The sequence below is a fragment of the Candidatus Electrothrix sp. genome, from assembly GCF_052785085.1.
Genome location: NZ_JALAAI010000013.1, coordinates 1 through 48,603, shown reverse-complemented (window position 1 = coordinate 48,603; position 48,603 = coordinate 1). Strand labels below are relative to the sequence as shown.

Annotated in this window: 51 protein-coding genes and 2 pseudogenes; 22 read left to right on the top strand and 31 right to left on the bottom strand. The window is 46.2% G+C overall.

What is annotated here, in order from left to right:
- Positions 1-125: 125 nt before the first annotated feature.
- From L2082_RS03970 to L2082_RS03945, 6 genes are all read right to left on the bottom strand, one after another.
- Positions 126-773 (bottom strand): hypothetical protein, encoded by a 648-nt coding sequence (locus L2082_RS03970; RefSeq protein ID WP_446011465.1) that lies wholly within the window; start codon positions 771-773, stop codon positions 126-128.
- Positions 774-940: 167 nt separating this feature from the next.
- Positions 941-1,267 (bottom strand): DUF3368 domain-containing protein, encoded by a 327-nt coding sequence (locus L2082_RS03965; RefSeq protein ID WP_446011464.1) that lies wholly within the window; start codon positions 1,265-1,267, stop codon positions 941-943.
- A gap of 11 nt (positions 1,268-1,278) precedes the next feature.
- Complete coding sequence (locus L2082_RS03960) at positions 1,279-1,761, bottom strand: restriction endonuclease subunit S (RefSeq protein WP_446011463.1); 483 nt, start codon at positions 1,759-1,761, stop codon at positions 1,279-1,281.
- Complete coding sequence (locus L2082_RS03955; RefSeq protein WP_446011462.1) at positions 1,758-3,611, bottom strand: HsdM family class I SAM-dependent methyltransferase; 1,854 nt, start codon at positions 3,609-3,611, stop codon at positions 1,758-1,760. Before L2082_RS03955 ends, L2082_RS03960 begins: the two co-directional genes overlap by 4 nt.
- A gap of 144 nt (positions 3,612-3,755) precedes the next feature.
- On the bottom strand, positions 3,756-5,795 hold the full coding sequence (ligA, locus tag L2082_RS03950; protein WP_446011461.1) for an NAD-dependent DNA ligase LigA: 2,040 nt from the start codon (positions 5,793-5,795) through the stop codon (positions 3,756-3,758).
- 103 nt (positions 5,796-5,898) lie between these two features.
- Complete coding sequence (locus tag L2082_RS03945; RefSeq protein ID WP_446009893.1) at positions 5,899-6,081, bottom strand: tautomerase family protein; 183 nt, start codon at positions 6,079-6,081, stop codon at positions 5,899-5,901.
- A 221-nt stretch (positions 6,082-6,302) separates the two neighbouring features.
- On the opposite strand from L2082_RS03945, the gene L2082_RS03940 reads away from it, so the two are divergent.
- The 3 genes from L2082_RS03940 to L2082_RS03930 are packed head-to-tail and all read left to right on the top strand — an operon-like array spanning position 6,303 to position 8,673.
- Complete coding sequence (locus tag L2082_RS03940) at positions 6,303-8,231, top strand: ASKHA domain-containing protein (protein WP_446009892.1); 1,929 nt, start codon at positions 6,303-6,305, stop codon at positions 8,229-8,231.
- A 24-nt stretch (positions 8,232-8,255) separates the two neighbouring features.
- Positions 8,256-8,489 (top strand): hypothetical protein, encoded by a 234-nt coding sequence (locus tag L2082_RS03935; RefSeq protein ID WP_446009891.1) that lies wholly within the window; start codon positions 8,256-8,258, stop codon positions 8,487-8,489.
- A gap of 7 nt (positions 8,490-8,496) precedes the next feature.
- Positions 8,497-8,673, top strand: coding sequence for a hypothetical protein (locus L2082_RS03930; RefSeq protein ID WP_446009890.1), 177 nt, complete (start codon positions 8,497-8,499; stop codon positions 8,671-8,673).
- Here the strand turns inward: L2082_RS03930 and L2082_RS03925 are convergent.
- The 5 genes from L2082_RS03925 to L2082_RS03905 all read right to left on the bottom strand — a co-directional run bounded on the left by L2082_RS03925 (position 8,659) and on the right by L2082_RS03905 (position 10,938).
- Complete coding sequence (locus L2082_RS03925) at positions 8,659-9,072, bottom strand: type II toxin-antitoxin system VapC family toxin (protein ID WP_446009889.1); 414 nt, start codon at positions 9,070-9,072, stop codon at positions 8,659-8,661. The two genes, L2082_RS03930 and L2082_RS03925, sit on opposite strands and share 15 nt — an antisense overlap.
- Entirely contained in the window at positions 9,069-9,320 is a 252-nt protein-coding gene (locus tag L2082_RS03920) for a hypothetical protein (RefSeq protein ID WP_446009888.1), read from the bottom strand. Before L2082_RS03920 ends, L2082_RS03925 begins: the two co-directional genes overlap by 4 nt.
- A gap of 157 nt (positions 9,321-9,477) precedes the next feature.
- Positions 9,478-9,903: a type II toxin-antitoxin system VapC family toxin gene (locus L2082_RS03915; RefSeq protein ID WP_446009887.1), complete on the bottom strand. Its 426-nt coding sequence runs from the start codon at positions 9,901-9,903 to the stop codon at positions 9,478-9,480.
- Positions 9,904-9,906: 3 nt separating this feature from the next.
- Positions 9,907-10,131: a hypothetical protein gene (locus L2082_RS03910; protein WP_446009886.1), complete on the bottom strand. Its 225-nt coding sequence runs from the start codon at positions 10,129-10,131 to the stop codon at positions 9,907-9,909.
- Between the two features lie 162 nt (positions 10,132-10,293).
- Positions 10,294-10,938, bottom strand: a complete 645-nt coding sequence (locus L2082_RS03905; RefSeq protein ID WP_446009885.1) for a hypothetical protein — start codon at positions 10,936-10,938, stop codon at positions 10,294-10,296.
- Between the two features lie 578 nt (positions 10,939-11,516).
- Between L2082_RS03905 and L2082_RS03900 the strand changes: the two genes are divergently transcribed.
- The 5 genes from L2082_RS03900 (at position 11,517) to lptC (ending at position 15,869) form a co-directional block, all read left to right on the top strand.
- A complete protein-coding gene (locus L2082_RS03900; protein ID WP_446009884.1) occupies positions 11,517-11,783 on the top strand; it encodes a hypothetical protein in 267 nt (88 codons plus the stop codon).
- A 316-nt stretch (positions 11,784-12,099) separates the two neighbouring features.
- Positions 12,100-13,746, top strand: a complete 1,647-nt coding sequence (locus tag L2082_RS03895) for a CTP synthase (protein WP_446011460.1) — start codon at positions 12,100-12,102, stop codon at positions 13,744-13,746.
- Between the two features lie 52 nt (positions 13,747-13,798).
- Positions 13,799-14,650, top strand: a complete 852-nt coding sequence (kdsA, locus tag L2082_RS03890; RefSeq protein WP_446007784.1) for a 3-deoxy-8-phosphooctulonate synthase — start codon at positions 13,799-13,801, stop codon at positions 14,648-14,650.
- 3 nt (positions 14,651-14,653) lie between these two features.
- The gene (locus tag L2082_RS03885) at positions 14,654-15,292 is read left to right on the top strand and encodes a KdsC family phosphatase (protein ID WP_446007785.1); all 639 of its coding nucleotides are present in this window, start codon (positions 14,654-14,656) and stop codon (positions 15,290-15,292) included.
- Positions 15,293-15,302: 10 nt separating this feature from the next.
- A complete protein-coding gene (gene lptC / locus L2082_RS03880; protein ID WP_446007786.1) occupies positions 15,303-15,869 on the top strand; it encodes an LPS export ABC transporter periplasmic protein LptC in 567 nt (188 codons plus the stop codon).
- A 259-nt stretch (positions 15,870-16,128) separates the two neighbouring features.
- On the opposite strand, the pseudogene L2082_RS03875 reads toward lptC, so the two are convergent.
- Together L2082_RS03875 and L2082_RS03870 are read right to left on the bottom strand one after the other, a co-directional pair.
- Positions 16,129-17,784 (bottom strand): annotated as a pseudogene (locus tag L2082_RS03875) (UshA-like (seleno)protein); the annotation flags it as partial.
- A gap of 44 nt (positions 17,785-17,828) precedes the next feature.
- A complete protein-coding gene (locus tag L2082_RS03870; RefSeq protein ID WP_446007787.1) occupies positions 17,829-19,190 on the bottom strand; it encodes a replication-associated recombination protein A in 1,362 nt (453 codons plus the stop codon).
- Positions 19,191-19,606: 416 nt separating this feature from the next.
- Here L2082_RS03870 and L2082_RS03865 point away from each other — a divergent pair, with 416 nt between their 5' ends.
- Complete coding sequence (locus tag L2082_RS03865) at positions 19,607-21,178, top strand: GAF domain-containing protein (protein ID WP_446007788.1); 1,572 nt, start codon at positions 19,607-19,609, stop codon at positions 21,176-21,178.
- Positions 21,179-21,218: 40 nt separating this feature from the next.
- Here L2082_RS03865 and L2082_RS03860 read toward each other — a convergent pair whose 3' ends face one another.
- A complete protein-coding gene (locus L2082_RS03860; protein ID WP_446007789.1) occupies positions 21,219-21,605 on the bottom strand; it encodes a hypothetical protein in 387 nt (128 codons plus the stop codon).
- A gap of 260 nt (positions 21,606-21,865) precedes the next feature.
- Here L2082_RS03860 and L2082_RS03855 point away from each other — a divergent pair, with 260 nt between their 5' ends.
- Positions 21,866-23,329, top strand: coding sequence for an NAD-dependent succinate-semialdehyde dehydrogenase (locus L2082_RS03855; protein ID WP_446007790.1), 1,464 nt, complete (start codon positions 21,866-21,868; stop codon positions 23,327-23,329).
- Between the two features lie 46 nt (positions 23,330-23,375).
- On the opposite strand, the gene folE2 is transcribed toward L2082_RS03855, so the two are convergent.
- A complete protein-coding gene (folE2, locus tag L2082_RS03850) occupies positions 23,376-24,152 on the bottom strand; it encodes a GTP cyclohydrolase FolE2 (protein WP_446007791.1) in 777 nt (258 codons plus the stop codon).
- A gap of 250 nt (positions 24,153-24,402) precedes the next feature.
- Here folE2 and L2082_RS03845 point away from each other — a divergent pair, with 250 nt between their 5' ends.
- The 7 genes and pseudogenes from L2082_RS03845 to L2082_RS03815 all read left to right on the top strand — a co-directional run bounded on the left by L2082_RS03845 (position 24,403) and on the right by L2082_RS03815 (position 28,828).
- The gene (locus tag L2082_RS03845) at positions 24,403-24,804 is read left to right on the top strand and encodes an RNA-binding S4 domain-containing protein (RefSeq protein ID WP_446007792.1); all 402 of its coding nucleotides are present in this window, start codon (positions 24,403-24,405) and stop codon (positions 24,802-24,804) included.
- A gap of 129 nt (positions 24,805-24,933) precedes the next feature.
- Positions 24,934-25,509 (top strand): annotated as a pseudogene (locus L2082_RS03840) (IMP cyclohydrolase); the annotation flags it as partial.
- A gap of 122 nt (positions 25,510-25,631) precedes the next feature.
- Positions 25,632-26,210: a phosphoribosylglycinamide formyltransferase gene (purN, locus tag L2082_RS03835; protein WP_446007793.1), complete on the top strand. Its 579-nt coding sequence runs from the start codon at positions 25,632-25,634 to the stop codon at positions 26,208-26,210.
- A gap of 2 nt (positions 26,211-26,212) precedes the next feature.
- Positions 26,213-26,746, top strand: coding sequence for a bifunctional pyr operon transcriptional regulator/uracil phosphoribosyltransferase PyrR (pyrR, locus tag L2082_RS03830; protein WP_446007794.1), 534 nt, complete (start codon positions 26,213-26,215; stop codon positions 26,744-26,746).
- Positions 26,747-26,854: 108 nt separating this feature from the next.
- Entirely contained in the window at positions 26,855-28,267 is a 1,413-nt protein-coding gene (locus L2082_RS03825; RefSeq protein WP_446011459.1) for a sensor histidine kinase, read from the top strand.
- Between the two features lie 98 nt (positions 28,268-28,365).
- On the top strand, positions 28,366-28,584 hold the full coding sequence (gene relB, locus L2082_RS03820) for a type II toxin-antitoxin system RelB family antitoxin (protein WP_446007796.1): 219 nt from the start codon (positions 28,366-28,368) through the stop codon (positions 28,582-28,584).
- Positions 28,574-28,828 carry a type II toxin-antitoxin system RelE family toxin gene (locus L2082_RS03815; protein WP_446007797.1) on the top strand — a complete coding sequence of 85 codons (255 nt, stop codon included), beginning with the start codon at positions 28,574-28,576 and terminating at the stop codon, positions 28,826-28,828. The genes relB and L2082_RS03815 overlap by 11 nt, the downstream gene beginning before the upstream one ends.
- Before the next feature lie 47 nt (positions 28,829-28,875).
- On the opposite strand, the gene L2082_RS03810 is transcribed toward L2082_RS03815, so the two are convergent.
- The gene (locus L2082_RS03810; RefSeq protein WP_446007798.1) at positions 28,876-29,037 is read right to left on the bottom strand and encodes a hypothetical protein; all 162 of its coding nucleotides are present in this window, start codon (positions 29,035-29,037) and stop codon (positions 28,876-28,878) included.
- A gap of 246 nt (positions 29,038-29,283) precedes the next feature.
- Between L2082_RS03810 and L2082_RS03805 the strand changes: the two genes are divergently transcribed.
- The 4 genes from L2082_RS03805 to L2082_RS03790 all read left to right on the top strand — a co-directional run bounded on the left by L2082_RS03805 (position 29,284) and on the right by L2082_RS03790 (position 32,449).
- Complete coding sequence (locus L2082_RS03805) at positions 29,284-29,763, top strand: DciA family protein (RefSeq protein ID WP_446007799.1); 480 nt, start codon at positions 29,284-29,286, stop codon at positions 29,761-29,763.
- 94 nt (positions 29,764-29,857) lie between these two features.
- A complete protein-coding gene (locus L2082_RS03800) occupies positions 29,858-30,463 on the top strand; it encodes a tetratricopeptide repeat protein (RefSeq protein ID WP_446007800.1) in 606 nt (201 codons plus the stop codon).
- A 3-nt stretch (positions 30,464-30,466) separates the two neighbouring features.
- On the top strand, positions 30,467-31,126 hold the full coding sequence (locus tag L2082_RS03795) for a riboflavin synthase (RefSeq protein ID WP_446007801.1): 660 nt from the start codon (positions 30,467-30,469) through the stop codon (positions 31,124-31,126).
- Between the two features lie 78 nt (positions 31,127-31,204).
- A complete protein-coding gene (locus tag L2082_RS03790) occupies positions 31,205-32,449 on the top strand; it encodes a bifunctional 3,4-dihydroxy-2-butanone-4-phosphate synthase/GTP cyclohydrolase II (protein ID WP_446007802.1) in 1,245 nt (414 codons plus the stop codon).
- A gap of 666 nt (positions 32,450-33,115) precedes the next feature.
- On the opposite strand, the gene L2082_RS03785 is transcribed toward L2082_RS03790, so the two are convergent.
- The 3 genes from L2082_RS03785 to L2082_RS03775 form a co-directional block, all read right to left on the bottom strand.
- Positions 33,116-34,537: an NAD(P)-dependent oxidoreductase gene (locus tag L2082_RS03785; RefSeq protein ID WP_446007804.1), complete on the bottom strand. Its 1,422-nt coding sequence runs from the start codon at positions 34,535-34,537 to the stop codon at positions 33,116-33,118.
- Positions 34,538-34,851: 314 nt separating this feature from the next.
- On the bottom strand, positions 34,852-35,751 hold the full coding sequence (locus tag L2082_RS03780; protein ID WP_446007805.1) for a polyprenyl synthetase family protein: 900 nt from the start codon (positions 35,749-35,751) through the stop codon (positions 34,852-34,854).
- 247 nt (positions 35,752-35,998) lie between these two features.
- On the bottom strand, positions 35,999-36,547 hold the full coding sequence (locus L2082_RS03775; RefSeq protein ID WP_446007806.1) for a YcbK family protein: 549 nt from the start codon (positions 36,545-36,547) through the stop codon (positions 35,999-36,001).
- Positions 36,548-36,725: 178 nt separating this feature from the next.
- On the opposite strand from L2082_RS03775, the gene L2082_RS03770 reads away from it, so the two are divergent.
- Positions 36,726-37,040: a hypothetical protein gene (locus tag L2082_RS03770; RefSeq protein ID WP_446007807.1), complete on the top strand. Its 315-nt coding sequence runs from the start codon at positions 36,726-36,728 to the stop codon at positions 37,038-37,040.
- A gap of 101 nt (positions 37,041-37,141) precedes the next feature.
- On the opposite strand, the gene L2082_RS03765 is transcribed toward L2082_RS03770, so the two are convergent.
- From L2082_RS03765 to L2082_RS03710, 12 genes are all read right to left on the bottom strand, one after another.
- Positions 37,142-38,269 (bottom strand): glycosyltransferase family 4 protein, encoded by a 1,128-nt coding sequence (locus L2082_RS03765; RefSeq protein ID WP_446007808.1) that lies wholly within the window; start codon positions 38,267-38,269, stop codon positions 37,142-37,144.
- Between the two features lie 13 nt (positions 38,270-38,282).
- Entirely contained in the window at positions 38,283-39,314 is a 1,032-nt protein-coding gene (locus L2082_RS03760; protein WP_446011458.1) for an EpsG family protein, read from the bottom strand.
- A gap of 1 nt (position 39,315) precedes the next feature.
- The gene (asnB, locus tag L2082_RS03755) at positions 39,316-41,307 is read right to left on the bottom strand and encodes an asparagine synthase (glutamine-hydrolyzing) (protein WP_446007810.1); all 1,992 of its coding nucleotides are present in this window, start codon (positions 41,305-41,307) and stop codon (positions 39,316-39,318) included.
- A gap of 40 nt (positions 41,308-41,347) precedes the next feature.
- Positions 41,348-41,809 carry a PD-(D/E)XK nuclease domain-containing protein gene (locus L2082_RS03750; RefSeq protein WP_446007811.1) on the bottom strand — a complete coding sequence of 154 codons (462 nt, stop codon included), beginning with the start codon at positions 41,807-41,809 and terminating at the stop codon, positions 41,348-41,350.
- Positions 41,810-41,882: 73 nt separating this feature from the next.
- Positions 41,883-42,506, bottom strand: coding sequence for a class I SAM-dependent methyltransferase (locus L2082_RS03745; protein ID WP_446007812.1), 624 nt, complete (start codon positions 42,504-42,506; stop codon positions 41,883-41,885).
- Positions 42,437-42,718: a hypothetical protein gene (locus L2082_RS03740; RefSeq protein WP_446007813.1), complete on the bottom strand. Its 282-nt coding sequence runs from the start codon at positions 42,716-42,718 to the stop codon at positions 42,437-42,439. The genes L2082_RS03745 and L2082_RS03740 overlap by 70 nt, the downstream gene beginning before the upstream one ends.
- Positions 42,718-43,770 (bottom strand): glycosyltransferase, encoded by a 1,053-nt coding sequence (locus L2082_RS03735; RefSeq protein WP_446007814.1) that lies wholly within the window; start codon positions 43,768-43,770, stop codon positions 42,718-42,720. The genes L2082_RS03740 and L2082_RS03735 overlap by 1 nt, the downstream gene beginning before the upstream one ends.
- A 38-nt stretch (positions 43,771-43,808) precedes the next feature.
- Positions 43,809-44,690, bottom strand: a complete 882-nt coding sequence (locus L2082_RS03730; protein ID WP_446007815.1) for a class I SAM-dependent methyltransferase — start codon at positions 44,688-44,690, stop codon at positions 43,809-43,811.
- A 120-nt stretch (positions 44,691-44,810) separates the two neighbouring features.
- Positions 44,811-45,620: a formyltransferase family protein gene (locus L2082_RS03725; protein ID WP_446007816.1), complete on the bottom strand. Its 810-nt coding sequence runs from the start codon at positions 45,618-45,620 to the stop codon at positions 44,811-44,813.
- Positions 45,621-45,625: 5 nt separating this feature from the next.
- The gene (locus L2082_RS03720) at positions 45,626-46,594 is read right to left on the bottom strand and encodes a polysaccharide deacetylase family protein (protein ID WP_446007817.1); all 969 of its coding nucleotides are present in this window, start codon (positions 46,592-46,594) and stop codon (positions 45,626-45,628) included.
- A 3-nt stretch (positions 46,595-46,597) separates the two neighbouring features.
- Complete coding sequence (locus L2082_RS03715) at positions 46,598-47,419, bottom strand: glycosyltransferase family 2 protein (protein ID WP_446007818.1); 822 nt, start codon at positions 47,417-47,419, stop codon at positions 46,598-46,600.
- 11 nt (positions 47,420-47,430) lie between these two features.
- Entirely contained in the window at positions 47,431-48,414 is a 984-nt protein-coding gene (locus L2082_RS03710; protein ID WP_446007819.1) for a polysaccharide biosynthesis protein, read from the bottom strand.
- Between the last annotated feature and the right edge of the window lie 189 nt (positions 48,415-48,603).

The window sequence follows — 48,603 nt, the reverse complement described above, 5'->3', positions numbered from 1 at the left end:
TTTATTGTGCATAACACCTGAAATGAGTAAAAGGTTTAACATTATTAACTTTTCCTTATTATACAGGCTTTTTATTGTTTAAGCAATTGTTTTTGTGTAGTATTGAGATGTTCTTTTCAACACCCTTATCTTGTAAGTACTCTTATTGTGTGTCCTAAGGTGACTAAAACAGCTATATATAAAAATGCCGCGATAGAAGATAAAGTCTGATCATGAAGGTAAAGAAAAAAACCAGGTTGCGTATATGCAATCTCAAAAGCTAAAATACATGCACTAAATATCCATAAAAGAGACTGAAGAACCTTTTTTAATTTTCCAATTATAGTATTATTTTTTTCACTATCATGTCCTCCTTCTCTCTGGTATATTTTTGCACTTTCAAGTACATCCTTATACTCCTCACTATATGGTGGTCTCCCAAGTGCTGAGCGCCATTTCTCAAACTCCTCTTTGCTTCTATGAGATTCTATTCTCATAAAATTATATCCTGAATTTTTATCTCCAATATCTTCTTTTAATTTTTTAATTTTAAATTCTAATTTATCTTTCTCCTTATTTTTTTTAAACTTCTCTTTATTTTTTAACCGAAGAATTATTTTATCTCGCCTTTCTATTTTTCTATTTTTTCTATTTTTTAAATATTCAATATTACTATCCAGCTCTAATTTTTTTGCTAGATATCCTCTTTGTAAATAAAGAATATATTTTTTAACCGGATTACTTGAAGCCTTTATTAAGATAGCATCAGCAACAACATTCAAAAAAAAATTCATTTTATATATCCCTACATTAAGTAATTCAAATTGAATTTACGTTTCGTATTCTGTATACAATCCCCAAAAACGCCTGCTCATCCACAATCTTAACCCCCATCTCCTGCGCCTTTTTCAGCTTACTCCCGGCCTTTTCCCCGTCCACAAGATAGGTGAAAAAAAACTATTCATTCTCCGGCAAGTCTCAAAGCCTCGTGTTTGAGTGCCTCACTGATGTAGAAGTTATGCTTTTCCAATTGCTCAATCAGAGGTTTTACAGCCGTGATATTCCCATGACGTTTGGCCTTCATCAGAATCCCGACCGTCCCGATCATAGTCACGCCTAAGCGTGCTGCAATCTTTCTGGCGTGCCGGTCATCCAGAACCTCTTTCTCCTGTTTCAGGGTGATTTCTGCCGCTTCGGGAAGGATTTCTTCCGTTGCAGCAAGGGATTTTCCTTTTGCAGAGGGTGTTTTTCTTGTGCGGTGCGGGGAAGAGATTCGGAGTTGCGGCACACAGAACAATATTAACCGTGCAATGATTCTTGTATAGAACGACAAATATTTGAGATGTCATTTTCTAATTTTGAAAGATTTAATTTTGAAACCCATTGAGGTATTTCTTTCCTTGAGGGTACTAATATATCTTTTAGAGTCCTGTTTGCTTGGCGACCATAATTGAATCTATATTTATTTGCCCTGAGACAAATGCAATAATATATTTTTTCCTGATCTGTAAAATCAAATTTCGGTCTTAAATAATATAGATCCCGCCCGCTATAAAACTCTTCCGGCTGTAAAAAACTTTCCATTACCGAACCGCCGCCAGCAACAGTGATCATTCCGGCAGGTATTGGTTCTACCCCATCAATCCGTTTTACTTTAGCTGATACGCCATTATTTTTTGCGGTTCGCGAAACGAAATTAACTCCATTATAATCTAACTCGAGTTTATTCAGTTCAAGATTGACACCGTAAATTACATCAAAAATTGTACTAACAGCAATCATTTGACAATATCCTCCTGAGCCTCGTTAAACAATTTAAAAATCAGAAATTTTTTAACTGCATTTTCATAGTCCGATTGAGTGATCAGTGAATAATCTGTTTCCATGTAGGCTTCAGCACACCACTCTAGCTGATGATCAACTTTGAACTTCATACTTTCCCCAGGTATATCGTCCCTATTTCTATACGCTTCTACCCAGTCGTCTCGTATTTTCGACCATACTCCTTTTTCATCAATTCTTCCCTTATGTTTTGTTTTCACAAAACCATCATTCTTCCAATAACCGAACCAAGTCTTTCTGTCAGTTTTCGTGTGCGGCATGTGCGCCTTGAATACCATAATGCAAGTGACGACACCCACAGGATAAAATAAGTCGTCGGGCATCGACATGACTGCATCAAGTGTATGATGTTTTAAAATTTCTTCTCTGAGAGGATGCGGCGAAACAGCGCAAGACATAGGTACGATAGCAACACCCGTTGCTCCTTCCTGCAGGTAATCCAGCATATGCTTTACAAAAACTAATTCGTGTAGGTTTTCATCGCTTTGTGCATATGGTGGATTTAACATACCTATGTCGCATTTATGCTTTTTAATTGAAGTTGTTATCGCATCACCGAAGCAGCTTCCCTGATGCAGATTCGCTTTCCCATCTCCGCGCAGTATCATGTTGCTTGCGCCAAGGGCATACATATTCGGCTGCTGTTCAACTCCAATTAATCCTTCCTGCTTGATTTTTTCTTTTTCTTCTTTTGTAACCGCCTGTTTAAACATTTGATGCATAGCAGAAATCAGAAAACCTCCTGTACCTGCACATATATCTAAAACCTTGCTGTTTTTCTGAACATTTACTAAGAAAGAAAATAATTCGGTAATATGTTTTGGTGTTAAAACAATTCCTAATGCTTTTTTGTCACCACCTGTATATTTAAGGAATTCACCGTAAAATTGGCCGACAATATCAAAGTCATGATAAACGCTGATAAACGGCCAAACTTTATCATTTAACATTTTTACCAGTTCAAACAATACTCCTTTAGGATATTTTTTTTGTGATTTCCCTAGTTCCGGATGCACAGCTATAGAGGAGTATGGCTGAGTCATGCTGTATTCTTTTGAGTGCGGAATATCAGCTTTTTTCATTTCCTCTTTGATAACTCGCATCCATTCTTTCTGTAGATCTTCCGGACAATAAGCATCAAAACTTTTGGCAAACGCTTTGTTGCGTAATGCTATTAATGTTCCGCTGACGAGAAGCGGCTTCTCGCCTTCAGTCAGTTTCGCATGGTCGCGCATAAAATCATGAAGTTCTCTTGAAAGTGCCATGAGATCATCTTCACGTTTTTGTGCAACTTCCGGATCAAAAGTTCCATGTTCAATGTAATCCTCCAGCGAAACAACAGTATTAACCAACTTCCCGGACTTATTTTTCAACTCTCTTGGTTGTGCCGCGCATTTCGGATGAAGAAAGTTGTTAATCTTTAGCGATGACTCGGACTGACCGCTTACAGCTACCGCAATGACGTTATATGATTTGGCAAGTTTCCGGGCATAATGCAGAACACCGTCAACAGCATAATCTTTAGGTTTGTCTCTATTCGTTGACTCGTGTTTTTTCGTACTCGCTTTACATTCAAAAATTATTAAAAAATCAGGGGTGCTTGGTGTACTGATAATAAATTCCGGGGATCCAACACCTCCTTTCCCGGTTTTGCTAGCACCTTTGAGCAATTTTTTTATTTCTTCAATACGGCTTTTCTGCTCTTCAATAATTACATCCTTATTGTCGTAATAATTAAGATTTCTCAAAATATCACGAGCAAGATTTTCGGTTATTTTTTCGTTCACCATTGTTTTTTCAGTTAACTGGTTAATAAGATTTAAAATCTTCTTCTAAGTAACTTGTTTTTAGATTTGGTGCCGGGCGCAGGCCGGGTGGAACGCTCTCCATGCTGTTGACTGTAACATACTGATATTGGATACTGCTACCAGTATCTACTCCCTCTCAACAATCTCCAAAAACTCCTGCTCATCCACAACCGTCACCCCCATCTCCTGCGCCTTTTTCAGCTTACTCCCGGCCTTTTCCCCGGCCACAAGATGAGTAACCTTTTTACTCAGCCCGGAAACCACCCTGCCGCCCCGATCCTTGACCAGCTGCTTGGCCTCGTTTCGCGACATTTGCGTCAACGTACCGGTAAAGAGAAAGATAGCCCCTTCCAGCGGGTTATTTTCAGTATTCCCCTGCACCGCCGTTTCTATGGTCAGGCCCAGCTCTAGCAGGGTCTGGATCATCTTCCGGTTTTCGCTGTTGGCAAAATACTCGGTCAGACTCATAGCGGCCTGCTCCCCGATGCCCTCTACCGCTAGCAGATCCTCTTTTTCCGCAGCCAGCAGGGCATCAAGGCTGCTGAAATGGCGAGTCAGCAGGTCCGAGGTCATTTCCCCGACATAGCGAATCCCCAAGGCCCCGATGAAACGTGACAGGGTTGGATGCTTGGCCTTATCTATTGCCAGCAGCAATTTTTCCGCAGATTTCTCTCCCCAGCCGTCCAGAACGGCCAGCTCTTCTTTGCGGAGGCGGAAGATATCCGGGATCTCCCGGATCAGCCCGACTTCCATGAGCTGCTCAACATTTCTTTTACCAAAGCCGTCAATATCAAGCCCTGCCTTGCCGACAAAATAGATCATCCGTTGCAGTTGCTGGGCCGGGCAACGGAGGTTGATGCAACGGGTCACGGCCTCGCCAGCCAGCCGTTGCAGGGGGGAGGTACAGACAGGGCATTGGCTGGGAAAGGGAATGGGCTGTTCCTCGCCGTTGCGCTGTTCCGTGATAGGTTTGACGATCTCCGGGATAACATCCCCGGCCCGCTGGATCAGGACAGTATCGCCGATCATCAGGCCCTTGCGTTCAATCTCATCCTGGTTATGCAGGGTTGCCCGACGGACAATGACGCCCTCAACCGCAACCGGTTCCAGGATCGCCACTGGCGTGATGGCCCCGGTCCGACCGACCTGAAAATCAACACCGGTCATGATCGTGGTGGCCTGGATTGCCGGAAACTTCCAGGCCGTGGCCCAGCGCGGTGCCCGGGTGGTATTACCCAGCCGTTGTTGCAGGGCAAAGTCTGCCACCTTAATCACCATGCCGTCGATTTCGTACTCCAGCTCATGACGAATGGCCTGGAGGTGCTGATACCGGGCCTCCACCTCTGTCAGGCTGCTGCAAAATGTGATCAGCGGATTGACCGGAAAACCCAAGTGGCCGAGCCAGGAAAAGAGTTCCTTCAGATCGGCACACGGGATTGCCTCGGTGTCCCCCACTCCGTAGACATAAAAACGGAGCGGTCTGGAGGCAGTCACCTTGGGATCCAACTGGCGCAGGGAACCGGCAGCGGCATTGCGGGGATTGGCAAACAGGGCTTTTCCCTGCTCGGCCCGCTGTTCATTGAGCTGAAGAAAGCCCTTGCGGGGGAGAAAGACCTCTCCCCGGACCACCAATTTTTCCGGGATTGCGACATCCTCCTGTTCCTCTTGCGCAATCAGCCGTAAAGGGATGCTCTGCACAGTCCGGAGCTGGGCTGTGATGTTTTCGCCCACCAGGCCATTGCCTCGGGTGGAACCTTGCACCAACAGGCCATTTTCATAGATCAACTCCACTGCCAGACCATCCAGCTTGGGTTCTGCCAGATAGGTGGGTTGCGTTGTTGCTTGCAGATAGCGCTGGATTTTCTCTTCAAAGTCCTTGAGTTCCTGCGCATTAAAAACATTATCCAGACTGAGCATGGGCACGGCATGCTCGGCCTCGGCAAAGGCCGCAAGCGGCTCGCCACCGACGCGCAGGCTCGGCGAATCCGGGGTGACCAGATCCGGGAATTGCTCTTCCAGGTCCAGCAGCTCCCGAAACAGCTGGTCATACTCACCGTCCGAGATGAGCGGATCATCCAGCACGTAGTACTGGTGGGCGTGCCGGGTAATCTGCGCACGCAGATCGTTCAACAGTTTTTCCGCATCCTGAGCATTCATTGCTTTCATCGCAGCCTTATGATAAATTCGTAGGGGCGACCTGTGGTCGCCCTTGTATTTGTACCGCACCCCACCGGGGCGTATCATTCCGGACAGGCACAGGGGCCTGCCCCTACTCATCCAACAACTTGCCGCCCTTGGCGATGTTTTCCCGCTGTTCTTCATCAATAAAGATCAGAATGGAGGATTCAGGTTTTTCAGTTTCTTTGGCAATAACCTTGGTGACGCCCTGAGCAATATTTTTCTTCTGTTCTCTGCTCAGTTTGCCGGCAACGCGAATGCTTACATAGGGCATGATGAAACTCCCGCTTGAATTAATAGGAAAAGTTCATAAAGGAAACGGTACAGTGTAACAGACCGTTGTGCCTCAGAAGAATACAGTATTTTTATATGTTCCGCAATCCGCAGATTCTCTCCTTCTTCGTCCTGTTGCTTAACCTCTTGTGGTATGTTATATGTACAAATTTGGCGTACATCAAAACATCATCAACCTTTCTGCCCCGAACGGAGCCCTTTATGAAGCACACCATTACCTTTCTGCCAGATAACATCACCACGACTGTTGATAAGGGAGAAAACCTCCTCAATGCTGCTGCCCAGGCAGGCGTGTATATCCATGCCAATTGCGGTGGAGACGGGGTCTGCGGCAAATGCAAGGTGCTGATCAACAAGGGTGAAGTGCGCTCGGAAAAGGCTAATCTCAAGCAGGAAGACTGGGACAAGGGCTATCGGCCCGCCTGTCAGTCCACAGTGGAATCAGACCTGGAAGTGACCATCCCGGAGATGACCACCAAGAGCGGCAGAACCCTGAAACGCCGACCCAGAACCACCCGAACCGTCTCGGCAAAGACCCTGGACAGTCTGATAGGCAGCTGGGAGATCAAACCACCAGTGCGCAAGCTTTATCTGGAACTGGACCCGCCCAGTATGGAGGATAATATCGCTGATATGGACCGGGTGCTGTGCGGCATTAAGCAGGCCTTTCCTGACCATGAAGGCGAGCCTTCTTATGATCATCCTGAGCTGATTAAATACCTGCCCGCTGTTTTGCGCGAGGCTGACTGGAAGGTAACCCTGCTCCTGCTCCGTCGGAATCAAGGAGGTTTTCGCATCATTGACGTGGAAGCCGGTGATACCACCGCCAAGCTCTACGGGTTGGCCCTTGATATCGGCACCACCACCTGTTCAGGGCTTCTGATTGATCTGAATAACGGAGAAATCCTGGCCGAGTCCTCGGGCTATAACGACCAGATCAGCTGCGGGGAAGATGTTATTTCCCGCATTGTCTATGCGAAACGACCCGGCGGCCAGAAGGCATTGCAGGAAAAGGTGGTGGGCACCATCAACACCATCATCAAAGACATCTGTCAAGAGCTGGTTATTTCACCGGATAATATCGCCTACATGATGGCGGCGGGCAACACGATTATGTCCCATCTCCTGCTGGGACTTGATCCTAAATACCTGCGTGAAGCACCCTACGTACCTGCCATCAGCCGATTTCCCCTGACCAAGGCCGCAGACCTGGGAATCCATGCCCATCCCTCCATGCGACTCTTTCTCTATCCCTGCATTGCCTCTTATGTGGGCGGTGATATTGTAGCCGGGGTTCATGCCTGCCAAATGGCAAAATCAGACAAGGTGAGCCTGTTCATTGATATCGGCACCAATGGTGAGATCGTGGTGGGCAATAAGGACTGGATGGTCTGCGCGGCCTGCTCTGCCGGACCCGCGTTTGAAGGCGGAGGCATCCGTTACGGAATGCGGGCCTCCAGCGGTGCTATTGAAAATTTTCAGATCCATCCAGAGACCTTTGATCCCATGATCGTGACCATTGATCATATTAAGCCCTCTGGAATCTGTGGTTCCGGCTTGATTGCCATTGTGGCAGAGCTGCTGGAGAGCGGGGTGATTGATCAGCAGGGGAAATTCCGCCACAATCTGGATACCCCCAGAGTACGGCAGGAGCGGGACGGCTGGGAGTATGTCCTGGTCTGGGCCAAAGATTCTCTGATTGGCGAGGATATTGTGATCACCGAGGTGGACCTGGATAACCTGATGCGGGCCAAAGGGGCCATGTACGCTGGTTATCAAACCCTGTTGGAATCGGTTGGCCTGGGGTTTGCTGATTTGGACCAGGTGATCATGGCTGGAAACTTCGGGGCCTATATTGACCTGGAGCGGGCTATCTGCATCGGCCTGCTGCCGGACATGGATCGGGAGAATTTTTATTATATCGGTAACGCCTCCATGCTGGGCTGCCAGATCAGCCTTTCCGATGTGAATCGTTTTCAGGAACGTCTGACTGTCCGCCAGCTGATGACCAATATGGAGCTGTCCGAGAACCCGGAATTTATGCAGCATTATATGGCGGCCCTGTTTCTGCCCCATACGGATATGAGCCTTTTTCCCACGGTCGGCAAAATGTTGGCTGAACGGGGATAAGGTAAACCTCAACAGGAGAAGATAATGAATAAAAGAAATTGGATGTCAGCCGTCGGTGCGGTATTCCTCGTTTCCCTCATAGCCGGATGCTCGGGTGAGAAGGAGGAAAAAGGGGTAGTGGAGCAGGCATCTGATAAGGTTGCGGGCAAGGCTGTGGAGTATATCAATAAGCCGCTGGATAAGGCCAAGCAATCCCAGGCAGCGCAGAATGCTCAGTCCCAGAAGATGGATGATATGTTGCAGGAAAGCGGGGAGTGAGGGGAAGTTGAAAAAGGCGGAGCCTTGCGGCCCCGCCCCTGTTACTGTCATCCTTGATCAGACCTACTCTCCTCCAGATCCTCCTCAACTCATTGAGTACTGCATCGGCTTGGGCAAGCAGGGTATTGTACCTCTCCAGAGTGGTTCTGGCTCCAGAAAATTTGTTGAGTTATACGGCACATAACGATAACCCCATCATGCTGAAGTGCCGGTCAAACGAAAATGCCCGATGAATATCTTCCCGTTGACAGACCGCAAAGCTGACACAATCCGTCAGTGAGAGGACGGCTGTATCATATTGTCGAAAAATCGCCAGTGCCTGCTCAAAAAGCACCTTGTCGGTATAGACAATCCTCAAGATCCCGACATGTTCCGCCTGAAACAGGAGGTCGAGACATCGAAGTGCGGTTGCATGCCCGGCATCATACCGCAACCGTGTAACGGTTTCATCAATCACATATTCCGTCGTCAGAAATCGCAGGCGTTCCTGTTTTAATTGCGTATAAATGCGGCAGGCTTTAAGGTGATACTGATCAGAGGCATCTGTCAGGGCAATCCACGCTCCGGTATCGACAAAAATCATGACGATTTATTCTTCGTATAGATGCGGCTGTCGTGGTGTGCTGAGGCATCGGCAATGCCTGTCTCACAGAGACCGACTAATTGATCAAGGGCATCATAGTCGCCGTTTTTTTGCAGCTGCAAAGAGTTCAATCCATGCATAATCAAGGACTTTACCAGCTCGTCTATATCAGTATTCAGACATTCCGCCCTGGTTCGTAGTTGGGCGATAAGGGATTCATCAAGACCTTTGACAGATAGTGTAGCCATTTCATCTCCTGTGCCGTATTTTTTTTGGATAACATTTTAACCATACTCAAATTATGGCCAAATTTAAAATAAAAACATCCATCCCGCTCTGATCGTGCCTGAAATCCTCCCTACCACACACAAAAAAGGCGGAGCCTTGCGGCCCCGCACTGTAATTTTATCCTGAATCTGGATTTTCTTCAATCTTTCTCTCAGGAATGTCCTGCCAAGGATTCTCAACCGTTATGCCCAGTGAGTTGAAGTCAGCTATATTTCTGGTCAGTACGGGATATTCGGCTCTTTTTGCGACCGCCGCTATGAGGAGGTCAGGCATTTTCTTCTTAATCCCCTCTTTTCTCCATGCAATGATCTGCTCCCAATGCTTCATATCAAGAGGTAACATGCTCAGAGAGGCGAAGTAAGCCCTGATATTTTTCTCCTCTTCAGCTCCTATCTCCTGCCATCCCAAAACTTCGGCAAAAGTTACCGGTGTCAGTAACGGGACTGTTTTGTTTTCCGCAAGCTCCGTCTTGAGCTTGGAGACTTCCTGCCGCCCTTCCAGCAAATATATCCAGATATTGGTGTCAAGTATGGCGAAACGCATTGTTTATTCTTTCCGCATAGCATTTTGCAATTCCAGCCCGTCTGTCGTTGACGGGATTATACCGAACAACGACTCAATATCCGGAGTTTTTTGCAGCTGCAAAGAGTTCAATCCATGAAGAATCAAGGACTTTACCAGTTCGTCTATATCGGTATTCAGACATTCCGCCCTGGTTCGTAGTTGGGCGATAAGGGATTCATCAAGACCTTTGACAGATAGTGTAGCCATTTCATCTCCTGTGCCGTATTTTTTGAATATCATTTTAACCATACTCAAATTATGGACAAATTTAAAATAAAAACATCCATCCGGTCTGACAATACCTGAAATCCTCCCTATGCACTACGCACAAAAAAAAGGCGGAGCCTTGCGGCCCTGTCCTTGTTACTGTCATCCTTGATCAGACCTACTCTCCTCCGGCTCCTCCTTTTTCTTCCCCCGCTTAATCTCACTGGTCCGGGTGCCACCCGCCATTTCGTACTCGCTGCTGTCCTTGCCGTACTTGACGCCAACTCCGGCCAGCATCCGACCGGACTTGGTGCCGAGTTTTTTCTCCCGGTCGTTCAGCTCATTGAGTAATGCGTCGGCCTGGGCAAGCAGGGTATTGTACTGCTCCAGAGTGCTTTGCACCTCAGCGATCTCGTTGTCAAAGGCAGCGACCGTGAGGCCGTTGCCCAGATCCAGGTTCGGATCAATAGCCTTCAGGTTGGTGGCGCGTTGCTGGGCATCGACGATGACTTGTGATGCTCTGCGTTTGTAGGCCATGGGATTTCCTCCTGAAAAAAAGGGTTTATTTTTGCCGCCACTGCGGTTGCGCATGTCCGGCAGCTGTTCCGGGATGTTCAGTGTCTCATTTTGTACATCCCGGATGACGTTTCGTATATCCGGGAACACGCTCGGAACATCCTGAATCTCATCTCGGACGTCCAGGTCGACGTTTTGGATATGCAAAAGCTCTTCCCGAACATCCGGGATCTCGTTCAGAACGTCCGAAATCTCGTATCGGATATCCAGAACGAGGTTTTGGATGTGCAAAAGCTCTTCCCGTGCAGCCAGAGTCTCGTTCGGAATGTTCAGAAGTTCGTTCAGGATATCCCGGATGACGTTTCGGATGTACGAGATCTCGTTGGGAACCTCCGAATCATTATTTCATAAGTAATGAGCACCTTCGCAACATATGGGATGGAGAGTGAAAAGATGCAGAGGTGCTTTGGCAAGCTCTGTCATGCAAATCGGTTGTTTTAACCTTTGATCATAACAACATTCTCTGTTATCAGGAAAAAGTCAAGCAGAAAATCAAGACGAAACAGGCAGATAAATGGGAGTGATAATCATTGCCGTAGAATGCAATGATCTTACACGCTGGCCAGCATCTCTATTGAGCTGGACAGACAAGAGGAAGGAAACTCGGACAATGCATTGAAGTACATCAAAAAAAACTCTGGATAAGGCCAAGCAATCCCAGGCCGTGCAGAAGGTTTGAGATGATTCCAACAGGCTATATACTGGCTGGATCGGGAATAAAATTTCATTGCAAAAGCACAGCCCTTGGCTATACAATATAACAATATAAAAGGTTGAGTCGATTACTACTGAGTACTAAGGAGAGTTTAATGAATAAAATAATGCTTTTTCTTATCGGTACAGTTTGCTGCCTTTGGTTGACAGGCTGTGCTGGACCGGGACCTTACTATACAGGGGCAGACTATTATCCAGGTTCTGGTGTTGTTAATCCTGTTCAGGCAGTTGTGGCCACAGGGGCATCCATTTTTGAGAAGATTTTTCATCATGGCAGGTATTATCATTCCAGCGTGGATACCCCGTATGTTTATCGTGCCCCGGTTGTGCATCCTTTGCCTGGACCCTATATTTATAGATAAGACTATCTCAAGAGCTGGTCAAAGGGTGGAGAAATGTTGTCTTCTCCCTTTGTTTACCTTTGAGCTATCTGAGACAGGAATCTGTTCTTTTTCCTGAAAACAGATCTCTGCTTTTTTCTTCTTCCCTGTTTTTCTCTCTTCCCGCAACACCTGCTACAGGAAAAAAGTATTCATCGAAAACCACAGGGCGTGGTTGTCAAACATGGTTGTTTGGAGTATGGTTGTCTCTGAAAAAGAGGAACCAAATCAGGAGGGGACAGGAACAACAGCTTTCCTGTTTTCGGAACGCCGGTACCGGCATATACAGGATAGAGGTATGGACACCCAACCGAGCAAAAAGACAAAATTTATTTTTATAACCGGCGGGGTGCTTTCGTCTCTGGGCAAAGGACTTGCTGCGGCCTCTATCGGTGCTCTTTTGGAAAGCCGTGGCATGACCGTTACTTTTCAGAAGCTTGACCCTTATATCAATGTTGATCCGGGAACCATGAATCCTTTTCAGCACGGTGAGGTCTATGTGACGGATGATGGTGCTGAAACCGATCTGGATATGGGCCATTATGAACGGTATACGGACGCGGTCATGGCCCAGAAGAACAACTACACCTCGGGCAGGATCTATTACTCGGTGATCATGAAAGAACGCCGGGGAGAATATCTGGGAGGAACTGTCCAGATGATTCCCCATATTACCGATGAGATCAAGCAGGCCGTGATGCAGCTTGATGGCACGGTTGATGTGGCGATCATTGAGATTGGTGGTACGGTTGGCGATATTGAGGGCCTCCCCTTTATTGAGGCGATTCGTCAGCTCCGTGGTGATCTTGGCCGGGAATACTCCCTGTACATCCACCTGACCCTGGTGCCTTTTATCAAGACCGCCGGGGAGATCAAAACCAAACCCACCCAGCATTCAGTCAAGGAATTATTGGCCTCTGGTATCCAGCCGGATATTTTGATTTGCCGGACTGAGGTATCCCTGGATGACTCCATCAAAAAGAAAATAGGCCTGTTCTGTAATATTGATGCCCCCTCAGTTATAACTGCGGTGGATGTGGATACAATCTACGAACTTCCTTTGCGTTTACATGAAGAAGGGGTTGATGACCGTATTTTAGATAAACTGGGCATTTGGACAGGGGCACCCAATATCAAGCCCTGGCAGGAATTGGTCAAAAAAATAAAAAATCCCGCCCATACTGTGACCATCGGGATCACTGGCAAATATGTTGAGCTGAAAGAGGCCTATAAGAGCCTGCATGAATCCCTGATTCACGGCGGAATCGCCAATGATACCCAAGTTGAATTGAAATATATTGCTGCTGACGACCTGGAAGACGGAAGCCGTTCAGCAGAGCTTGAACAATGTGACGGCATTCTGGTTCCAGGGGGCTTTGGTAACCGAGGCACAGAAGGAAAAATTAACGCCATTGCCTATGCCAGAGAGAATAAGGTACCTTTCTTTGGCATCTGTTTGGGCATGCAGCTGGCTGTTGTGGAGTTTTCCCGTGCAGTTGTCGGAATAAAAGATGCTGATTCCAATGAGCTGAATCCATCGACCAAGGACCCGGTTATCTACCTGATGAAGGAATGGTATGATTTCCGGACCGGTAAAACCGAGGTTCGGGACGAAAATTCACACATGGGCGGAACGCTTCGCCTTGGTGCCTATCCCTGTACATTGAAGGAAGAAACCCTGGCCCATGCAGCCTATCAGGAAGAAGAAATCAGCGAGCGCCACCGCCACCGCTATGAGTTTAACAGCCTGTATCGTGAACGCCTGGAAAAGGCAGGCCTGATTATCAGCGGCACCTCTCCTGATAACACATTGGTTGAAATTGTGGAACTGGCAGATCATCCCTGGTTTCTTGGCTGTCAGTTCCATCCTGAGTTTAAGTCCAGCCCCATGAATCCGCACCCCTTATTCCGAGACTTTATCAAAGCAGCTTTACAGAACACATAAATTGCAGCTGCACTGCTGAAAGAAAATATTTCTTTTCGGAGTTTGTGTTATAATGAAATCCTTTGAGATAACGACCCGTTCAGGAAGCAAGAGCATTCCTGTTGGACAGGGACATCCCCTTTTGTTGTTGGCTGGGCCTTGTGCCTTGGAAACTGGTGAGCTTGGCTGGCAGGTTGCCAAAGAAATGAAGGAGATTTGTGAACGCCTGGGGATTTCCTATGTGTTCAAGGCCTCTTTTGACAAGGCTAACCGGACTTCTTTGGATGCGTTCCGGGGACCAGGCCTGCGTAACGGGTTGCGACAGCTGGACCGTATCCGTCAGGAGGTGGAAATTCCTGTGGTCTCTGATGTCCATGAGACTGCACAAATGGATCTTGCCGCAGATGCCTTGGATATCATCCAGATCCCTGCCTTTCTCTGTCGCCAGACTGATCTTTTGGTCGCGGCAGCCAAAACCGGAAAAACAGTGAATCTGAAAAAAGGGCAGTTTCTCTCACCCTGGGATATGAAGCATGCTGTGCGGAAATTGCGGGCCGCTGGTTGTGACCGGATTCTCCTCACAGAACGAGGGGCCAGCTTTGGTTATAATAACCTGGTGGTGGATATGCGCTCCTTGCCCGTGATGCGCTCTTTTGATTGTCCGGTTATTTTTGATGCCACCCATTCGGTGCAGCTGCCCGGCGGCATGGGTGGGAGTTCTGGCGGCCAACGGGAATTTATCCCGACGTTGACCAGAGCAGCTATGGCTGCTGGCATTGACGGGCTTTTTATGGAGGTGCATCCTGACCCGGATAAGGCCCTGTGTGACGGTCCGAACAGTATCCCCCTGAATGAAGTTGAGGCCCTGTTAAAGCAATTATTGGTCATACGAGAGGCTGTGGAAAAATTGGGTGATGTTACCTGAGCAATGGATAGGTTATCAGAAAACAAAGGTGGTTACTCTGATTGTGAGCTGACCCGGTTCCTTCGTGAACGAGCCATGCAAAGAAACCAGCCCATTCAGCGCAGTGATGCCTGGCAAGCTGCTTTGATGCGGGCCAAAAAGGTTGACGTGCTTTTGCTGGATGTTGATGGCGTCCTGACCGATGGCAGCCTTTTTTATTTAGGCGCTTCTGAAGAAATAAAGGTTTTTAATACCTTGGACGGCTTTGGACTGCGCCTGCTTCGTGAAGCTGGCATTGCTGTGGGCCTGATTACGGCCCGAAGTTCTGAAGCGGTTTTCAGAAGGGCCAGGGAACTCAAGCTGGATCATGTCTCTACTGATTGCCGCAATAAGGGAGATGCCTATGCGGCTCTGCTTGACCAGCAGGGTTGGCAGCCAGAACAGACCGCCTATATGGGCGATGATTGGTTGGATCTCCCTGTGCTTACCCAGGTTGGATGTAGTTTTGCTCCGGCCAATGCAGTTGCTGAAGTCTGTCAGCAGGTTGATTATGTGACGGAAAGAAGCGGCGGCCATGGCGCTGTCCGTGAGGCCTGTGAGCTGATCCTGGAGGCCAGGGGACTGCTGTCCCAGCTGCTGAATACATATATGCAAGCAAAGTGATGGTAAGGTAATGATAGGAAGTTATCGAAACCTCCTCTGGATGATTCCGGTGGGTATTGTTGCTGCCAGTCCCTTGTGGAAGGACTCTATGGCGGAATTCCTGAAGCCAAGGGGTGGCTACGATGAGGTTGCACAGCGGGCCTATCAGGAACAGTCGCAGGATTTTGTCATGGACGACGTGGTCATCTCTTTAACCACCGAAGGCGTACAGACCTGGACTATCAAGGCGGAACAGGCCCAGACCGGTGCAACTGATCGGGAAATTCATATGATCAGTGTGGATGCCTTGTACCATAAAAAGGGCGAATCACCTATGATCATCACCAGTAAGAACGGGAGATACCATATGGATGACCAGCATCTCACCCTGATTGATGATGTTGTGATTGTTAAGCCGCTTCAGCATGAAGAGATGTACTCAGACTTGCTCCATTATTATGATACCACCAAGATGCTGGTCAGTCCTGGAGATGTAGAGATTAAAGCGCCAAAATTCAATCTCAAGGGGGGACAGATGGATTATAATGTCTCAACCGGTCGGTATGATTTTAATAATCGGGTGAAGGTTGTGTTGTAGGGGCACGGCATGCCGTGCCCCTACGTACCGAGCATCATTTTTTAGGTGCTGTTTTCCTTTTTCTGGGCCGGATAACAAGTTCATCTGGAGCGTCTTCAGTCTGGTTCGTTAATTTTGGCTCAGTTACCTCGTCAGTTAGGTCTGGCTCAGACGATTCATTCGGTGCTGCTTGCACTTCCTGCTCTTTCCCTTTGCCCTTTTCTTTCTTGTTGTTGTCATCCTTCGTAACATCCTTCGCAACATCATCAGGCAACTCTTTTTCTGTTCCTGCTTGCTCTGGCTGTTGATCCTCTTGCACTAAGGAGCACTTCAGCTTTTTGGCTTTCTCGGAAAAGATAAAATTATCATCATGCTCTGGTGTGTGGCATTGGAGACAAACCTTTTCGTCAGGACGGGCAACAGGTATTGTACCCTTGCCTGCACTATGGGCTGCACCTGGACCATGGCAGGCTTCGCAACCAACATTTTTTAATGATTTAGGCATCATTAAAAGGAGGTTGCCAGCCTTGACTTTGTCAGCATCATAAAAGGGTAAGGTAACATGGCAAAGCAGGCAGTCTTCGTTAAACTGCTGGTTTTTCATTTCTAAGGTTGTCCATGCCTTTGCATGGCTGCTGTCCTGCCAGAGTTGCATCTGATCAGTGTGACATTCCTGACATTTCTTTGATCCTGCTACATCCTGTAAGGTAATTACCGGTTGGTTCTGACCTGCTTGGGTAATGCGTTTTTTGCTGATCTCATTTGCTTTCTTGATAGTTTGATCAATAATTCTTTTGACATCAGGATCTTCTGGTAACGAGGTGTTCAGCGGAATAAACTGGTTGCTATATTTGCACAAACTGTCATCCTCCGGGGAGGAATCACGATTTTTCTTTAACGCCTTGATGTTTGCAATAAGCTGCTTAGCTTCAGTGGATAATTCTTTATACCCTGTATTCTTGGCCAAGGCTTTTTTGTCTTTTTGTTGTTCCAAACGGGTAAGCTGGCGTTGTACCCGCTTCAGACGGTCTTCCTGGGTTCGTATCCGCATAAAGGATTGTTCGCTCCATTTTCCAGTCTTATTCCATTCAATCCGCATCATGCCCAGATATTTTCCCCTGGTTCCGGTTTGGGCAATCAAGGTGTTTTCTACGGGGTAGGGATCTGCGGTGGGAGCTGCGTGGCCGGATCCAAGGATCATGTGAAGGCCATCAACAGTCTCAGCGATCTCTTTATTAACCTGATAAGAATAGCTTGACAGAAGAATGGTCATATCGACTTTTTTCTTCAACTCAGCCAGGGTCTGAGGCAACAGATCCTGCCAGGGCAGGATGATATAGCCTTTATCCTGATCCTCCTCCTCATGAGTGTACCCTCTCTGATCATCTGTCAGACCGAGCAAGGCTATCTTTATTCCACCAACTTCAGTGATAAGATGTGGGGTGAAAAGGGGCTTTTTTTGTTCAGGATCAACCAGGTTCATGGAAAGCCAGGTGGTATTATGGCGCTCCTGAAGCTCTTTTAATAAACCAAGCCCTCCTGCTAAATCGTGGGCCCCAATCCCCACAGCCCGGCAGTCCATTGCCTGCAGGGCAGCAGCGATACCGTTGGCTTTGACTTTTTCCTCAAGTTCTTTTCGAGCTGGTAGTATCTTACGCTGAAAAAGGAGAGAGCCGCTATCAATGAACAAAAAAGGAAGTTTTTCCTGTTCTGCACGTTTTTTTATCTGTAATGCCTTTCTGGACAGCCCGCCCAGTTGTTTTTTCTTTCAACCACAGGGTTCAAGTTCACCCCGTACATCATTTCCATAAAACAGTAAAAATTCTTCTGCCTGGGATGACGCGACTGATGATGCGACTATGGCGAGCAGAAAGGTCGGAATCAGAAGAAGAGAGAAGATACGTTTTTTGAGAGAAGATAGATTCAGGTGCTTCATAATATCAGAGAGTGTATTTTTTCGTTTTTGGGATGCTGAGAAGATTATCCCTGTTTTTTTCGTTGTTGCTGTGCCCGTTGCTGGAGAATTGTTCGCCATTTCCTCAACCGATCACCAATAACAGCCTCATACCCTTTTTCCGTGGGGTGATAAAAGCGTTTACCGGCAATGGTATCCGGGAGATGTTCCTGAACCACTAAGCTATCTTCAGCGTCATGGGCATATTGGTATCCTTGCCCGTAACCGATCTCTTTCATAAGCCCTGTGGGGGCATTCCGCAAATGAAGGGGAACAGGTAGGCTACCCGAACAGCGTATCTCTTTTTTAATCTTTTTTTCTGTTAAATACAAGGCATTGCTTTTAGGAGCTGTGGCAAGATACACCGTGGCCTGATAGAGGGCCAGTTCGCCTTCTGGAGATCCCAGCATTTCATAGGCCTGACGGCAGGTTATTGCTATTTCCAGGGATCTTGGATCGCTGACACCAATATCCTCACTGGCAAATCGAATCAGGCGGCGGGCAATATAGAGGGGGTCTTCGCCACTGACCAGCATTCGACCGAGCCAATAGCAGGCCCCGTCCGGGTCACTGTCGCGCAGGCTTTTATGCAGAGCAGAAATCAGGTTATAATGCTCTTCTCCTGCCCGGTCATAGCGAAGTGTTTGGCCCTGGATGACCTCAAGGACAGTTTGGCGGGTAATTTTCTGTGGTATAGTCTCTTTTTCTTGTTTATCCTGTTTAATCAGGAGTGCAGCAGTTTCAAGATAGTTCAGAGCCCGTCGGCAATCTCCGTCAGCAGCCTGGGCAATGAGTTCTGCGACCTCTGTTTCCATGTGAAGGTTATATGTACCCAAGCCCTGGTTTTCGTCCTGCAAGGCTCGCATGATGATATTGACGATTTTTTGAATATCAAGAGGTTGTAGGAGCAGGAGCTGGCAGCGAGAGAGCAGGGGAGCTATGACCTCAAAGGAAGGATTTTCTGTTGTTGCACCGATTAAGGTCAGCAAGCCGCTTTCCACATGAGGTAATAAGGCGTCCTGCTGGCTCTTGTTAAAGCGATGGATCTCGTCGACAAAAAGAAGGGTTTGCCTGTTCTCCTGTTTTTTATTTTCTTTTGTTTCCTGAACAATTTTTCTGAGTTCTTTGACACCAGACAGGACAGCGGAAAAAAAGATAAAGTCTGCCTGAATATTGTGCGCTAAAATGGAGGCCAGGGTGGTTTTTCCAGTGCCAGGTGGCCCCCAGAGAAGGAGGGAAGGGATTGTGCCATTGCTGATCAATTCATGAAGCAGTCTTCCCTTGCCGACAAGATGTTCCTGGCCGAAAAAATCATCAAGTGAAACCGGGCGCATCCGTTCTGCCAAAGGGGCAGAAGGATCTTTTTCTTTCTTGTTATTTTTCTTCATATATGAAAAATATTCATGTGTTGAGCATGCTCAAACTCTCCACTGGAGATTGGAGTAATGATACAATATAAAGAGAATAACATGGAACAGGGAAAGCATGCAGGATATTTTCTGCAATAATACAGATTACGGCCTGGCTACCAGGCCTGGGAGTCATAAGGATGTTTTTTTTGAGGGTTGAAACAGCGATAAATAATTGCTGTTGTTGCCTTGTCAGAGACTGAATGGTAGAATGTTGGTATAATATCCCTCCCCCTGAGAAAGAAGAAGCAGGGTCGTTGAAGAATCTGAGAAATTTTCACGATTCCTTCTAAGTAACATGAAGTGTACGTCATTGTTACTTCGAGGTTTTGCCCCGGCCACAGGCCGGGGGGAACGCTTTTAATTCGCTAAACATTGTCTAAAGGTATATATAAATGTTGCCGGATATCCTGTTGGTTGCGGACGATCATGAGCTTTGTCAACAGGTGACTGAGATTTTGTATGAATATGATGTGGACTGGTGCTTCGCCTATGAGGCATTGAATATCTGTATTCATCAACCGGTCAGAGTTGTGCTGGTTGTTCAGGATTTGCCAGGGGCAAGCGGACTGGAGTTGTTTGACAATCTGCGCGAAGCCAGGCCAAGTCTGCTCGGTTTTTTGATAGTGGATAGAGATTCCGCTGGTCGCCTTTGTCCGGCAGCAATGGACAGTGGTATTTCTGGACTGTTTTCTCCTCCCCTTGAACCTAATCATGTGCGGGAGAGAATAGCAAAAGTCATGGAGGCTGCTGCTCTGCGGGAGGAAAACGCCCGCCTCCGTACCCTGCTCCCTTTGTACGGTCTGGGAGAGCACTTCATGTCCTCCACCAATCAGCATGATGTTCTGGAAAGTCTGCTCAATGTCATCAGTGATCAAACAGCAGCAGACAGCCTGTCTGTGATGCTATACGATGAAACAGAGGGGGCCCTCCGCATTGCGGCCTCCCGGGGTATTCCTGAAGAGATGATTGATCAGATCAGGATTAAGCCTGGTGATAAGATTGCAGGTCGTGTTTTCCAGGAACGTACTCCGGTCATCCTGAACCAGGAAACCCAAAATGACTCTCGGTTTGCAGACCTGCTAAAACGACCAGAGATTGTGTCTGCGGTTTCCTTTCCTATGATTGTGCGTGATAAAATTCTGGGCGTTCTCAATGTCAGCTATACAGACGGTGATATCCGTTTTGCTGATTCTGATATTGAGATTCTCGGCATCTTCAGTACCCAGGCCGCCTTAGCCATAGAAAATGTGCATGCCTTTGAGTCCGTGGCTCAGGAAGCCCGATTACAAGCCTTGCTGGAGCAGTATGTGGCCCCTGAGGTTGCAGAGGTGATGTTAGCCAGTGATGCTGATTTGACCACAGGCCTTGGTGAAGTAAAAGATGCCACTGTTCTCTTTGCAGATATCAGGAATTTTACCGGTATGGTCCAGGAAATTCCCTTAGCTGTTCTTCGTGATTTTCTCAACGAGTTTTTTCAGCTTTTTACGGAAACTATTTTTGAATATCGTGGCACAGTGGATAAATTTATGGGTGATGCAGTGTTGGCTATTTTTGGTGCTCTGCTTGAACTTGATAATCCTTCCTTCACGGCCATCGAAACAGCCCTTGCTATTCAGGAGCGTTTTGCCGAATTAAAAAAAGACTGGCAGGCACGGGACCCTTTTTTCAGAACCATTGATCTCGGTTTTGCTGTGACCCGAGGGGAAATGTTTCTGGGTAATGTGGGATCGGCCAGACGCCTGGATTACACAGTTATTGGCACTGAGGTGAATATTGCCCAGCGCTTGGCCTCAAAGGCAACTTCTTCCAGAATATATATAACAGATAAGGTGCTTGAGGACTTGGAGCAACGACAATGTGACCAGAAGGTATTGGTAAAAGATGTGGGCAAGATGGTTCTGAAAGGAGTACAATATCCTGTCCCAACATTCAGCGTACTGGGACTGGAAAAAAAGCAAGTTTAGGTGCTGGGAAAATTCATGAACTTGCTCTTTCTGGACAAGGTTATCCTCTTCTTGCTAAAAGTTTTTTCACTGTTTTCTCATCGGTATTTCGGGTAAATTCAACCCCCATAATGAAACTTCTTACTTGTCCCTGCTTGAAAATGTTAAACCAAAGCGGAAGGGCTGTCAGTTTACAATGCTCATCAAGGGGTGAGGTCAGATCAAAATAAATATTCAAAAATAAGAGATTATCTTCCTGAGTGGAATAAAAGAGATGATATGTATCATCCATAATCTGGTTGATCAGGAGGCAAGCCTTGTTTTTTGTCAGATCAAAGAGTCTGCCACTAAGAGGCCCAGCCATAACTCTTCCAGTACCTGCATGTTGTGCTGTGACTTCTACTGGAAGAGTACTTCCTAATGTTTTCTTCTGTGCTGCTGAGATCATATTGTATAACCCTGAAAAGATTCTGAACAAATTGCTTTTTCATATGTCCGGGCAGCGGGTATGTAATGAGCTTATTTCGTTCTGCCGCAAAGAAAAAAACACTGTTGAGAATAGATAGCTTGTAAGAACCCCTCTCTGATTGTTTATCATAAATTTTCCTTTTTACCAGAAAAAAACACATGCCTTGAAGGTGGTACGTTGTGGTGATATCCATGAAGTTTAATTTTTTGTACTTCTTTTCATAAGTTGGAGTTGTTTCGATGAATTTAAAAAATAAAGACTTGCTTTGCAGTCGTTGTTTTATTAACGGCAATTGGATCTCTTCCGGAGAGGAAAAACATATTGCTGTGCATAACCCGGCAACAGGTGCGTTGATCGGTTCTGTTCCCTCCTTGGGACGGAAAGAAACGCTTCAGGCCATAGAGGCTGCTGAGGCTGCCTGGCCTGCCTGGAAAAAGACAACAGCTCATGAGCGTTCTTGCATCATTCGGCGCTGGTATGATCTGATTATTGCCAACCAGGAAGATTTAGCCTCCATCATGACCGCAGAACAGGGCAAACCCCTGGCAGAGTCGCAGGGAGAGATTCTCTATGCTGCCAGTTTTGTGGAATGGTTTGCTGAAGAGGCAAAGCGGGTGTATGGGGATACGATCCCAATGAGGCAGCCAGGAAAGCGGATTATTGTTATAAAGCAGCCTGTGGGCGTTTGTGCTGCTATTACACCCTGGAATTTCCCCTCTGCTATGATTACCCGCAAGGCAGCCCCTGCTTTGGCCGCAGGTTGCCCAGTGATTGTGAAGCCAGCTGGTCAGACCCCGTTTTCTGCACTGGCCTTAGCCAAGCTTGCTGAAGAGGCCGGAATACCCCGTGGGATTTTCAATGTCCTGACCGGATCAGCTTCTGCAATTGGTGGGGCCTTAACAGCAAGTTCGGTTGTGCGCAAACTCAGCTTTACCGGTTCCACGGAAATAGGAAAAATGCTGATGCGGCAATGTGCGGACACGGTTAAGAAGATTTCCCTGGAGCTGGGTGGACATGCACCCTTTATTGTCTTTGACGATGCTGATCTGGATGAAGCGGTCAGCAATGCTGTTGCTTCTAAATACCGCAATTCCGGTCAGACCTGTGTCTGCGCCAATCGTTTTATAGTTCAGGAAGGTGTCTATGATGCCTTTGCAGAAAAGTTGATTCAGGCGGTGCAGGAGCAACTCAAGGTGGGGAATGGCTTTGATGAAGGGGTAAACCAGGGGCCGTTAATTGATTTAAACGCTGTGGAGAAAGTGGAGCAGCAAATTCAGGATGCCTTAGGAAAAGGGGCTCGTTTGGGCTCAGGCGGTAAAAGGGTTGGGGAAACCGGTTTCTTTTTTGAACCGACAATCCTCCTGGATGTAACCACTGATATGGAGATCGCTTCTGAAGAGACCTTTGGCCCGGTGGCCCCGCTCTTTTCCTTTTCAACAGAAGAGGAGGCTGTTGCCTTGGCCAATGACACCCCCTATGGCCTGGCCTCATACTTTTTCAGCAGAGATATGGGACGTTGCTGGCGAGTGTCTGAAGCCCTGGAATACGGGATGGTTGGCGTTAATACAGGCATCATGTCAACAGAATCTGCTCCTTTTGGTGGTATCAAGGAGTCGGGTATCGGGCGTGAGGGCTCGAAATACGGTATTGATGAATACCTGGAGCAGAAATATCTCTGTCTTGGTGGGATTGAAAAGGGTTGAAAACAGGTAAACAGGTGCGAGATGGACTGTGAGGAGCCTCCCCGGCTCAGTCCTTTGTACTTTGACACTCCTGGTTCAGATCTCTACTGTCTACATAGGCATAGGCACTGTGTTTATGAATGGATTCGAAGCTCTCCACACTGACTGAGAACCAGCCTATGGTCTCATGATTTTTTGCTTTTTGAGCGACCTTTCTCACCACATCTTCAACAAACATGGGGTTTGCATAGGCTTCTTCAGTCACAAATTTTTCATCAGGTCGTTTCAGCAGGGCATAGAGTTCGCAGGAGCCGCAGCTTTCCACCATGGTGATCAGCTCTTCCAGCCATATAAAACCAGAAGGCTGCACAGTCAGAACGACTTCCGCCCGTTGGTTATGTGCTCCCTGCTGACTGATTTCTTTGGAGCAGGGGCAAAGCGTCGTTAAAGGAACGCTGACCCGTAACAGGAGCTTATGCTTTTGATTGTCAACGTGACTGTCAATACTGCCTATAAAGGAACAGTCATACTCCATCAGACTTGATGTTCTGGTGACAGGGGCCTGTTTGGCGATAAAGTAAGGAAACTGCATCTCCAATTCTGCCTGCTCTGCCTGGAGGTTACTCTGTACGTCTGTTAAGAGTTCCGGAAAAATTTTTGTGTGCATATCTCTTTGATATTTTGCCAGAATACAGGTAAAAGTCTCAAGGCAGGATTGTTTAAAGTGGTGAGGAAGAGCAGCCTGCAGCTTGATTGCAGCAACAGTCTGCTGTACACCGCCCTGTTGTTCCCGAATGGAAACAGGACAGGTAAAGTTTTTTATGCCGACAGATTGTAATTTCATAGGAGTTATTCCTGTCAGAATTGGAAAATTGGAACGTCCCGAAAAAAGGGGTTTTATTGTTTGGAGATTTCCTTAGTATTGCATATCGCTGAGACAGTGAGCAGTATTACCATATTTTTTTCGACAAGCATAAGATAATATTTTTTTGTCGTGCAAAATTGAACCCACAGTTCCTCTTGCACTTTTTCAAAAATCCTATTATTTGATGACATTGTAAGAAAAGCCAACAGAAGATAAAAAGACCGGAAAAATGACAAACAAAGATACGCAGGACACCGCTGTTCGTCTGGATAAATGGCTCTGGGCTGCCCGTTTTTTTAAAACACGTTCCTTAGCCTCAAAAGCGGTGAGTGGCGGCCATGTTCATCTCAATGGCAAGCGGGTAAAGCCTTCCCGGCTTGTTCAAGGGGGAGAGCAGCTCAGAATCAAGCGGGGCACTGAGGAATACATAGTTATTATCCTGGCCCTGAGTGCCCGGCGGGGGCCAGCCAAGGTGGCTCAAACGCTGTATGAAGAGACTGAAGAATCGCAGGCCCAGCGTGAGCAAGCCCGTGAGCAACGGCGTTTGGTCAAAGCATCGGCCTCCCGGCCTGAAGGACGACCTGATAAACGGGATCGTCGCAAAATCAGGAAGTTTCTGCGTAAGGAATAAGAAAATAACGTAGCCACAATGTCTATGAAAGGGTCGAATACCTTGTTCGAGTTATCGACCAGCTTTCATTTTTTGTTGTCCCTCCCCAGAGGGGAGGGGTAGGAGTTTATTTGAGCGAGGAAAGAAAAAATGAACAAAGCAACAAGGGCCTTAATCAGCCTGACCGATAAATCCGGCATTGAGGATTTTGCCAAGGCATTAACCGAAATGGGCATTGAGATCCTGTCTACTGGCGGGACTGCCCAAAAAATGCGGGACAACGGCATCGCAGTCAAGGATGTTTCTGAGTTCACCGGATTCCCGGAAATGCTGGATGGACGGGTCAAGACCCTGCATCCCTTGGTGCATGGCGGTATTCTTAATCAGCGGGAAAATGCCGATCATCAGCAGCAATGCGCAGAGCATGGGATCAATCCTATTGATATTATTGCGGTCAATCTCTATGCCTTTGAGAAAACCGTGGCTGACCCTAACTGTAGCCTTGATGATGCTATTGAGAATATTGATATTGGTGGACCGACCATGTTGCGGGCAGCAGCAAAGAACTTTCGGGATGTCACCGTGATTGTTGATCCTGCGGATTACGATCAGGTTCTGGCGGAAATTCGTGAGACCGGCAACACCACTTTGAAGACCCGATTCAAGCTGGCTGTTAAGGTTTTTCAGCTGACCTCAGCCTATGACACAGCCATTGCTGATTGGCTGGTTAAGGTAGATGTAGACAGTAATCCTTTTTTAAATGGGGAATAAAGCCGGAAAGAAGAGCAACAAGAGGGTGGTGCTGTTGCGCCGCCCTTTGTTTTTCCTCTGTGCAGGAAAAGGAGAAGATGATGCAGAAGATAGCAGTGCTGTTATCCGGTTCAGGCAGGACCTTGGATAATTTTCATGAACATATTGAGGCGGGAACAATGAAAGCGGAAATTCAAGTGGTTATCTCCAATATTCATGATGCCTTGGGGGTGGAGAAAGCGAAGAGATACGGTTATCCTGCCTTTCATGCTGCTGATAATGCAGCCATTAATAGTATCCTGGCTAACTATGATATTGACCTGATCACTCTTGCCGGCTATCTGAAACTGTATGAGCCACCAGAATCCTTGCAACAACGGGTTGTTAATATTCATCCTTCTTTAATTCCTTCGTTTTGTGGCCCAGGTTTTTACGGCCATCATGTCCATGAGGCTGTCAAGGCCAGAGGCTGTACTGTCAGCGGTTGTACGGTTCATTTTGCCAATGAGATTTATGATGAAGGTCCTATCATCCTGCAAAAATGTATCTCGTTAGAACCTGCTGATGCACCTGATGATATTGCAGATAAGGTATTTGCGCAAGAATGCGAGGCCTTTCCTGAAGCCATTAATCTGGTTGATGAAAAGGGTCCTGCTTATTTTTGGAACAGAGGTTAATTATGTCCGCCCGTATTGTTATGAACAACGAGGCCATTGAACGGAGCATCGAACGCTTGGCTATGGAGATTATTGAGCGCAATCAGGGTGTTGATAATTTAGCCCTTATTGGTATTCATACGGGTGGCGTTTTTATGGCCTCCCGGTTGCATGAGAAGATCACCATCCATGAGGATAACGAGGTACCAATAGCCAGTGTAGACATCACTTTGTATCGGGATGACTGGAGTCTGATTTCCCAGAATCCTATTGTTCGTAAGACCAATATCGAATTCACAGTTGAAGATAAGGATGTTGTGCTGGTGGATGATGTTATTTTCACTGGGCGTACGATCCGCGCTGCGATGGATGCGATAATGGATTACGGGCGTCCCCGTTCCATTCAGTTGGCTGTTCTGGTTGACCGTCAGGGGCGTGAGCTTCCCATTCAGCCAGATTATAACGGAATCTGTATTCGGGCTGATGATGCAGAACGGGTTGATGTGTTGTTGTCCGAGGATCAGGCACGAGATGAAGTAGTGCTTGATAATAAGTAATGAACCGCTAAGGATTATACTCTTTTTTTGCTTTTATTAAGAGTGTCCTGACAATGTATTTCTTCTGGTTGTTTTTGTAAGAACGCTCGTTAAAATGGAGGAGGCAGAGTGCAGCATTGTTCAGATCTACAAAAAATTTGTCAACGGATACGGGAAAAGTCAAAGAGTTATGAGCGATATAATTTTACTTCCGAGTTTAATGATTTTTTAAAAGCCTTTTTCGATCTTGCTCAGGAGTATGATGCGCTGGAAGATTTTTACCGGATCTGTGTCGCTGTGCCCTTGGAGATGACCGGTCTTGATAGTGCCTTGTATCTCTTGGATGAAGAAAGCAAAAGGCTCTATTTGGCCTGCAATAGCAGCCACGGGATTTGTTCTGAAAAAAGAACAGCCCCAGAGCATATCACCTTACGGGGATCACCGTATCAAAGTAAAAATTCATATATCGTTCCTATCTATAACAAAATGCCTGCTGAAGACCCGGGAGTTGTTTCAAAAACACCAGGACAGAACAGAAGCACTGAACGATGTTCTTCTGCTAAGGTCTATACCAGGAATCGCATCCTGGGAATGTTCAGTGTTACGCCCTTAGGCAAGCTCTCTGCTGATGATCGTTTTTTTCTCAATAAATACACAAACCGAATTGGTTATAATCTTCATAACCGGCTCATTGCCTTGCAAAATATTGATCACCTGAAATTTATCAATACCCTGGTGATGGATATTGAGCATAATGTGATTGTGCCGAATATGTATTTCCGCCATCTCTTTAATAAGCTACGGAAAAAAATAATAGAACTTGAAGGTCTTCGGGATCAGATACGGAAAACCACCGATTCAGATATTGCCTCTCCAAACTGTGAAAGTTGCCTCAGCCGATGTGACAGTTTGAGTGATGATTTGTTGTTTTATCACTCTGAAATAGTCAAGCATCATTCTAATATCAGTTTGTTTTTAGAAAGTCTTTTTCGGCGTGAACATTTTGAAAGCGGGCATTTGGTGTTGCGTCCCAAGCGTTGTTTTGTTGAAAAAGAGATTATTCTTCCGCAGCTGGAAAACTATGCCAGCCGTTTGCGGGCCGCCAATATAACCGTTGATCGGCCCAATAATATGCTGGATGAAGAATTTCAGCTTGTCGTGGATTTTGGCCTGCTTTCTCAGGTCTATGCCAACCTTTTTTCCAATGCTGCCAAGTATGCCCGTGAAATCACCACTCAGGATGGCAAGAAACGAAAAGCCATTGCTTATGGACGTGAGGTGATGGATAACTTCCCTGAATGCGGTGAACAGGGGGTGAAGTTCAATGTGTTCAGCACAGGGCCTCATCTTGACCCGGAAGAAGCGCCTTTTATTTTTCAGGAAGGGGTGCGCGGTAAAGGAAGCGCAGGTGTGTATGGGACTGGTCACGGGTTAGCCTTTATTCAGCATGTTGTTGAGTTGCACGGCGGGATTGTTGGTTATGAGCAAACGTCGGAGGGGAATAACTTTTATTTTATTTTGCCTGTGTCGTATGTGAAATGAGGGGATGATGAGCGAGGGGGGAGTGTTACTACCGATTGACTTAGGTGTAAAAATGTATTACATTGTGTTACAAAGAAAGACAAAGGAGGCAATAGAATATGAGCACCGCACTTTCAGTAAGATTACCAGATGAACTTGCAAAAAAACTGAGCAATGTCGCTGTAGCCACAGAAAGATCCAAATCTTTTCTTGTACAAAAGGCACTTGAGGGGTATTTACAAAACCAAGCAGATTTACAAGTAAGTCTTGATCGACTTCGAGATACTTCTGATCCTATAGTATCTATTGAAGAAATAAGAGAAGAAATTGGTCTATAATATCACTTTTAAAAAGTCAGTTGCAAAAGATTTGAAAAAAATAGATCATTCTGAAGCTGATCGAATTTTAAAGAAAATAACCCTGGAACTTCCTGCGTTAACAGAGGAACTGCCAGAATTAAAAGGTCAATTTGCTGGTTTAAGAAAATATCGAGTAGGAAATTATCGTGTTATCTTTACAATTCTTAATGATTCCATCTTGATTCTTAGAATCCAACATCGAAAAAATGTGTATAAGAAATGAAAGATCGGGATAAGAACAGCCATCACTGACTGGCCCCTTCCACACCATCAAGCATACGGATTGCGTACTAAGGCGGTTCGGCTGATCAGGACAGAAGTTGTATACCAGGAAGAAAAAGACCAAGAGTAATACTCCCGTTTCTTCAGCTCCCGGACACGGGATTGCGGATTCTGCCACTGTTTCCAGAGGATACTCCGTAAACGCCTCATTATCCATCCATTAAAAATGAGCGACAGACCACGTTTGTTTTCCAAATTGCAGGTTAATCAGGCTCTGACCTCAATTACCCGGTAAGGAAATCAATGCTGACAAAGAAAGGATAGCTTTCACATATTGTGAGCGCTGTCCTTTTTTTTATCTCCTGAACTCTTCGGAAAAAGGGTATACACTCTATCGGTGTTCTGTTATACTTGACCTTTTTCTTTCTCTGTATCGGGAGGATTGTAGAGCGCAACATGGCTGAAAAAAGGAGAAAACTTGTCCCGCTGACTGAAACCCTATCAGATGTGTACGGGTATCAGCAATGGGGAAATCAGTGGCATCTCTTTAAGTTGGTACAGCGCTGGCCCCAGCTGGTCGGTGAGGCATTTGCCAAGTACAGCATGCCTGCCTATTTTCGGAGAAAAGATCTCTGGATCTATGCCCATAATTCTGTCTGGATGCAGCAGATGAATTTCAGCAAGACAGAGATCATTGATAGCATCAATGGTTTTCTGCAAGGAGCACTGACTGTGGGGGATATCCGTTGGGTCTTGCAGCCTGCGGAGCTGATTGATACGCCCACAGAAGAGTATGTTCCACCGCCGCTTGATGTTGATGCAGATGCTGAGCAGGCGTTTCGTTCTATGGCGGAGAATGTTGAGAACCCCGAGGCTCGGGAGGCTTTGTGTCGGCTTTGGAAGCGGATGGAGAGTCTGAAAAAGAAAGGTTCCTAATCAATCTTTCTCGTTCGTTGATATAGAAAAAATCGTTGGGGAATCCCACGACGAAATATATTGATTAATTTGAAGTAACACACGGAGAAAACCAATGTCCACATCTATTCAGCCCTTAAACTCCATCGGCCCGGCTGACCCGGAAAAGGCCCGAGAAGAGGAGTTGAAAAAAGATCCTGCCAAACGCGATTACCTGCAAGGTCGTGAGCAGTTTAAAAAAGGCGATTATAATATGGCTGCCATGTCCTTTCATAATGCCCTGAAAGGATTTGAGGAAAAAGGCGATGAGCAGGGTGTTGCCAATGCCTCGGATCGGCTTGGTGATGTCTGCTTAGAGAAACAGGACTATACAGCAGCCCTGGAGCATTACCGACGGGCCTATGCCATCTGCGAGAAAGAAGGAGACTCTTTTTCTATCCTGGCCCTGAATAAAAAGATCGCTGCGATCTACCAAAAGCAGGGTGAGTTGGACAAGGCAATGGAGATCCTCTTGGATATAGTTGAGCATTACCATTTGACCAAAAATCCCAAAGGAATGGTTGAGGTCATGACGGTCATTGCCGAGCTGTACCGGGAAAAAGGAGATAACCAGAAAGCGGCAGATACCTATCGTACGGTTTCCTCTATCCATAAGAATTTCAAGCATAAACGTATGGCTGAAGAGTTTGCTGCCCTTGCGGATGAGCTGGAGCAGGCCTGATCCATGTTTACCGGTATTATTCAGGGATTAGGAACGGTCATTGAGAAGCGGCCCTCTGGTGGTGGAATGATCTTCTGTCTGGAAGCGGGCTTTGACCTGACTGATCCGGAAGAGGGCGAGTCCATTGCGGTGAACGGGGCCTGCCTGACTGCCCGCGACATCAAAGGCCGCCGTTTCCTGGTAGATGTCTCACCGGAGAGTCTGGCCCGTACCAGCTTGGGGCAGCTGGAAGTTGGTTCCAAGGTTAATATGGAACGAGCCTTGCGACTGGCCGACCGCTTGGGCGGTCATCTGGTCAGTGGTCATGTAGACACGCTGGGGCGCATAGAGGAGCGCAAGGCAGCAGGTGATTTTACCCTGTTCACCTTTACTCTTGATGCCAGCTTATCTAAGTATATTATTGAAAAGGGTTCGATCACCATTGATGGGGTCAGTCTGACCGTGAACTCCTGTTCTGGCAATCGCTTTTCCGTGTCCATCATTCCCCATACCCTGGCAGTGACTACTCTTGGTAATCTCCGTCAAGGCAGTCAGGTCAATCTGGAAGTGGATATCATTGGGAAATACGTTGAGAAATTGCTTTCAGTACAACCCACAGGGGCAGGCACTGAAGAAAGTAAAATAAATCGGGCCTTTTTGGCAGAGCACGGATTTTTGAGATAAAAGAGATAAACGCACCACTCGGTTCAGATTGATTCAGGTGACCGGGTGTAACAACATACAGAATATTAAGTGAGCATCATGGCTGTCAGTCCTATAGAAGACGTTGTTGAAGATATCAAGGCCGGAAAAATGGTCATCCTGGTGGATGATGAGGACCGGGAAAATGAGGGTGACCTCTGTATGGCCGCTGAGTCGGTGACTCCAGAGGCTATTAATTTTATGGCGACCCACGGTCGTGGCCTGATCTGCCTGACCATGAGCCCGGATATTATTGATCAGCTGGGACTGCCCATGATGGTGCGGGATAACCAGTCGCCTTATGGAACCGGATTCACCATCAGCATTGAGGCCCGTACTGGCGTGACCACTGGTATTTCTGCGGCTGATCGGGCCAGGACCATTGAAGCTGCGGTTGCCCCAGATGCCACCCCCCGCGATATCATCAGCCCGGGCCATATTTTTCCGCTTCGTGCCCGCAAGGGTGGCGTGTTAGTGCGCACTGGTCAGACCGAGGGTTCGGTTGATCTGGCCCGTCTGGCGGGAATGCGGACTGCCGGGGTCATCTGCGAAATCATGAAGGATGACGGAACCATGGCTCGAATGCCGGATCTGGAGATATTTGCCAAAGAGCATGATCTGAAGATCGCCACTGTGGCAGACTTGGTTGCCTATCGCCTGCGTGAAGACGTGTTGGTGCATCGCGCTGTGGAATCCCGCCTGCCTACCCTGCATGCTGGCGAGTTCAAGGTCATTGCCTATACCAACGATGTTGATTCCTTTGAACATGTTGCCTTGGTGAAAGGGGAGATCAACCCGGATGAGCCTGTTATGGTGCGCGTACATTCTGAATGCCTGACCGGAGATGTGTTCGGTTCTGCCCGCTGTGATTGCGGGGCCCAGCTCCAGGCCGCCATGAGCATGGTTGAGCAGGAAGGAAGCGGAGTTATTTTATATATGCGTCAGGAAGGACGCGGGATTGGCCTGGTGAATAAACTCAGGGCCTATAATCTGCAAGACCAAGGACTGGATACAGTGGAGGCGAATGAGCATCTCGGTTTTAAACCGGATCTCCGTGATTACGGTATCGGGGCCCAGATGCTCCGCGACCTCGGGGTACGTAAGATGCGTCTGTTGACCAATAATCCCAAGAAGATTATCGGGCTGGAGGGCTATGGTTTAGAGGCTGTGGAACGCCTCCCTATTGAGGTGCTCTGTGAGTGTGAAAACATGAATTATCTCCGTTGTAAACGGGATAAAATGGGCCATATCCTGGAATTGTACGGGCAGGAGCCTGCAAATGTTTCTCTTGAGAAAGAGTCCTGAAGTAAGCAATCTCTCTTTTGTTCGACAGGGACAGGAGCAATCCTTGTCGAATGATAAGGATCTGAAGACTATACTTGTACCGCTGAGCGTTTTCATCTGCTTCAGCTTCCTCCCCCTGTAGAGAAGGCTTTGATATGGTCTCGCCGGACAGGATGATTGTTACCGCTTAATAGCTGTTTCTTAGCATAAAATATCTTATTTAACCGCACAGCCATGCGGGTTAGAAAGGTGTATTGAAAAGGTTCGAATCCTGATAGCTCTCCCTCTCACCCTCCACATCACACCCCGATTCGACATAAAATCATCGGGTATCAAACAGATCGTTTATCAAGTATCAAAAGGATCATTCATCGGGCGTAGTTTTACCGAAAAAACGGCGGTGCTTTTTATCCGATGCAGCCCGTGTCGGATTCAGGCCGTAATCCTTTGGCAACCTTAAAAAATGCTTGCCAAGATAGGCTACCAACTAATTGGAACATGATCCGCAACGACTACAGCGGCAGCTTGGTGGATGTGCTGGATGTAAAGACAGGGTAAAAGGCGGGAACAGGAGGGGATGCTGAAGGGTATGCCGAGGTGTGCTGTAGAGACGGGCAGAAACAAGGTTCTGCCCACTACATGCCTGCCGATTGAAAGGGTTTTCTGAAAAATCTCTTGAAGAATTCTTTACCAATCAACCATATAGCAGGATAAGTTCCGTCCCTCTTCAAGGTCTTTGCCTTCCATAAAACGCTGCATGGACTCGGCTGCAACCTTACCCTGATAGACCGCCTTGGCCGCAGTCTGCGGGCCGAGAACGTTGTCGCCGCCAGCGAAGATCCAGGGAACCGAGGTTTGCAGGGTTCTGGGATTGACCGTATAGGTGCCCCAGGATTCCAGCTTGAGATCTGTGCCCTTATCTGCCTCATGCTGAACTTTCTGGCTGATAGCCGGAATAATGGAGTCCGCTTCAATAATAAAGTTTGAGCCTTCCTGCATGACAGGGCGACGGCGACCGGATTCATCAGGCTCCCCCAGCTCCATTCTGACACACTGGACACCGGTGAGCTGATTGTTTTCATTGGCGAGGATCTTCACAGGAGCGGCCAGAATTTCCACCCGGACCCCTTCTTCCTCCAGATGATGGATCTCAGAACCGGAAGCTGGCATCTCTTCCTTGGTTCGCCGATAGAGGATAAACACCTCGTCAGACCCCGTTCGCAGGGCTGTTCTGGCCACATCAATAGCCACGTTGCCGCCGCCGACCACCACAACCTTTTTCCCGATATCCACGGTTTCTCCGGTCAGGACCCGTCGCAGGTAATCCACGCCGTGCAGAACGCCCTGAGTGGTGTCTTCTCCCTCAATGCCTAATTTACGGCCTTCGTGGGCACCAACGCCAATAAAGACGGAATCGTACCCGTCTTCTCGGAGTTCCTGGAGTGTCTTATCCTTTCCGATGGTCACGCCAAGTTTGATTTCGACTCCGCAGTTTTTCAGCGAGGCAAGTTCCGCACCGATAATGTCACGGGGCAGTCGATAATGAGGGATGCCCACTGAGAGCATGCCGCCAAAGACTGGAAGGGCTTCGTAGATCGTACATTTATAGCCTTGATGGGCCAGAACATGGGCGGCAGTGATCCCGGCAGGGCCGGAGCCGATAATGGCGACCTTGCGTCCGTTAGGGAGAGCGCAGTCTTTGGTCATTGCTTTTTTATTGGCGACCATCCAATCGGTGAGATACCGTTCCAGCATACCTATAGCCACCGGTTCGCCCTTTTTTCCCCGAATACAGCTTCCTTCGCATTGAAATTCATGAGGACAGACACGGGAACAGACAGAAGGCATGGTGCTGGTTTCCCGTACCTTCCAATAGGCCTCCTCGAATTTTTTTTCCCGAAGCAAGGCTATGAATCCCGGAATATCATTACGGATTGGGCAACCATCCACACAGGCTGGCTTTTTGCATTGCAAACAGCGCTGCGCCTCAAGTATTGCTGTTGCTTCATCATAGCCCGCAGTTACTTCCTTGAAATTTGTTATGCGCTCAGCTGGATCAAGTTCCTGCGGATGTTGCCGGGGAATAGCCATTCGTTCTGCCGGTTTCATTGCACCTCCTACTCCTCTGCTTTCTTTTAAAGTGGCTGGGGAGGCGACCAAGCTTCCCGTCAATTTTGATAATATATTGTCCTGGCCTTGCTGGGCCGGGACAGGCTTTGTTCAGGTCTCAATACTAAAAACGACTAATTATAACCATACTCTATGGATAGGGCAAGATTTTGTCAGTCTGATAGCCAGAAAGCATAATACTTTTTTGTGTAAAAAGCAGTAACTAATTACAATTATGTCAAGAAGAAATCCACCCTGACTTTTCATGTAATATTTCGAAAATAATATATTAAATGTTTGACAGGGCATTTGGCTCAACATGTTCTGTCGAAAATATACTGCGCTAAAGCTCGCAAAGGTTCTGCTCGCTCATCAAAGGAAGAAAGAGCTTCCTTGGCTGTGTGTACAGCCTCTTTTGCTAATGCCTGGGTTTGTTTCGTGCCAAAAAAGGCTGGATAGGTGGCTTTCCCCTGTTCAGCATCTGTACCGGCTGTTTTTCCTAACTGTTCTGTGGAGGCAGTCACGTCAAGCAGATCATCAACAATCTGGAAGGCTAAACCCACTGCATCTCCGTAGCGGGTCAATGCATCAAGTTGTATGGGATCGGCCTGGGCAGCAAGGGCACCCATACGAACCGCTGCTGTAATCAGGGCTCCGGTTTTAGAGCGATGAATGGTTTTGAGCTGCTCAAAGGGAATGTTTTGTTCTTCGCTGGTGATATCCAGGTGCTGCCCCCCCACCATTCCGTGGGAGCCTGCTGCATGGGCTAAGGTTGCGATGAGCTGTAAGCGGGTTGCCGGGGGCGGGCCAGGAAGGTCTGGATTACTGAGCAGAGAAAAGGCATGGGTCAACAGGCCGTCACCAGCAAGGATGGCCTCGGCTTCACCAAATTTTTTATGACAGGTGGGCTGCCCCCGGCGGAGATCGTCGTTGTCCATTGCAGGCAGATCATCATGGATTAAGGAGTAGGTGTGGATGCATTCAAGGGCACAGGCTGCGGGCAGGAGTTGTTCTTCGATGTCTGAAGAGGTGCAAACTGCTCGTCCTGCTGCAAGGCAGAGAATAGGCCTGATCCTTTTTCCGCCAACAAAAAGACTATAGCGCATGGATTCAATATGAGCAGAGAAAGAACCTTGCTCTTGTATCATATAGCGTTGCAAACCTTTTTCGACTATGTGGCGTTGTTGTTTGAGGTAGTGCTGAATATCAACCATTTTTTATGCGTTGTCTCACAGGCAGAACAAGGAGGGGGAAAGGGAGCACTATAAACAATTATAATCCCTCCCTATTTTTCAGGGAGGGATAAGGAATGTAACACCAAGTATTCTCCCTGTATGCCCAGTGCTGGGTAGGGGCGAATTTCTGTGCTCGCCCTTATCTATCGGGCAGGCACAGAGCCTGCCCCTACATGCACTGAAAACAGGGACTTATTTTTTGAAAAATACCTGATACGTACGAAGGCTACCAAGAACGGACACGACCGGTATCAAGATGCACAAAATTTGATTTTGCATAATACCCTACGCCACCGGATTTGAGCGAGATAGCACAGTCCCGGACGGTTTTGGTTTTTTCGCCGGTGATACGCACATCAATGGCCTGGCCCTTCATGTGGAGGCTGCGTTTAGCAACACCATTGCTTTTGTTGCGCAGTTGCTGGTTGGTTTTTGGCGACCGATAGCCGGAAATAACTTCGTATGGACTGTTACAGCACAATTCTTTTTGTACTGCCCAGAGGATATCAAGGATACCAGGATCAATAGGATGCTCCTCACAGGTTCGGAAATCACGGAGATAGGTGTTTATCTTGGCCAGGGCCTCCAGATCATATTCACCAGATTTTGCATAGGTGATATTAAGGCGTTCCTGAGTATGGGTATGATAAAATGCTAAGGTTCTTGTTTTTTCAGGGTTAGAAGGGGGGATATTAGCCCAAGCCGGAGTAGCTTGGGCAAGATAAAGCCCCACAGCAGCCTTTGCTCCCGTGGTCAGAAAAGAACGTCTATTCATAATCCACTCCTTTGCTTGTTTTTTTTGGTATGAGCCATGTTGATGATCGTATAATGCTGTATGTTCTAAACAGATTGAAATAATGAATAATCTCTTTATTAAAAGGTATATTTTCTCTCCTGTCAATACTCTTTCTTACTCTTGCACAAAGAAAATATGGTGGCTTGGAACTCTTCGTATGAAGAGAGTTGCCGAGGTTACTTTTATTTTGGTATTGCCTTATTTAAAGGAAGAGGTGAATCGTGGCACAGGCTTTGATCATCTGCCCATGTGTCAGATTGGTCATCTGCCGACCACGGATCCTGCTGAAATTGATCCGGTCAGAGCCTCGGTGGCCAGGGGCCGGGTGCCCGTAGCCTTTTGGGATGAGTTCGGCTACCTTCGCTTCCTTCTGCGGCCCGTATCCATGCCAATTGGCGGGTTGAGTTGGAACGGCGGATTGATCATGTTCGGAAGTCTTCCGGGTTGCACACCAGTATGGAGCGTTATCTGAAAATTGGATATCAGTAAGCCCTGCATCCTGCATCATTTTCAAGATCTGCTGTTGGGTAAAACGTTGGGGGAAAAGAGGTCTGACGCCGATTTATTCCTGTTTTACACCATTATACCAAGGGAGCGGTAGATCTTCCAGGTCTGATGAAAAACTATTTCCTGGGCAAACTCCTTCTGCACTTTTTTCCGGCCCGCCCTGCCGAATTGCACGCATTTTTCAGGGTGATCAAGAAGGTAAGCAATGTTTTCCGCTAAGGCAGAAGCGTTGTGAATCGGCACAAGAAAACCATTTTTTTCATGTTCCACGACTTCCCGACAACCAGGCGCATCAGTGGTAATAATGGGCAGCCCCATAGCAGCGGCTTCCAACAGACCACGAGGGGTTCCTTCTCTCCAGCTTGGCAAGACCATAAGATCAACCTTACTCATCAATTCTTGCATATTCTCCACATGCCCGAGCACCGTAACCAGGCCATTGTTCTGCCACTTCTTTATCTCTTGTTCCGGGACAGCACTGGGATTCCCCGGATCTGCGGCCCCGGCAAGGAAAAATTCAATCTCATCAGCACGAGGCGTGAGAAGTTGGGCAGTCTCGACATACTCCCTGATGCCCTTTTCCCACAACAGACGTGCTGCCAGTAAAACCCGAAATTTCCCCTCACGTTCCTTCTTCACAGGGACGAAAAGCCGGGTATCAACGCCAGAGCCTTGAATTATTGAAATACGCTCCGGCCTGACCAGTTTATGCTGAAGGAATAAATCCCTGTCATCAGAATTCTGGAGAATTAAACGACTTTCTTTGCCTTGTAAGGCCAACCGCAGCAACCCTTTAACCAGTGGACGAAGAATTCTGGCTCGGAGAGACTGACTGATAAAGATATGTCCTAACCCGGTGACAGCATGAATTCTTTTTTTGATGCCGACTGCCTGGGCAGCCAATGCGCCATAGACCACGCTTTTAATAGTGAAATTATGCACAACATCGGGCTGTTCCTTCCTGTATATTGAACAGATATAGCGAAGCAATTGAAATTCACGAAAGGGATTAAGGCTCCGCCGGTTCATGGGCAGGGGAAGCCAGCGGAATCCTTCTGCTTTGATTCGTGCGCCGTACTCACCGGGTGGTGACATCATAATCACCTCAGCCCCTTGCTCACAAAGAAAGCGAGCTAATCCGAGCCGGAAATTATAGAGATACCAATCCGTATTGGCGAAAAAAATGATTTTCATGAACCGAAGCAGGTTATTGAAAAAGAATATTCCGATACGGAACCCAATACCGGGCATGGGTAGCAAAATTCAGCCAGACAAGGAGAACAGCCCCATAGCCGAGTACAATCCAGGTCGTCATTGTGTCAGGATCGTACTCTTTTTGGGCAAGAAAGGGGAGACGGGAAAAAACAACTACCTGCAGGGGTGTAAGGTACAGGGCCATACGATCTACCGCTGTAGAGGCAAAATTAACCAGCACAACACAAGCGAGCGCTGCCCAAGCCATCCAAAACCAAAGTAAAGCATTCGGATACACCCGCTTCCATTGTTTCCAATATTTCAGGAGAAAAAAAGCAGCAACCGCATTCATTGCAACCCGAATAACAGCTCCCTGTGAAAACATCTGTTGCTCAACATAGGCACTCCAAAGGTGCGCAGATGACTGCTCTACAAAGGTATTCCACAGACCAACTGTCAGTAGCCCGACTGCAAGCACGCGGAACAGCCACCCTCTTTGATAGAGAAACATTCCCAATGGTGCCATAATGACTGCTGTTTTATGAAACAGAACTGCAAGGCCAATAAAGAACAAATAAAAAATAAATCGTCCTTTCTCAAGATAGGCGAGCCCCCAGAAGATAAAACCAAGTGCCACACCTTGGCGAGTATAGCCCATTGCCACAACAACAACCACATACGGCACTGCAACCGCAAAGCCAAGCCAAGAACGATACAGCCCTCGACAAAAAACTACCAATCCAGTGGTGAAAATCAAGCCGCAGACAAAATTAACCCCATAAATTTTCCAACCCCACTGTGCCATCAGACGATTCAACAGGACATAGCCCGGATCACCAGTTATGGGATCAGTAAAGGCTCGTCCAATCTCTCTATCATAATACGGGAGATAATTATTCCAATCGCCACCAACATGAAATCGAAAACCAATACTGATTGTAAAAAAGAGTCCCAATAACAGCCAGGGGGGCCAGGAGCGTTCTCGTGAACTGTTTGACAAGGCTACAAAGGCAGGGATCGCATACATAAGCCAATAGGGCCACATTTTAGCTCTTCTCCTTTTGCGTTTCAAGCCAGGCCTGAAACATCAGGACTGACCATAAGGAATGTTCCCAATGACGTTTTCCATTTATATGTTCCAGCCATTTTTTCCGAATCGGTTCAGGACGAAAATATCCTTCTTGGGATAAACGGACAGGATCCAGTAAATCCTCAGCCCAAGCACGTAAAGGCCTGCGTAACCAGTCGCCCAGAGGGAGGGCAAACCCCTGCTTTGGCCGTTCAATGAGTTCACGGGGCACGTATTTATACAATATCTGGCGCAAGGCCCATTTCCCCTGCTTATTGCGAATCTTCATATGCAGAGGTAGTTGCCAGGCCAGCTCCACGACCCGATGGTCCAGAAAAGGCACCCTGGTCTCAAGACTGTTGCCCATGGCAGCCCTGTCCACCTTGCATAAGATATCATCCGGTAAGTAGGTCATAGCATCAAGATACATCATGCGCTCTTCAATCCGATCCAGTTGCGGCCAGCTCTCCTGGCTCATAAGAAGCGTTGCAGGCTCTTTGCTGTTAGCAACTATATCTTCAGGCCTTCTCCACTCTGCAACCAGACTCAGGTAAAATTCATCAATATTCCGAACATCCAGTAATCGTTGACCGAGTTTTTGGAGCTTTTCTCCTGCCAAAGCTATCGGTATTCTACGGGTAATCCCCTGCTGTGCCGCCAACGCATGGTTTTGAGATATCAGGAGAAGCAGACGACAGATCCGCTGCCGGAGTCCATAGGGTAGCCAACCTATTTTTTTCCAGATCTTCGGTGCCCAGAGATACCGGTTATACCCACCAAAAAGCTCATCCCCACCATCACCGGACAAGGCTACTGTAACATATTGCCGAGCCATTTGCGCCACCAAAAAAGTCGGAATCTGCGATGAATCGGCAAAGGGTTCATCATACAATGTTGGCAGTTGCGGAATGATATCAATGGCCTGAGAGGCAGTGAGGTACAACTCAGTATGATCGGTCTGGAGATGTTCAGCAACAGCCTTTGCATAAATCGCTTCGCTATAGCCTTTTTCAGTAAAACCTATGCTAAAGGTTTTTACAGGTTGCATTGCCTGAGACTGCATCAAAGCGACAATCAGCGAAGAATCCACGCCACCGGACAAAAAGGCACCCAAGGGCACATCGGCAAGGGACTGCATTTGAACCGATTGCATCAAGGCATCTTCAAGAAAGGATAAGGTTTCCCGGTCGTCAAGCAGCAACCCCTGCTCCTTCTTGTTGATCGAATCATGTAACGACCAATACCGTTGCAGAGTCCAGTCGCTCTCTTGGCTGGGAGCATGGGGAGCAAGGTCCGGACAGGTATATCTGTCTGAGGAATTCAGGGTCAACATACAGCCCGGTTCCAGCTTATATATGTCTTGATAAATCGAGTATGGTGCTGGAATATACAAATAGCGGAGATAAAGGGAAAGTACATCCCTTGCGATGGAGTTGGTGAAATCAGGATAACGACGCAGGGCCTTTAACTCAGAGGCAAAGAGAAAATTACCATTGCACCAGCCGTAGTACAGGGGTTTTTCGCCCATTCTGTCACGAGCAAGGGTGAGCTGCCTCTCTTTCCGATCCCAGACAGCAAGGGCAAACATGCCTACAAAACTTTGCAGACTTTTTTTTATTCCCCACGTCTCAAAATAGGCAAGCAGGGTTTCGGTGTCGGAATGACCCTGCCATGCTCTTTGCTCTTTTTCGTCATCCTCAAGTTGTTTTCGTAAAATAAGATGGTTGTATACCTCACCGTTAAACACAATGACATAGCGCCCCGAGCCGGAATGCATGGGCTGATGCCCTGATGGTGAGAGGTCGATTACAGCCAACCGCCTGTGGCCCAAGGCGACCCCGCAGTCCTGATCCAGCCAGCTGCCGCTATCATCAGGACCACGGTGCCGGAGAGCATCAGTCATCTGTTGCACAAACCGGTCACTATCGTCATTACAATGACGTGAAATGCAGCCTGTAATTCCGCACATATTTAATCAGAACTGGTTTTGGTTGAAATCTCGGTGATATTTATGTGGTTATAGTTTCCACTTCAAATCCCACCACCGTGCGCTGCTTGCGGCTGAATTCCACGCCAATTAAATGAATCGGCTGACCGCGATATTTTTCTGCGTAACCGCGTTCCTTGATTTGCGCTAAAACGAGGCCTTCGGGCACTAATTCGATGACTTTGAACTCGAACAGATAAACCTGCTGATTAAAACGCACCGCCATATCCAGACGGCCCTTATTACTGCTTTCTTCCAGAACAATATCAAGTCCCAGGGAGGCGAAATATGCATAAAAAACGATGGCGTAATAACCTTCGTAGTGGGCAATAGGATTATTGCGGTACCAATCGTTGGGAATATTCGCAAAAAAGGTCGCCATCAAGTGGTGTATGCCATTAAAATCATTGGCTTGGAGCAATTGGCCTAAGCGTTGTTTATTGTCAAGCAGCGACGGTTGCGCCGGAGTCCAGGCTTTTAACAAATATGTGTTTGCCCTGGTATACCGGGCAGACACGCAGGTCTGCCCCTACAGCCCTTGACCGAAAACGGGATATTTATTTTCTGCTGCGTCCCTTAATCACCACCGCACACCAAAACGGCGCTTTATCCGAAAAACGTATATCGACTAATCCCGCCGCTTGCATCATGTCAGCAATTTGTTGGCGCGTAAATCGTTGTTCGAGTGGCGTACCAAATCTATCACGCGCGTCGGTTCGCATGGTGTAGAAACTATGAATTCGGTAATAAGACAAGGGAATACTGTTGACATCAATTCCGAAATATTCGAGCAGTAAACTTGTTTTGGCAAGGGGCCAATAAACCACCGTCGCAATAATATCCGTGACAATGTGTTTCAAACTAGCTGGCAGACGAAAAATCACTCGTCTAGTCCAATCAGATAGTTTCCACAGTCCTCTAAACCACCAGGGGCGATTGTCGAAGGCATAATAGAGGTAAAGTAATAATGGTGCGCCAGGTTTTAAGAGTTCCACGCAGGATTGAATGGCTGCTTGCGTATCTGGAACGTGGTGTAATACACCCAGCGAATACCCAAAATCTTGACTGTCTGCTTGTAATCCCGATGCATCTACCGACGCTTGATGAAAGACTATATTTTCATACTCAGACAAAGTTTGCCAGGCCACATCAATTGCACTGGAAGGGTCAATACAGTGCATAGCCCCACCCGTGGCGCGACCCAATATGCCCAGCGACCGCTACCACAACCCATATCAAAACCTTCGGCATTTGCTGGTAATGTTTCCCAAGGAAAGGCAGCGAAATACTCACCAAATACTTTGCGGGCTTCGTCTTTGGTCATGCCGGACTGGTCAAAACGTGCCCATTCGTCGCCAAAGCTTGCTACGGTTTTGGGGTCTATATTATTCATTAACAAATGGATCCTTGGATGGCGTTCGTCAAAATTGGCAAATTACGCTGTAACGAATACTCGGTTTCAATGCGCAAGCGGGCTTGTATGCCCATTGTATCACGCTGGCCGGGGTTATCGCGCAGCGTGCGCAAAGCATGGAGCCATTGCTCGGTATCTTCGGCGAAAAAGCCGCAGTTTTCTTGGACAACGTCACGATTAGCACCGACAGGCGAAGCAATGACCGGCACGCCGCAGGCCATGTATTGAATGAGTTTGAAAGCACATTTGCCGCGTGCCCAATCCGTATCAGGCAAGGGCATAATACCTACGTCAAAACGGTTGATGTGGAAAATTTCCGTATCCTCGCGCCAAGGCATTTCTATCACCTGGACATTGGGAATGACCGGTGCCCGCCCGCCGATGACTATAAATTGCACTGGCGATTCTTTTCCCAACAAAGACAAGGCTTGTACTACTTGAGTCAAGTATTCAGACGTAGACGGCGAACCTATCCAGCCCACAGTAAATACATCTGTAGACTTTTGTGGCTTGACGACATAGCGCTCGGTATCGACAACTGTCGGTAACAATACGACATTGGGATTTAATGACTGGGCATATTCGGCTAATGTTTGATTACCGGCAGTTACCACAGTTGCGCGGCGGATGACGGCATCGAACTTGTTTTTGAGTAAAGGAGAAACAGCACGGAACCGACTGGATTGATATTTCAAATAAAAAGCATCATCAAAGTCGTAAATATATGGAATTTGCAATAAGTTACTCTCAAACAATCCTGGCAGCAAAGGAAATATCTCGCAATGGACAATTACACATTGACAGTTACGTTGTCTGGCAAGCAAGCCCAGTCTTTTTACGCCTGACTGTAGCATGTTTACCCACGGAACGCCTTGCCCACTAAACCGACGAGTCAGGTAGGCATCATTGAGCAGGCTGTTGATCTGCAATTGAATCTCTTGGGTATTGAGGCCGGGTATATATTGCAGCAGGCGGTAGCGTGTGCTAGCGGCCAGGGGGCCGTAGAGTGCGAGACCCAAAACATCTATCATGATAAATTACAATCTTATAAACATGAATTATTATCCTGTTACTTTTTGAGATAGTAGGCTTTCAAAGTATCTCCTGTTCCGCTTATAGTTAGCACATAATTGGCTATATTTTTTAGATATCTTCCTTTGCCGGAGGATAAACGTTCACGGACAATATTGTTTTCTGTCATAGATTGGACTCTACTCGTTTTTTGCTGCTCTACTTTTCTAAATAAATCTTTAATCCTGGAAATATCTATGCCCGTTGTCAGAACCTTTTTCTCAACCAAATCATATTGAGACAATAAAAGTCTTATGCTTTTTTTTGTATAGAATGCCAAGTGTTCAGGATATCCTAATATCCTAAAATTTTTTCTTTCAAAATACCGCATAATCGAGTTAAAATTTGGCGTTGTTAAATAAAAAAGTCCGCCTGCTCTTAATGGACTAATTGAGTTATAAATCAACTTTTTGGGTTGATTAACATGCTCTAGCACTTCAAATGAAGTAACACAATCAAATTTGACATCGCCAAATGAGTCACCAGAAAATTCACCCGGCCACATAGTTATACCCGCATCCTCGCATAATTTTATAGCAGCAGGAGAATATTCACTGCCGTAAACATTCCATCCACGTTCCCTCGCTGCAATCAAAAAATCACCTTGCCCGCAACCTACGTCTAATATATTACTATTTTTTCTAAATGGCTCAAAATAATCTAGCAGCTTTTCAAAGCTTAATTTTGTTGCAACTGAAAGCGGTTTTCTTCCGCTATAACTATATGTATTATAATGATCGGTTAGCTCTTGTTCTGAAGGCACACGTTTATCAAAAACTAAACCACATTGGCTGCACAACAGTAACTCGCTGCAATATAGCCATTTGTTATCACTTATAGTAGCCGCATTACATAGAGGACAGTTAGAATGATTTTTCATACCGGATCAATATTTTCCTGCACAACAACACTTTGCTTACAATATGTCCTACATACAAACAGTATAGTTTCCGCGCTAAATATTTATAAATGTTTCATAAAATTTGTATACTCATTGGTTTCACTGTGACTTAATTGTCACCACAGGTAATGACAACTTTTCTTGTTTTGGAGTAAATAAATAAAAATAAATTAATGCCCTTATTATAGCCCATGTGTTCCATTCACGAGTATAAAACGTTAATCCTGATGCAATATTATCTTGAACAGTATTTTTAACATCGTGACATCCTTTTTCAATTATATTATTTATACATTCAATATACAATGTATGAGCATATTGAAATTGCCTTATATATAAATCACTTATTGATTTGCAATCTGATATGTCTGTTTGCAAAGTAGAGATAATGTTCCCTGAATCTATCCCTGAATCTATCCACATTACAGTATTGCCAATTAAGTCAGGTCTACCTATACTTAGGCACCAATTTGTACAGTTTGGACCTCCGTTAATATAAGGCGATAATCCTGTATAAAAATTAATAATAATTTGAGCAGGAAGCATTCCAATGGTTGATTTTTTAAGAAGATCTGTTCCAGAAATTGCAACCAAATCAGGTTGTTCGTTTTTAAAATAATTTAGAATAATCTTTGAATTTGCAGATTCAACAGCAACGCCTCTATCCTGTTGTACATCTGTTTTACAATTAACCGAATAGTAATTATTAACATCTCTCCACGCATTGGAAAAAACATGACCAACAATTCTACGAACGATTTTTTGTATCAATGCATAAGCACTATATTTTTTATTGAGGCATGAATTTGATGAGATAAAAATCTTATCAATCTTAATGCCATTCTGGCAGAATTTATCAATAAGGGCTAAGTGAACAGGATGTTCCCCAATAATTAATGCAACTTTCATAATAATTATTTATTCAGTATTCCACTGGCTCTAACTCTCGCTTCTGCAAGACTATTAGCATAAAAAGTAATTCTATTATATTCAGAATTCTTGGCAGAGTTTTTTAATTCATTTACAAGTAAAATATACTTTACCCCCTCTTTATACAAAAAATCAATCATATCTTTTCTGTAACTACCATTAGGAAATGCATATATATCGGAAGATATATTATTTTCATCGAACACATCTCGAGACTTAAAAAAATCTTCTTTAAAATAATCATAAGATTGAAATGCCATAGATTCGTGACTATAGGAATGGTTGCCCAGCTCAACTAATTTCGAGAGATTGTTTACATCAGCAGCCGACATCATTTTAGTCTCTTCTTTACAATCATCAATTAACCTTTGAAGTCTCCCATCAGAATTATTTAAAATTTTTTCTCGACTTTCTATGGATCTCATCTTTAGATAATTTAATACTTCGATATCCCATAATGCTCTTCTTTTCAAAGGGCTTACTGTTGGTGTAAAACCAGATATTTCAATATATTCTGCTGTACTATCGTCAATACACCTCAATGCATCAGAAAGACAAATAGTAAATGGTGGTACCTGAGTTTTAAGCGAATATCCAATGAGATTTAAATTGCACTTAATATTGTTACTCTTAATGACAGGAAGAACATTCTCTATAAAATTAAAGCAGCCATCATCAAATGACAAAATCATTTTCGGCTTAGAGCAATTCAAAAACTCAGGATCTTCCAAATCTTGGAAATGTAATATCTCAAAGTTTATTTTTAACCATTTGCACAAGTCATCAAAAATAGAGACATCAAGACAATTTTCCACTTTATTTTTTATATTTATGGCATGCAAATTCAATACAATTAAAGTGTCAGATGAGTATAATTTTGTCCTTAACAGTGGGAACTTGAAGCTGTCAAAAAAATAAAACAAATATTCTTTAGCAGAGTCTCTAGTATTCAACAATTAAGCCCTCAAAATTTGGAAAAAAGACTTAAACGATTTTCGTTTAGAAATTCTCAACCATGATAAAAACATAATTTTAGCAAGCCTTATCTTAACTGCACATACTTGTAAACGAGTAAGCTCAATTTTCTTTAACTCTTTAATAAGAAAGAAATACCCATTCTGTAACTTTTCAAGGTCAGCCATTGCTGATAAATGCCCTCTCCTGTAGGAGCAAATATTTGAATCAATACTGCCTATATAAGCATTCTTTTTAAAAGCAAGTGTAATATAGAATAACCAATCTTCAGCATGTGTCATTGATTCACTAAACCTAACGTCTCCAAGAAGATCGCTTCTGAAAAATAAAAAAATACCAATAAATGCACTTGCATCAAGTGAAAGTATTTTATATTTAAGATAACCGGTGTATCCAGGTTGATCAATTTTAATCAATTTCGACATATTTTTATCTTTTACTAAACATCTCCCTAAAGCAATGTCAACATTTGAATGAGTAACTAGATAGTTAGCTCTGTCCATAATGCTATTTGCAGTAAGCGTATCATCAGCATCCAGAAAAGTTATAAATTTTCCCTGCACTATATCCAAAGCAACATTACGAGCAGCACTGACTCCCTTGTTTTTCTGCTTGATTACTCTAATTCTTGAATCAACAAGTGTATCTAAATATACCTGCGTTCCATCTGTGCTCCCATCGTTGACAATTATTAATTCCCAGTTTTGCCAAGTTTGCTGAATCACCGAGTGGACAGCCTCTTCAATATAACGTTCAGCGTTATAAGCAGGCATGATAATGCTAACCAAGGGTTCCGATTGCATTCCATTAAACCTCATATGTCAGTAAATTCAAAAACAAGTTGCCGAAGCTGATCCACCGTCAACCACTCTGAATTATTGCCTGAACTATATTCAAAACCTGGCTCTACCGCGCTAGTCCCTTGTTGAGAACAAAACTCTTCAGCAGTCCACTTGCCCTCTAGCGGACAAACTATGTACCGATTACCCAACCGAACTGTGCGCTCGGATTCATAAGCACCAACCATGGTTTCGTGCAGTTTTTCTCCCGGCCTGATGCCCACAACACGCTGCTCAATGCCCGGCGCAATGGCTTCGGCAACATCGGTAATGCGGTATGAGGGGGAAATAGGGACAATGATTTCGCCACCCCAACCGTGTTCGATAGCAAACAGGATAAGTTCAAGCCCTTCTTGCATGGTGATACTAAAACGCGTCATGCCCGAATCCGTGATAGGCAAATAGCCTTCGGTCTTTTTTTGCAGAAAAAACGGTACCACGGAACCTTTGCTGCCGAACACATTGGCATATCTAACCAGCGAAAACTTGGTATCGTATTTTGCGTTGGCATCAAGAAACAGCTTTTCCAGAAAAAGTTTAGACGCGCCATAGGTATTGATGGGAGACACCGCTTTATCGGAGGACAAGGCCACCACACGCTCGACACCATTGATAACCGCAGCATCAACTACATTTTGCGTGCCTAAAATATTGGTCTTGGCACATTCGACAGGGTTATTTTCGCTCTCTGGCACATGCTTCATCGCGGCTGTGTGGACAATGACATTCACATCTTTGCAGGCCATGATGATGCGTTCCCGATCCCGCACGTCGCCTAAGATATAACGTACAGGATATTGCGATGGGGGAAAACGCTTGGTCATATCATAATGTTTTTGCTCATCGCGTGAAAAAACGTTAATACGCCGAATATCGGGATAGGTTTTGAGCAAATGCGGCAATAGAGCTTGGCCTACGGTTCCCGTGCCACCGGTGATGAGGATGCTGTAATCATTCATAATGTTAATCTGTGTGTTAATGCCTGGTACCATACCATGTTCTTTGGCTCCTCCTACTTCAGCAGCAATTCAGAGCCTAAACTTTTTTCAATATGAGAATAGCGCAATGAGAAATTTTGGGCGCAACTATCCCGCCTCTTCAATTTAGACATGTTTGAAAAGTTAGGTTACCCTCTGGTTGTTTGTTTT

Excerpts from the sequence above, each read along its gene's own strand:
- L2082_RS03970 (WP_446011465.1), bottom strand. The coding sequence starts at position 773 with ATGAATTTTTTTTTGAATGTTGTTGCTGATGCTATCTTAATAAAGGCT.
- L2082_RS03960 (WP_446011463.1), bottom strand. The coding sequence starts at position 1,761 with ATGATTGCTGTTAGTACAATTTTTGATGTAATTTACGGTGTCAATCTT.
- L2082_RS03955 (WP_446011462.1), bottom strand. The coding sequence starts at position 3,611 with ATGGTGAACGAAAAAATAACCGAAAATCTTGCTCGTGATATTTTGAGA.
- ligA (WP_446011461.1), bottom strand. The coding sequence starts at position 5,795 with ATGAAAGCAATGAATGCTCAGGATGCGGAAAAACTGTTGAACGATCTG.
- L2082_RS03945 (WP_446009893.1), bottom strand. The coding sequence starts at position 6,081 with ATGCCCTATGTAAGCATTCGCGTTGCCGGCAAACTGAGCAGAGAACAG.
- L2082_RS03940 (WP_446009892.1), top strand. The coding sequence starts at position 6,303 with ATGAAGCACACCATTACCTTTCTGCCAGATAACATCACCACGACTGTT.
- L2082_RS03935 (WP_446009891.1), top strand. The coding sequence starts at position 8,256 with ATGAATAAAAGAAATTGGATGTCAGCCGTCGGTGCGGTATTCCTCGTT.
- L2082_RS03925 (WP_446009889.1), bottom strand. The coding sequence starts at position 9,072 with ATGATTTTTGTCGATACCGGAGCGTGGATTGCCCTGACAGATGCCTCT.
- L2082_RS03920 (WP_446009888.1), bottom strand. The coding sequence starts at position 9,320 with ATGGCTACACTATCTGTCAAAGGTCTTGATGAATCCCTTATCGCCCAA.
- L2082_RS03915 (WP_446009887.1), bottom strand. The coding sequence starts at position 9,903 with ATGCGTTTCGCCATACTTGACACCAATATCTGGATATATTTGCTGGAA.
- L2082_RS03910 (WP_446009886.1), bottom strand. The coding sequence starts at position 10,131 with ATGGCTACACTATCTGTCAAAGGTCTTGATGAATCCCTTATCGCCCAA.
- L2082_RS03900 (WP_446009884.1), top strand. The coding sequence starts at position 11,517 with ATGAATAAAATAATGCTTTTTCTTATCGGTACAGTTTGCTGCCTTTGG.
- L2082_RS03895 (WP_446011460.1), top strand. The coding sequence starts at position 12,100 with ATGGACACCCAACCGAGCAAAAAGACAAAATTTATTTTTATAACCGGC.
- kdsA (WP_446007784.1), top strand. The coding sequence starts at position 13,799 with ATGAAATCCTTTGAGATAACGACCCGTTCAGGAAGCAAGAGCATTCCT.
- L2082_RS03885 (WP_446007785.1), top strand. The coding sequence starts at position 14,654 with ATGGATAGGTTATCAGAAAACAAAGGTGGTTACTCTGATTGTGAGCTG.
- lptC (WP_446007786.1), top strand. The coding sequence starts at position 15,303 with ATGATAGGAAGTTATCGAAACCTCCTCTGGATGATTCCGGTGGGTATT.
- L2082_RS03870 (WP_446007787.1), bottom strand. The coding sequence starts at position 19,190 with ATGAAGAAAAATAACAAGAAAGAAAAAGATCCTTCTGCCCCTTTGGCA.
- L2082_RS03865 (WP_446007788.1), top strand. The coding sequence starts at position 19,607 with ATGTTGCCGGATATCCTGTTGGTTGCGGACGATCATGAGCTTTGTCAA.
- L2082_RS03860 (WP_446007789.1), bottom strand. The coding sequence starts at position 21,605 with ATGATCTCAGCAGCACAGAAGAAAACATTAGGAAGTACTCTTCCAGTA.
- L2082_RS03855 (WP_446007790.1), top strand. The coding sequence starts at position 21,866 with ATGAATTTAAAAAATAAAGACTTGCTTTGCAGTCGTTGTTTTATTAAC.
- folE2 (WP_446007791.1), bottom strand. The coding sequence starts at position 24,152 with ATGAAATTACAATCTGTCGGCATAAAAAACTTTACCTGTCCTGTTTCC.
- L2082_RS03845 (WP_446007792.1), top strand. The coding sequence starts at position 24,403 with ATGACAAACAAAGATACGCAGGACACCGCTGTTCGTCTGGATAAATGG.
- purN (WP_446007793.1), top strand. The coding sequence starts at position 25,632 with ATGATGCAGAAGATAGCAGTGCTGTTATCCGGTTCAGGCAGGACCTTG.
- pyrR (WP_446007794.1), top strand. The coding sequence starts at position 26,213 with ATGTCCGCCCGTATTGTTATGAACAACGAGGCCATTGAACGGAGCATC.
- relB (WP_446007796.1), top strand. The coding sequence starts at position 28,366 with ATGAGCACCGCACTTTCAGTAAGATTACCAGATGAACTTGCAAAAAAA.
- L2082_RS03810 (WP_446007798.1), bottom strand. The coding sequence starts at position 29,037 with ATGAGGCGTTTACGGAGTATCCTCTGGAAACAGTGGCAGAATCCGCAA.
- L2082_RS03805 (WP_446007799.1), top strand. The coding sequence starts at position 29,284 with ATGGCTGAAAAAAGGAGAAAACTTGTCCCGCTGACTGAAACCCTATCA.
- L2082_RS03800 (WP_446007800.1), top strand. The coding sequence starts at position 29,858 with ATGTCCACATCTATTCAGCCCTTAAACTCCATCGGCCCGGCTGACCCG.
- L2082_RS03795 (WP_446007801.1), top strand. The coding sequence starts at position 30,467 with ATGTTTACCGGTATTATTCAGGGATTAGGAACGGTCATTGAGAAGCGG.
- L2082_RS03790 (WP_446007802.1), top strand. The coding sequence starts at position 31,205 with ATGGCTGTCAGTCCTATAGAAGACGTTGTTGAAGATATCAAGGCCGGA.
- L2082_RS03785 (WP_446007804.1), bottom strand. The coding sequence starts at position 34,537 with ATGAAACCGGCAGAACGAATGGCTATTCCCCGGCAACATCCGCAGGAA.
- L2082_RS03780 (WP_446007805.1), bottom strand. The coding sequence starts at position 35,751 with ATGGTTGATATTCAGCACTACCTCAAACAACAACGCCACATAGTCGAA.
- L2082_RS03775 (WP_446007806.1), bottom strand. The coding sequence starts at position 36,547 with ATGAATAGACGTTCTTTTCTGACCACGGGAGCAAAGGCTGCTGTGGGG.
- L2082_RS03770 (WP_446007807.1), top strand. The coding sequence starts at position 36,726 with ATGAAGAGAGTTGCCGAGGTTACTTTTATTTTGGTATTGCCTTATTTA.
- L2082_RS03765 (WP_446007808.1), bottom strand. The coding sequence starts at position 38,269 with ATGAAAATCATTTTTTTCGCCAATACGGATTGGTATCTCTATAATTTC.
- L2082_RS03760 (WP_446011458.1), bottom strand. The coding sequence starts at position 39,314 with ATGTGGCCCTATTGGCTTATGTATGCGATCCCTGCCTTTGTAGCCTTG.
- asnB (WP_446007810.1), bottom strand. The coding sequence starts at position 41,307 with ATGTGCGGAATTACAGGCTGCATTTCACGTCATTGTAATGACGATAGT.
- L2082_RS03745 (WP_446007812.1), bottom strand. The coding sequence starts at position 42,506 with ATGCACTGTATTGACCCTTCCAGTGCAATTGATGTGGCCTGGCAAACT.
- L2082_RS03740 (WP_446007813.1), bottom strand. The coding sequence starts at position 42,718 with ATGAATAATATAGACCCCAAAACCGTAGCAAGCTTTGGCGACGAATGG.
- L2082_RS03735 (WP_446007814.1), bottom strand. The coding sequence starts at position 43,770 with ATGATAGATGTTTTGGGTCTCGCACTCTACGGCCCCCTGGCCGCTAGC.
- L2082_RS03730 (WP_446007815.1), bottom strand. The coding sequence starts at position 44,690 with ATGAAAAATCATTCTAACTGTCCTCTATGTAATGCGGCTACTATAAGT.
- L2082_RS03725 (WP_446007816.1), bottom strand. The coding sequence starts at position 45,620 with ATGAAAGTTGCATTAATTATTGGGGAACATCCTGTTCACTTAGCCCTT.
- L2082_RS03715 (WP_446007818.1), bottom strand. The coding sequence starts at position 47,419 with ATGCAATCGGAACCCTTGGTTAGCATTATCATGCCTGCTTATAACGCT.
- L2082_RS03710 (WP_446007819.1), bottom strand. The coding sequence starts at position 48,414 with ATGAATGATTACAGCATCCTCATCACCGGTGGCACGGGAACCGTAGGC.